Here is a 41,080-nt window from a genome sequence, read left to right on the forward strand (position 1 = left end):
CGTGGCGGCGGTGCCGCCACGGGTCCGCCGGCGCGGGCGGCTCTTGCGGGCGCCGACCGGCTGCTCGCGGTCCTCGCGTGCGGGGCCGCGCCCGCCTCCGCGGGTGCGCTTGCCGGTCTCACCGAGGTCCTCGAGCGTCTCGGCGTCGAGACCCTCACGGGTCCGCTGGGCGCGCGGCAGCCGACCCGTGGCGCCCTCGGGCACGTCGAGGTCGGTGTAGACCCACGGAGAAGTGGAGTAGGTCTCCGGCGGATTGTCGAATGCCAGGTCGAGCGCCCTGTTGATCAGCTGCCAGCGCGGGACGTCGTCCCAGTCGACGAGGGTGACCGCGACACCGGTCTGCCCGGCGCGGCCGGTGCGGCCGATGCGGTGCACGTAGGTCTTCTCGTCCTCGGGGCACTGGTAGTTGACGACGTGGCTGACACCGGTGACGTCGATGCCGCGAGCGGCGACGTCGGTGGCGACGAGCACGTCGACCTTGCCGCTGCGGAAGGCACGCAGCGCCTGCTCACGGGCGCCCTGGCCGAGGTCACCGTGCACGGCGGCCGCGGCGAAGCCGCGCTCGACCAGCTCGTCGGCGACCTTCTGCGCGGTGCGCTTGGTGCGGCAGAAGACCATCACCAGGCCGCGGTCGCGGGACTGCAGCACGCGGGCGAGCAGCTCGGGCTTGTCCAGGTTGTGCGCCCGGTAGACGAACTGGGTGGTCTGCGGGACGGTCGAGCCCTCGTCGTTGCCGTGCGCGCGGATGTGCGTCGGCTGGGTCATGAACGACCGGGACAGGGTCACGATCGGGCCGGGCATCGTCGCGGAGAACAGCATCGTCTGTCGCTTCTCCGGCACCATGCCGAGAATCCGCTCGATGTCGGGCAGAAAGCCCAGATCGAGCATCTCGTCGGCCTCGTCGAGGACGAGGACCCCGACCTTGCCCAGGATGAGGTGGCCCTGCTGGGCGAGGTCGAGCAGCCGGCCGGGCGTGCCGACGACGACCTCGACGCCGGTCTGCAGCGCCTGGACCTGTGGCTCGAAGGCGCGACCGCCGTAGATGGCCTGCACGCGGATGCCGCGCCTGGCGCCGGCGGTGGACAGGTCGCGGGCGACCTGCACGCACAGCTCGCGCGTGGGCACGACGACCAGGGCCTGCGGGACGCCGTCGCCGCCCTCGGCCGGCGGGGTGACCCGCTGCAGCAGGGGGACGCCGAAGCCCAGGGTCTTCCCGGTTCCGGTGCGTGCCTGGCCGATGAGGTCGTTCCCGGCCAGCGCCAGCGGGAGGGTCAGCTCCTGGATGGCGAAGGTCCGGGTGATGCCCACCTCGGCCAGCGCCGCGACGACGTCGGGGTGGACGTCGAAGTCGCTGAACAGCGGGGCGTCCTCGGCGACCGGTGCGCCGCCGAGCTCCTCGACGGACTGCTCGAGCTGTTCGGGGGCGGGCGCGCCGGTCTCGGCGTGCTCGAGGTCGGGGGTGGTGGGGATGTTCGCGGTGGAGGTCAGTGCTCTCGCCTCTGGTCTGCTGGGGGACCGGCTCCGGCGGCGCCGTTGCGCCGCTTCACACCTGTCCCGGTCGGGTGTCGCGGGATCAGTTCCAGCGCCGACGCGGCCAGCAGAACCGGGCCGCACCTGGAGTGTCGGCCCGGGAGGCAGCCCCTCGGGGCGTCGTCTCCAGCGGTCGTCAGCGCGCAGATACACCAGCGAACCGAAGGGCTCGCCAATTCCCATCCTAGCGTGCGCACCGGTTAGCCTCCGTGCGCCGCGCTGTCCGGGGCCCTCGGGACCACCCGTCCGGGGCAGGCGCCGAACCGTTCCGCCGACCCCGGGAGCTGCCAGTGGCCACCGTCGACGAGCAAGCCGTCGTCGACCTGCTGGGGGTGCTGGCCTACGCCGAGCTCACCGCCTTCGACCGGCTCGCCGAGGACGCGCGGCTGGCGCCCACGTTGGCCGGCCGGGCCGCGCTGGCGCAGATGGCGGCAGCTGAGATCGACCACCACGCCCGGTTGACCGCGCGTCTCGTCGACCTCGGCGTCGACCCGACCGCGGCGATGAGCCCGTTCGTCGCCGCACTCGACGCCTTCCACGAGAGCACCCGGCCGCGCACCTGGCTGGAGGGGTTGGTCAAGGCCTACGTCGGGGACGGGCTCGCCGCCGACTTCTACCGGGAGATCGCGGCGTTCCTCCCGGAGCCGGACCGCGGGCTGATCCTCGACGTCCTCGCCGACACCGGCCACGCGGATTTCGCCGTCCGCGAAGTGCGGGCGGCCATCGCCACCCACCGGACCGTCGCCGGCCGGCTGGCGCTGTGGGGACGACGGCTCGTGGGAGAGGCGATGACGCAGTCCCAGGCGGTCATCGCCGAGCGTGACCAGCTCGCCGCGCTGATCGTCGAGGGCACCGGTGACCTGACCGGCATCGGACGGCTGGTCGAGCGGATCACCACCGCGCACACCGAGCGGATGAAGACCCTCGGGCTGAACCCCTGAAGGACCCCGGTGCCCCCCACGCCTCGCACGCTCGGCGCGGGCCCCTGCACCGGGGCCGGTCCGTCGCACCCGGTGGGGACCCTCCTGGCCCCCTACCGGGAACGATCCTCGCAGGCGGCTCCCCTCACTGCCGTCCCCGAGTCAGCGAACACACGTCAGGCGCCCTCTCGACATTCCGGAGAGGGCGCCCGACGTGTGTTGGGCGACAGCGGGCCCGCCCGAGACGACGACGGGGCGCCACCGCAGCTGCGGCGGCGCCCCGTCGGGTCGGGTCGTCAGGCCATGCTGTCTGCGCGACTCCGCGCCCCGGTCTGCTCCTCGCTCGTTCCTCGCTGCGATGCTCCCGGGACTGTCGTCAGGAACCGGCGATGAAGCCCACGCGCCGCTGGTCGGCCTGGGCGATCTCCACGTAGGCGATGCGGTCGACCGGGACGAGCACGCGGCGACCACGGTCGTCGACCAGCGTCAGCAAGCCGTCCTTGGTCGCGCCGGACATGGCCTTCGCCACCTCGGCGGCGATCTCGTCGGGGGTCTGGGGGCTGTCGATGACCAGCTCCCGGGGGGAGTGTTGGACACCGATCTTGACTTCCACGGGGGATGCCTCCTCGAGTTGCGCGGCTGTTCCCCACGCTAGTGCAGCCGGCGAGCCGCCGACCTGCGGTGCAGGTGCGCCGTCAGCGAACGGCGACGGAGGCGTTCAGCGCGGCTGGCCCTCGCCGCCCTCGACGCGCGGGAAGCCGGAGATGCCCCGCCAGGCCAGGGCGGTCAGGAGTGACACCGCCTCGTCGCGGGACACCGTGCCCTTGCGGGGCAGCCACCAGCGGGCGCTGGTCTCGGACAGCCCGGTCAGACCCGAGGCGAGCAGCAGCGCCCGCTCCCGGTCCAGGCCGGTGTCGGCGGCGATGACCTCGCCGATCGCCTCCACGCAGGCCCGGTGGCCGCGGTCGGCCAGCTCCCGGACGTCGTCGTCGTTGCGCAGGTCGGACTCGAAGACCAGCCTAAACGCGGCGCCGTCGGCGTTGATGAAGTCGAAGTAGGCGCCGACCGCCCCGTTGACGCGGGTCCGGTTGTCGTCGGTGCCCTCCATGGCCTCGCGCACCCGGTCGGTGAGAAGGGTGACCTGCTGTTCCAGCAGGGCCAGGTACAGCTCCCGCTTCCCCGGGAAGTGCTGGTAGAGCACCGGCTTGCTGACGCCGGCCCGGTCGGCGATCTCGTCCATCGCCGCCGCGTGGAAGCCCTGGGCGACGAAGACCTCCTGCGCTGCCTGCAGGAGCTGCGCCCGGCGGGCGCCCCGCGGCAAGCGGGACGGGCGGCGGACGGGCGCGGACGCAGACCGGGGTACGTGCATGGCGGACGGATGTTACCGACGAGTCACCCGATCGTGCGTCCGCATCCGCGCTGACCTACCGTCGGCCGGTGCCCGAGGCTCCCCAACCGTCGTCCGGCGTCGCGGGCGGGCGCCCGGTCCGGCCGGCCCGGCTGTCGGCCGTCCCGCTGCCGCGCACCGACACCGTCCCCCCGCCGTGGCCGGGTGAGCCGGCCCCCGTCCGCGGAGGAGAGGTCTTCGTCCGGCGGACGCCGTGGAGTGGCCCGGTGGACGGCGCCTGCGCGGGTGCGTCGCGGGAGCGGGCGCTCTACGTGCACGGGTTGGGCGGGGCGTCGACGAACTGGACCGACCTCGCGGCGCTGCTCGCCGTCCGTTTCGACGGCTGGGCCGTGGACCTGCCCGGGTTCGGCCGCTCGCAGCCGCCGGCACGCTCCTCGTACTCGATGCGCGGGCACGTGGCGGCGGTGGTCGACGTCCTGGAGCGGATCGTCGCCGAGCCGGGGGAGGGCTCCGGCCGGCCGGTGCACCTGCTGGGCAACTCGCTCGGTGGCCTGGTGTCGCTGTTCGTCGCCGCCGGCCGGCCCGACCTGGTCGCCACCCTGACGCTCGTCTCGCCGGCGATGCCGGTCTACCGCGTGCCGCGGGCCTTCAGCCGCACGCTGCTGCTGCTCCTGCTGCCCGGGATCCCGACGCTGGCCGAGCGCCGGCTGTCCGGCGTGACGCCCGAGCAGCAGGTCCGCGGCATGGTGCAGATGTGCTTCGGCGACCCCCGCCGGGTGCCGAGGGCACGGCTGGAACAGGCGCTGCAGGAGATGCGTGAACGGGCCGAGCAGCCGTGGGCGACGCGCGCACTGACCCGCAGCATGCGAGGGCTGATCACCTCGTACCTGCGTGTCGGCCCGGGCAACGCCTGGCGGATGGCCCGGTCGTTGCGCCCGCCGACACTCGTGGTCTGGGGGGACCGGGACCGCCTCGTCGACCCCGCGCTCGCGCCGCGACTGGCCGCTGCCGTCCCCGACGGACGGCTGCTGGTGCTGGACGGGGTCGGGCACGTCGCCATGCTCGAGGCGGCCGAGCCGACGGCGCGGGCGGTCCTGGCCCTGGTCGAGGACGCCACCGCGGCCGCGGAGCAGCCGGTGACGACCGACCGGGACGGGGCCCAGGCCTCCTGACCCACCACCGCCGGGGGGCCGGCCTGCTGCACGCCGTCCCGACGCGCTCTGCACAGGAGCCCCTCCGCCGTGAGAGTCTGGCGGGGTGAGCCCCGCGGACGCCTCTTCCGGCCGCGGGCCGAACGGGCGCCCGGGAGCATCTCCGGGCGCCGGCCCGCGCGCTCGCCCCACCGGCCCCGAGGAGTCGGCCCGCGGCCTCCCGCGAGTGCCCCCACCCGCCTCCCGCCGTGCCGATCCCCCCGAGGGCCCGCAGCACGTGGACACCAACCCGGTGATGACGCGCTCCGGCGCCGGGTCGCGAGGAACGCATGAGCGGAGCCGTCGCACCGTGGCCGCCGGCCGGTCCGCGCGCCCCGGTCCCGCGGACCCCGGCGGTGCGGGCGGGCGCCCGGACGCCGCCGGGCGGACCCCCGCGGGGTCCCCGGGCCGGCGGGGTGGCCGTGTCCGCCGGTTCATGACCCGGTGGGGATGGCGCGCCTACGCGATCCCGCTGCTCGCGCTCGCCACCCTGGTCACCCTCGTGGACCTGACGGTCGGCGGACCCGGGGCCGGCGAGCCGGCCATCGCCTCGTCCGCTCCCTCGGCCGCGGCGGCTCCCAGCACTGCCGAGGGCGAGCCGGTCACCGAGCCCTCGTCCGAGCCCACGGCGCCGGCCGAGGGGGACGCCGGGCCGTCCCAGGCGCCGGAGAGCTCCGCCGGTGCCCCGGGGTTCGTGCAGCAGGGCGCCGGGACCGTCACCGTCGTCCCCGGAACCTCGCAGGTCTACGGCAGCGGGCCGCTGCAGCGCTTCGTCGTCGAGGTCGAGGACGGCATCGGGGTCGACGGCGCCGGGTTCGCTGCCGCGGTCGAGGGCACGCTCGGCGACCCGCGGTCGTGGGGCAACGGTGGCCGGATGTCGTTCCAGCGGGTGGGCCCGGCCGAGGCCGCGGCCGGCGGGTACGAGTTCAAGGTGACCCTCATCAGCCCCGGCAACATGGAGACCTACTGCCCAGGGGTGGGCACCGGTGGCTACACCTCCTGCCGGTACGGCGACCGCGCCGTCATCAACCTGGCCCGCTGGGAGACCGCCGTCCCCGACTACCAGGGCGACGTCGCCACCTACCGGCACTACGTGGTCAACCACGAGGTCGGTCACGCCCTGGGCAACGGTCACCGGCCGTGCCCTGGCCCGGGTCAGCTCGCTCCCGTCATGCAGCAGCAGACACTGGGCCTCGATGGCTGCGCGAAGAACCCCTGGCCCTATCCGTGACATGGTCGGCCTACCGGCCTACCGGCCGACACCGCCACCACGTGTCGCTCCCTAGGTGCGCTGAGCGTGTCCCGCGCACTCGTCGGGGAGCCTTCGGCCCCCGCTCCTCGCACGCGCCTCGCAGGGCGGCCCGCCCGGGAGGCCGCGGTTCCGCACGGAGCGCGACGGGGTCAGAGCGGCGCGGTGAGCTCGATGGCGATGCCGTCGGGGTCGAAGGCGGCGAGGAAGGCCATGCCCATGACGGGCACCTCGCGGATCGGGCCGTGCTCGACGCCGCGCTCGTCGTAGCGGGCCAGCGCGGTGTCGAGGTCGGCCCGGCTGGGGACCGAGAAGCTCAGGTGGTCCAGGCCCACCCGGAAGGGGTCGAAGCGGTCATCGGCGTGCGCCGCGTCGACCGGGCGCAGGCCGACCATCACTCCGGCGTTGACGAGGACGACTCCGCCCTGCAAGAGGTCCTCCACCTGCCCGTCGGGATCGTCGTCGGGCGGGCCGTCCAGGGCGACGTCGAAGCCCAGCACCTCGGTGTAGAAGGCGCGCGAGCGCGCGACGTCGATCACGGTCAGCCGGATGTGGTTCGGGGTCCCGATCTGCAGCGGCGCGCTCATGGGCCCGACGCTAGGGGAAGCCGCCGCAGTCCACAGCGGGAAGAGGAGGGCATGCCACGCTGTTGTCCCGACGAACGCCGGCCCCGTCACCGGGCCGTTGTCGAGCGACTGAGGAGCAACCCGTGTCCCTGCCTCCCCTGGTGGAGCCCGCCGCCGACCTGTCGATCGACGAGGTCCGCCGGTACAGCCGTCACCTGATCATCCCGGACGTCGGGATGGACGGGCAGAAGCGGCTGAAGAACGCCAAGGTGCTGGCCGTGGGCGCCGGCGGCCTCGGTTCGCCCGTGCTGATGTACCTGGCCGCGGCCGGCGTCGGCACGCTGGGCATCGTCGAGTTCGACACCGTCGACGAGTCCAACCTGCAGCGCCAGATCATCCACGGCGCCTCCGACGTCGGCCGGTCCAAGGCCGAGAGCGCGCGGGACTCCATCAAGGAGATCAACCCGCTGATCGATGTCCGGCTGCACGAGACGCGGCTGGACACCGACAACGTCCTGGACATCTTCGGCCAGTACGACCTCATCGTCGACGGCACCGACAACTTCGCCACGCGCTACCTGGTCAACGACGCCTGCGTGCTCTTGAACAAGCCGTACGTGTGGGGCTCGATCTACCGCTTCGACGGTCAGGTCTCGGTCTTCTGGAACGAGCACGGCCCCAACTACCGCGACCTCTACCCGGTGCCGCCGCCGCCGGGCATGGTGCCCAGCTGCGCGGAGGGCGGCGTGCTCGGCGTCCTGTGCGCCACGATCGGCGCGATCCAGGCCACCGAGGCGGTCAAGCTCATCACCGGCATCGGGGAGACCCTGCTCGGCCGGCTCATGGTCTACGACGCCCTGGAGATGACCTTCCGCACGATCACGGTGCGCAAGGACCCGGAGGCCGAGCCGATCACCGGCCTCATCGACTACGAGACCTTCTGCGGTGTCGTCTCCGTCGAGGCACAGGAGGCGGCCGCCGGCTCGACGATCACCGTCGACGAGCTCAAGGACATGATGGACGCCGGCAAGGACTTCGAGCTGATCGACGTCCGGGAGCCCAACGAGTACGAGATCGTGTCGATCCCGGGCGCGGCGCTCATCCCCAAGGACGAGATCCTGTCCGGCCGGGCGCTGGCGCAGTTGCCGCAGGACAAGCCGATCGTGCTGCACTGCAAGACCGGTGTCCGCTCCGCCGAGGCACTGGCGGCGCTCAAGAACGCCGGCTTCTCCGACGCCGTCCACGTCCAGGGCGGCGTGACGGCGTGGGCCACGCGCATCGACAAGACGCTGCCCACGTATTAAGGACCCCGCGTCCCCCCACCCCTCGCAGGTTCGGGGCGGGGCCCTGACGCGGGGCCGCCGAGGGCCTGGTCCGTCCCGCACGGGGCGGGCCGGGCCCTCGCGCTGTCTACTGACCACATGGCCGACTTCTCCGCGACCGAGCTGCTGGCCCTGTTCCAGCGCGCGCAGGCCGCCTTCACCGACCGCGTGGACGCGGTGGAGCCCGAGCAGTGGGACGGCGACGCGCTGCCCGGGTGGACCGTCGCCGACCTCGTCGCCCACCTGGTCTCCGAGGCGCTCTGGGCGCCGCCGCTGCTGGCCGGCGAGCCGTACGTCGACGGGCGCTTCCCCGACGACACGGCTGACCTGCTCGGCGACGACCCGCTCATCGGCTGGGAGAGCGCAGCGGACGCCGCACTGGCCGCCTTCGCCGAGGACCGGGCGCTGTTGCACACCGTCCATCTGCAGCGCGGTCCGACCCCGGCGGCCGAGTACATCGAGGAGATGACCGCCGACCTCACGGTCCACTCCTGGGACCTCGCCCGCGCCACCGGCGGCGACACCGAGCTGGACCCGGCGATCGTCACGGCGTCCCTCGTCGTCGCGGACCGGCTGCCGGGGGAGGGCGTCCCGGGGCTGTTCGACCCGCCGCTGGACGTGCCACCCACCGCCTCGCCGCAGACGCGGCTACTGGCCCGGTTCGGCCGCCGCGGCTGACCCGCCGCAGCCGGTACAGCGGGTGGACGACAATGCACCCCGGTCCCGCGCCAGGAGCACCGGCGGGCCGCCGTCCCCGGACGCCTCGCTGGACGTCGACGAGGCGGTGTTCGACGTCATCGAGCGCATCCCGCCCGGCCGCGTGAGCACCTACGGCGCCATCGGCCGGCTGGTCGGCGTCGGACCGCGTCGGGTCGCCCGCGCGCTGTCGCAGGGCGGGGGAGCGGTGCCCTGGCACCGCGTCGTGCGCGCCGACGGGACGGCGGCCGAGCCGGTCCGCGTCCGGCAGCTGAAGCTGCTCGCCGCGGAGGGTGTGCCCGTGCACGACGGCCGGGTCGACCTGGCCGTTGCCGGCTGGCCGGATTGATTGCCTCAGCCTGTGCCGATTGCAGGGGCAGGTGCAACACAGCGCCCTTCATCTCCGGGTTCGCGGTGGGTCGAGTTCGCCTTCAGACATGGCTGGCCGGGACAGTCGGAGGACGAGCCGCAAGTGGTGCACCCCTGCGCGGACGCGACCAGCCGGGGGCGGCCGAGGAACGGCCGCATCCCCCTCGTTCACTCGGCGTGCCAGGTCATGGTGTCGTCCACCTGTTTGCTGCGCCCCGCCTCGGCGAGCAACTCCGCGAGGTGGCGGCCCTGGCGGTCGCCGAGGTGCGTGAGCTGCGTCCGGCAGGAGAAGCCGTCGGTGAGGATGACCGCGTTCTCGCCGGCGGCCCGTACCGCGGGCAGCAGCGCGGTCTCCGCGACCGCGACGGAAACGTCGAAGTGCCCGCGCTCGGCGCCGAAGTTCCCCGCCAGTCCGCAGCACCCGCCAACTGCCGTCACCGACGCCCCGCCTCGGCGCAGCAGTTCGGCGTCGGCGCCGAAGCCCATGACCGCGTGCTGGTGGCAGTGTGGCTGCGCGACACCGTGGACCCCCGACAGGTCCGGCGGCCGCCACCCCTCGCGCGAGGTCAGCAGCTCGGCCAGCGTCCCGGTCGCCGAGGCCACCGCGCGGACCCCCGGCGCGTCCGGCCCGAGCAGTTCTTCTGCGTCGCCGCGGAACACCGCGGTGCACGATGGCTCGAGCCCCACGATCGGCACGCCCGCCTCGGCTGCGGGAGCGAGCGCGTCGACGCTGCGCTGCAGCTGCTTCTTCGCCGCGTCGAGCTGGCCGGTGGAGATCCAGGTCAGCCCGCAGCAGACCGGCTCGTCGGGAATTCGCACGGAGAACCCTGCGCTCTCGAGCACCTCCACGGCCGCCGCGCCAACCTGCGGCGTGAAGTGGTTCGTCCAGGTGTCCACCCAGAGCACCACCGGGTCACCCGGAGCTGACTCGGGCCGCCCGGCGAACCAGTCCCGGAACGTCCGCTCGGCGAACTGCGGCAGCGGCCGTCGCGGGTCGATCCCGGCCAGTCGCTTGCCGAGCGCGGCAGACGGTCCCAGCCTCAGGAGCCGGTTGGTCAGCCGCGGCGCCCGCGACGCGAGCCGCGCCCACCGCGGCAGCCACCCCAGGCTGTAGTGCGTGCGCGGCCGCGGCCGCCGCTTGTACGACTGGTGCAGCACCTCGGCCTTGTAACTCGCCATGTCGACCCCGGTCGGGCAGTCGACCGCGCATCCCTTGCACTGCAGGCAGAGGTCGAGGACCTGGTGCACCTCCGGCGACCGCCAGCCGCCGCGCACCTGCCGGCCGTTCACCATCTCCTGCAGCACCCGGGCCCGGCCGCGGGTGGAGTCCTTCTCCTGGCGGGTCGCGAGGAAGGACGGGCACATGACCCCGCCGCTGCCGGTGATGTCGGCGCGGCACTTCCCGACGCCGGTGCACCGGTGCACCGCGTTGGCGAAGTCGCCGTCGTCGTCGTCGTAGGCAAGCGCCAGCCCGCGCCGCACCGGCCGGGCCCCGGGAGCCCGCAGGTCGGCCGTCGCCGGGGCGGGATCGACGAGCACCCCGGGGTTGAGCAGGCCCTCGGGGTCGAACGCGCGCTTGACCGCGGCGAACGCGGCCAGCGCGGCCGGTGAGTACATCAGCGGGAGCAGCTCGCTGCGGGCCCGGCCGTCGCCGTGCTCTCCCGACATCGATCCGCCGTGCGAGGCCACGAGCCGCGCCGCGTCGAGGAGGAACTCGCGGAACACGCCCACCCCGCCCGGTTCGGAGAGCGGGAAGTCGATCCGGACGTGGACGCACCCCTCGCCGAAGTGCCCATAGGGCAGCCCCACCAGCCCGCGCTCGACCAGCAGGGCGTCGAAGTCGCGCAGGTATGCGCCCAGCCGCTCGGTCGGGACGGCTGCGTCCTCCCAGCCGGCGTGGAAGAACCGCCCGCCGGCCGGGCGGCTGGCCAGCCCGGCGCCGTCCTCGCGGATGCGCCAGAGCTGCGCGGTCTCCCCGCGGTCGGTGACCACCCGGGCGTCGAGGGCGCCCGCGTCGGCGGCCACCCTGCCAGCCAGGTCGGCGACCTCGGCTGCGGTGTCGCCGCCGAGTTCCACGAGCAGCCAGCCGGCCCCGCGGGGCAGGTCGGGCACAAACGCCGGCCCGCGGCGCCGGAGCACCACGTCGACGATCCGCGCATCGAGGCCCTCGATCGCCTTGGGGCCGTGCCGGCGTATGGCGGGAGCGGCGTCGGCGGCACTGGCCATGTCGGGGTAGCCGAGGGCGAGGAGCGTCGTCACCCGCGGGGCTCGGGCGAGGCGGACCGTGGCGCCGGTGAGCACGCCGAGCGTGCCTTCCGTGCCGACCAGCGCGCGGGCGACGTCGAACGCATGCTCCGGGAGGAGGTGCTCCAGCGAGTAGCCGGACACCTGCCGGCCGAACCGGCCGAACTCGGTGCGGATCACCGCCAGGTTGTCGCGGACGACGTCGGCCAGCGCGCGCACGGCCGGGGACGACGCGGGGTCCGCCTGTGCCCGGGCCGTGATCCGCTCCCCGGCGCCGGTGAGCACGTCGAGCGCGACGACGTTGTCACTGGGCCGGCCGTAACCCAGCGACCGGCTGCCGCAGGAGTTGTTGCCGATCACCCCGCCGAGCGTGCAGCGGTTGTGCGTCGAGGGATCGGGGCCGAACCGCAGTCCGTGCGGCGCGGCGGCCCGCTGCAGGTAGTCGAGCACGACGCCCGGCTGGACGACGGCGGTCGCCGCCTCGGGGTCGAGCGCGACGACTCGGTGCATGTGGCGGGAGAAGTCGAGCACGAGACCCGGGCCGACCGCGTTCCCCGCGATCGAGGTGCCGCCGCCCCGTGGCGTGACCGGGACTCTCAGAGAGCGGCACACCGACAGGGCGGCCTCCACGTCGTCGGCGGAGCGGGGGAAGGCCACCGCCTGCGGCACGACCCGGTACAGCGAAGCGTCGGAGGAGTACTCGGCCCGGGCTCGGCTGGAGGAGTCCACCTGCACTCCGGCCGACTCCAGCCCGGCAGTCAGGTCCCTGATCAACGTCGCGGGGCTACTCATGACTGTCCTTCGCGTGTGACTCGGTGAGGTCGGGCGGCGCCGTCCCCGGCGCCGCGTACAGGTCGTCGGTGAGGAGGCGCAGGTCGCCGCCGGGCTGTGGCGCCGCGGCCACCAGGGCATGGAGCCGCTGCGCCCGCTCGCGCCCGACGACGGGCTCGGTGTAGGACCAGTACTTGGCGGCCAGGTCGCCGTCCGCCAGAGGATCCTCCGGATCCCCGCATGCTTCGACGAGGCCTGAGGTCAGCCGGCGGCCGTCGGCGAGCCGGACGGTCACCCGGGCTTGGCGCCGCGCCGGGAATGCCTCGCTCATCTCGGCGCACTCGGTGACCGTCATGGTCCGGGCGAGTCTGCGGATGACCGCGTCGGTCTCGGGCAGCTCGGTGACGTCACACGGAAGCAGTCTCCCGCGGGCAGCGGCCACCGCGACCGGGAACGGCAAGCTGTACTGCGCTTGCTCGGTTGTGAGCGGTTCACGAACCGCCAGCCGGGTGGCCAGGCGGAACGTCTGCACGTCGATGTGTTCGATGGCGGCCGCGGCGAGCCCGTTGCCCTCGACGAGTGAGATCACTGCGTCAACAGCCGGATGCGCCCATCGGCACACCGGGTACGGCTTGACGTACTGCTCCAGGATTCGCCACGTGCTGCCGAGGTCGCTCCACAGCCCGCTCGCGGCGCTTTCGACGAGGGCCGGCGGCGCGCCGGTGAATCCCTGACTGGCCAGCAGCGAAGCAGACACACCTGCCTGGCAGCCCCCGGCTGAGCTGTCCTTGACCATCGTCGGGTGGTCGAGCACCCGGGTCATCGGCCCCCGCGGCGCGTGGTATTCGGCGATGCCGAGCGCGTGGCTCACCTGCGCGGCATCGAGCGCGAGGGCTCGGCTGCCGGCCGCAGCGGCCCCGACCGCGTTCCACGCTCCAGAGCTGTGGTAGTCGCCTGCGCTGGCGTGCAGCGCGATGCCGGCGCGAGTCGCGACCTCGTACCCGACGACCAAGGTGGTCAGCAGGTCCATGCCGTCGCTGCTGAGGGGATCGAGGAGGGCGAGCGCCGCGGGCAGGACGCTCACGCCGGCGTGGCCCTTGGTGAGCCGGTGCCCGTCGTGCGCGTCCATCGAGTCGATCGCCGCGGCGTTGGCGAACGCCGCGCCGACCGAGCTCACCGGCCGGCCGTCGAACAGCAGCCGGGCGGTGCGCCCGGCCGGCAGGAACTGGTCGAGCGCATGCTGACGCGCAATCCGGGACAGCTCTGTCGTGCTACCGGCCGCTGCCACCGCGACCAGGTCCAGCAGGCAGCGATGCGCGCACTCCACCACCGCAGCCGGCAAGTCCTCGAACTCGAGCTCCCGGATGAATTCCGTGACGCCGGAGCTCACCGCAGGAACAGCTCAGCGGGGACCGCCGAGGCGGCGGCGTCGAGCCGTGACCGCGGCACCCCGTGCGCCGCGAGAACGGCGATGAGCTGCTGCAGAGCCTCGGGGGGCGGAGGGGAGTCGGGCTGCCCGGCGTCGGAGGCGAGCACGAGCCGGTCGCCGGCGGCCCGGGCCACCTCCGCCAACATCTGGGGCGAGCAGCCAGGCTGGTGGAACAGCTGGTAGGCGGTGATCTCGACGTGGCCGCCGAGGTCGGCGAGCTCGGCCACCTCACCGGGGGTGAGCCCCGGCACGGTGTAGGACGGGTGAGTCAGCAGGACGCGCCGGATGCCGAAGTGCCGGGCGCGCTGAAGCAGCCAGGCGCACTCCGGCCCGCTGAGGTGCCCGGTCGCGAGCACGGCGTCGTGGTCGGCGACCAGCTGCAGCACGAGCTCGGTGACCCTTTCGGCGTGCGGCTCCACGGGCGGCACCGCGTACACCTCGCGCGACAGCCGGGTGTCCCGGTCGCAGAGCCGCGGCAGCCCGGCCCGCTCCTGGGTGTGCGCGTCGGCGCTCGGCATCCAGACGACCCGCCCGCCGGCGGCGAGTGCCGCGGCGGCCGCCGCGGGATTGACGCCTCCGGCAGTCTGGTTCAGCGCGACGCCGCCGACGACGGCGAGGCCGGACCGGCGGGCCAGGGCTGCCGCGCGCCCTACGGTGGACTCGTAGTGCCCCTTGAGCACGAACCCGTCGAACCCCGCGGCGACGTAGCTCTGCAGGATGTCCTCGTCCTCGCCGATACGGTCAACGACGTCGGGCCCGGCATGGACGTGCGAATCGAACATCGCCGCTCAGTCCTCCTCCTGCATCAGTGTCTCCAGCGCACGGCTGATGACGTCGAGACGGGCCTCGCGCAGCAGTGGCCACCGCCGGCGCAGCGCGCGGAGCTCGGTGAGGTCGAGGGTGGCCTCGGTCCGGCCCGGCTCGGTGCCGAGCCGGGCGATCTCCGCGCCGTCCGGGCCGAGGACGCGTGAGCCACCCCAGAACTCCTGCCCGCACTCCGTGCCCGACCGGTTGACGAACACCACGTAGGACTGCAGCACGACGGCGGAGTGGGCCAGCAGCAGCTCCCACGCCCGCTCGACCTGGACGACGGAGTGGCTGCGCACGCTGTTGGCAATGACGAACAGCACCTCGGCGCCGGAGTGCACCGCCAACCACGGCAGCGGCGGCTGCCATATGTCGTTGCAGATCAGGACCGCGGCCCGGGCGCCGCGGAGATCGAAGGACTGCAGCCGGCCGCCGGGGCGGAAGTGCTTGCGTTCCTCCCAGCCGCGGTAGGTGGGCAGGAACAGCTTGCGCTGCACGGTGACGCGGTCGCGATCGATGACGGCCGCGCTGTTGTACTGGTCGGAGCGGCGGTGTTCGACGAAGCCTGCGATTACGGCTGGGCCGTGCTGGCCGAGACCGGCCAGCCGCTGGTCGTCAGCGGCGAGCGCGTCGACCTCGTCGAGGGCGCCCAGGAAGTAGCCGTGCAGGGCGAGTTCCGGGGCGACAGCGACATCGGTGTCGGTGAGCTGGTCGAGCTCGGCGTGCAGTTTCGCCAGGTTGCGTTCCACGCAGCCGAGCTGGGGCGCGGTCTGCAGCAGTGACACCCGCAGCTGCTTGCCCGCGTCCGCACCGCCGCCGGGAGCAGCCGGGGTCACTGGATGAACCCCTGCTCGCGTAGCCAGTCGTTGGCCACCTGCTCCGACGTCAGGCCCTCGACGTCGACCTGTGCGTTGAGGGCCTGCAGCGTCTCGTCGTCCAGGGCCTCGCTCACCGGGGCGATCACGTCGGCGATCTGCGGGAACTCGGCGATGACGGGCTCGCGCACGGTCAGTGCGGGGTTGTAGGCGGTGAAGAAGTTCCGGTCGTCCTCGAGCACCCTCAGCCCGAGTGCCTCGATTCGGCCGTCGGTGGCGAACACCTCACCGAAGCTGCAGGGGTCGCCCTGGTCGATCGCGTTGTAGATCGCTCCGGCGGCCAGCTCGGCAGTCTGCGCGTCGGGGAGGTCGAACTCGTAGGCCGCCTCCAGCCCGGGCCAGCCGTCGCCCCGGCCGAAGAACTCTGCGGCGCCGCAGAACGTCGCCTGCTGCGGGTTGGTCCGGGCGAGCTCGGCGTAGTCGGAGATCGTGGTGACCCCGAGCTCCTCGGCGGTCTCCTCGGCGACCGCGATCGCGTAGGTGTTGTTCGCCGGGGCGGGAGGGAGCCACACGACCTGGTTCTGCTCCTCGTCGGCCTCCGCCACGGCCTGGAACAGCTCCTGCGGGTCGCTGCTCGGGTCGGTCCGCTGGAGGTGGGTGATCCAACCCGTTCCGGTGTACTCCCAGTACATGTCGATTTCGCCGCTGAGCAGGGCGGAACGGGCGCTGTTCGTCCCGGACAGCCCGCACGTGCGCTGCACGTCGGCACCAGCCGATTGCAGCGCCTGGGCGGTGATCTCGCAGAGCACGAGCTGCTCGGTGAACTCCTTCGACCCCACGTTCAGCGTGGCGTCCTCCAGCGTGGCGCCTTCGGCCAGGGAGCCGGCTTCGACATCGGCGGCGGTTTCCTGGCCGAGCGCGCACCCAGTCAGGGCGACGGTGGCGAGTACTGCGGACAGGGCGAGACCTTTCGGCATGGGGTCCTCTGCATCGTGAGATGGGCGTGGTCAGGAGCGGCGGTCAGAGCCCACGGGGGCGGAGCTTGTTCTCGGCGAGCCCGGCGAGCCAGTCGACGATCAGGGCGAGCGCGATGGTGAGCACGCTGCCGGTGAGCAGGATCGGCATCCGGTTGAAGACGATGCCGCTCTCGATGAACGTTCCCAGGCCGCCGGCGTTGGTGTAGGTGGCGAGCGCGGCCACGCCGACGTTGAGGATCAGCGCGACCCGGATGCCGGCGAGCATGACCGGGACGGCGAGCGGCAGTTCGATCGTGGTCAGGACCTGGCGCGCGCTCATTCCCATGCCGCGTCCGGCGTCGATCAGGCTCCGGTCGACCTGTTGCAGCCCGACCATGGTGTTGCGCAGCACGGGTAGCAGCGCGTAGATGACGAGCGCGACGACGGCCATGGAGAAGCCAACCCCGACGAGGATCGCGAGGAGCACCAGCACCCCGATGGAGGGGATGGCCTGTCCCGCGTTCGCCAGTGCGAGGACCGGGGCGCCGAGCCAGCGGGCGCGGCGGCGGCTCAGCAGGATCCCCAGGGGCACGGCGATGACGATGACGAGCAGTGTCGAGGCGACGACGAGATTGATGTGTTGGATCGTCGCGTCGAGGATGGCGTCGGGGACGAGCACGCGCTGCTCGATGGAGTCCAGCGAGGCGACCTGCAGGTAGCCGAGCATGCCTGCGGTGAGGACGACGGCCAGGACGGGGAGCACCCAGCTGGCGACCGGTGCCTCGGCTTCGACGTCGATGACGCCCTCGGCCCTGCTCATGACGGCACCTGCCGTCCTCGGGCCGCCGCCGCCAGCATCTCCTGCAGGCTCAGGCTGCGCTCCGCGCCCGGCTCGCCGTCGACGGCGAGCCGGGCGGCGCCGGCGTCGAGCATCTGCTCGAGCGCGGCGTACACCGTGGTCTCGGGCGGGACGCGCAGGGCCGGACCCGCTCCCGCACCGCCGCCGGCGCCCTCGAGGTCGCCGACGCGCAGCAGCCCGAGCCGGCGGATCGCAGCACCCGTGCCGACGAAGCTGCGCACGTAGTCGTCGGCGGGGTGACTGAGGATTTCCAGGGGCGTGGCGAACTGCGCGAGCTGGGAGCTCTCGCCGAAGATCGCGATCCGGTCGCCGAGCTTGAGGGCTTCGTCGATGTCATGGGTGACGAAGACGATCGTCTTGCGAATCCGCTGCTGCAGCTTGAGGAACTCGTCCTGCAGCCGTTCCCGGGTGATCGGGTCGATGGCTCCGAACGGCTCGTCCATGACCATGACCGGCGGGTCGGCCGCGAGCGCCCGGGCGACGCCGACGCGTTGCTGCTGCCCGCCGGAGAGCTGCTTGGGATAGCGCCGGCGGTACTGCGCCGGGTCCAGTCCGACGAGGTCGAGCAGCTCGTCGACCCGCGGCTCGATCCGCTTCTTGTCCCAGCCGAGCAGCTTGGGCACCAGACCGACGTTCTGGCTGATCGTCAGGTGCGGGATCAGCCCGACCTGCTGGATGACGTAGCCGATGTGCCGGCGCAGCTCGTCGGGATCGGTATGCGTCACGTCCCGGCCGTCGATCCAGATCTGCCCGGACGTGGGTTCGACCAGTCGGTTGATCATCCGCAGCGTCGTCGTCTTCCCGCAGCCGGACGGGCCCACGAAGACGACGAACTCGCCGCGGCGGATCTCCATGTCGAGCGGTCGCACCGAGTCGGTGGACTGCCCGGGATAGCGCTTGCGGAGCCCCTCCAGCTTGATCATCACGTCGTTCGGAGGAGAGGCGCTGTCGAGGCGGAGAGCAGTGGAGCCGAAGGAATCAGACACGAAGACCTCGCGGTGTGGTGAGGCGGCGGGCCAGCACGAAGAGCAGATCGAGCACGAGGGCGACCAGCACCACGCCGACCACGCCGGCCAGTGCTTGGTTCAGGGCGTTCGCGCCGCCGATCCGGGCCAGGCCGCGGAAGATCAGTTCGCCGAGGCCGGGGCCGCGTACGGCGGCGGCGATGGCCGCGATCGCGACCACCATGATCGTCGACACCCGGATGCCGTTGAGGATCACCGGCCAGGCGAGGGGGAGCCGAATGGTGCGCAGGCGACCCCAGGAGTTCATTCCCATCCCCCGCGCGGCCTCGACAACCGCCGGGTCGACGGTCTCCAGTCCGGTCACCGTGTTCCGCAGGATCGGGAAGATCGCGTAGACGGTCAGGGCGACGACGGTCGGGGCGAGCCCGAGGCCGAGGACCGGGATGAGCAGGCCGAAGAGGGCGAACGACGGCACCGTGAGCAGCGTGCCCGTGAAGGCCAGGAGCAGACGGCGCAGTCGTGGTGCCCGTTCGGTGGCGATTCCGAGACTGACTCCGATCACCGCCGCGACGGCGACGCTGAGCAGCACGACCTGCACGTGCTGCGTGGTGAGGAAGATGATCTGCTGGGCGTTGCGCGAGACGTACTCGAGGAACTCCATCAGCCCTCCCTGTCAGTCCGTTGCTGTCGGCTTCGTGGTGCTGAACGCCTTGGCGAGGAACTCGTCGACCAGGCTCATGACGTGCTGGAACGTGGGGTCCTCGTCGGCCATCCACTCGGTGTGCCCGCGGCCCTCCAGCAGCTCCAGGCGCTTCGGCTCGCCGGCGGCGTCGTACAGGGCCTGCGCCTCCTCGGCCCGGTGCAGCTGGTTCTCGGCGCCGTGCACGACGAGGACGGGCCTGGGCGCGATGCGGTGCACCACCTCGCCGGGGGCGAAGCGCAGCAGGTAGTCGGCGGACTCCAGCGTGACGCCCGAGCCGAAGCCGGATGCCTTGTACAGCTCCTCCCCGACGTATCCGTCGGTCCGCGTGTCGAGGTCGAGCCGGACGATGTCCCAGGGCGAGGTGATCTCCGACCGCCCGGTCGAGACGCGGTGTTCCCGGTCGGCGTCAACCCGCTTGAGCAGGCTGTTCCAGGAGTTGTCGTCGTGCATCTTCTGCGTCGACCGGTATCCGTCCGCGATCCCGTTGGCGACGACCACCGCGCGGACCCGCGGGTCGTAAGCCGCCTCCGCCACGACCACGCCGCCACCCAGGCCCCAGCCCAGCAGGGCGACCCGCGTGGCGTCGAGGTCGGAGTGGGAGGTCACGCGGTCGACCGCGGCGCGGACGTCCTCGGCCCACTCCTGGGGCACCAGCCGACCCCGCTCGCCCTCACTGAACCCGAAACCCCGGTAGTCGAAGGCGAGGACGGCGTAACCGCGGCGCGTGAGGGCCCGCGCGAACCGCTCGGGGTGGATGATCTTCAGGCCCTGGTAGCCGCTGGCCGGGACTACGACCGGGTACGGCCCGCGGGAGTCCCCGTCAGGCAGGTGCAGGTCGGCGTCGAGCCGGAACCCGTTGCTGAAGAAGGGCAGGTGGACAGTGCGCACGTGATCTCCAAGGAGGTGTGTCGGGTGTTGCGGGGGCAGTGAGGGCGCGCGAAGTGGCGGCGGCCCGCCTCAGGGCGCGGGGGCCGATGTGATCCGGGACAGGTGGGACGCGGCCGCGGCGACCTGCTGGCCGACCGCAGGCAGCCGGTCGCGCAGCCGGTAGGCGGGTGCGGACACGTTCAGGGCCGCTACGATGCGGCCGCGGAAGTCCCGGACGGGAGCCCCGGCGGCGACCAGCTCCGCATCGAACTCGCCGTCTGCCAGGGCGAAGCCCCGGGCCCGAGCCTCGTGCAGCCGCTGGAGCAGCTCCTTGGCGCTGCGCGGGGTTCGAGGGCCTGACGCGCCCGGCGGGGGACCGCCGTCGAAGAGGCGCCGCACGTCGTCGTCCGAGTGGTCGAACAGCAGCGCCCGACCCGACGCGGTGCAGTGGATGGGGGCGCTGCGACCCACCCAGCCGACGGCCTGGATCATCTGACGGGAACTCTCCGACAGGATGGTGAGCACCTCGCCGCCGCGCAGCACGCTGAGGTGCACGCGCTCGCCGGTGACAGTCGAGAGTCGGTGCATGACCGGGGGTGCGAGCAGCAGGAGCCGTTGATCGCCAGCGCGGGCGGCGAGGGTGAACAGGCGCCAGCCCAGCCGGTGCCGCCCGTCCTCGCTCCGCTCGACCAGACCCAGCTCGACCAGCGGGCGCAGCTGGCGAGACGCGATCGATTTGTCCCGCCCGATCTCCTGCGCGAGCTCCGCGACGGTGAAGCCCGAGCCGCTGGCGCCGTCGTCCGCGATCCCGGCGACAGCCTCGAGCATCGCGAGCACCTTGCCCGCTGCCGTCTTGTCCGTGTCGTCCACATCACACACGCTGATGGGGCTGGTCGACGAATGCAATCTGCCGATGCATTCATTGCAACGCCACAGCGCCCCACAGCTGCCCTGCGTCGGCACCGGGACCGCTGCGCCCACCGCCTTGCCGGCGAGCAGGGGGACGCCCTGCTGTGCCGGACTTCGGGGGCAGGCATGACCCACATCCCCTCCTGCTCCCGACAGCTGCCGGTCGCGCGGTGCGGCCGCCGGGGACAAGTTGGGCCGAAGGCCCATCACCCAGTGGCGCGAAGCGCCCTTCCGGCGGGGTGGCGGAGCCGCGATCATCGAGGCAGGGAGCAGTACCACTCGCTGGGCTACGCGGCGGGTCCCTGGCCCGAATGGTCCGGGATGGGGCCAGCGGCGGTCCGCTGCCGGGCCGTGCTTCTGCGTGCCTTGGGTGCTCTTGCCGCGGGAGCGACCGTGGGTGCGCCGGGCGGGGTGTCGAGGCCGAGCTTGCGCAGGTACTCGGGGCTCCATCCGCTGTTCTCCGCGGTTGCGTGGGCGGTGGCGTCGGCTCGTTCGGCCTGCTCCAGTGCGGTCCGGGCGTCGATGACTGCCTGGCGCGTCTGGGTCAGGTGACGGACGGCGGTCACGCGGTTGTCGAGCAGGGCGTGGGCCTTCTGCTCGGGGTCCTCGGTGATGGCGGGCGTGGTCATGGCGTCGCACTGGTGCGCGGGTCCAGGACCGACCCCGATGGATGCGCGCCGCACCCATCTGCATGGGCGTCCGGGAGCAAGCTGTGCGGGCAGGTCCGCCAACCTTGGCCGCGTTGTCACCAGCGCACTCCACTCCGCAAGGTGCTTTGGGACGCGCGGCCCGGTTTCCGGTGCTGTCAGCAGGCCGTGGTCTCATCGGCCCGTGGTGCAGCGGGGTGGTGGACGGGCGGCTGCTCTCGATGGTGGCGTGGGCTCGGGTGCGCCGGTCTACCGACTCGTGCAGGGCGAGCCGGTCGCGGCCGCGCGTCCGCGGCTGGACCGCACGCAGCAGGCCGTCGTCGACCACCCTGGCGGCCCGCTGCTGGTTCTCGCCGGCCCCGGCACCGGCAAGACGACGACGATCGTCGAGGCCGTCGCCGCGCGCATCGAAAGGGGAGTGGACCCCGAACAGATCCTGGTCCTGACCTTCAGCCGCAAGGCCGCCGCCGAGCTGCGCACCCGCATCACCGGCCGGGTGGCGCGCACCATTCGTGAGCCGCTGGCCCGCACCTTCCACTCCTACGCCTACGGCGTCCTGCGTCGCGCCGCGCTGCTGCACGGTGAGCCTCCGCCCCGGCTGCTCACCGCCGCCGAGCAGGACGCCGTCGTCGCCTCGCTGCTGCGCGGTGACCTCGAGGGCGAGGGCGCCGTGCGCTGGCCCGAGGACCTCGCGCCGGCGCTGGCCACCAACGCCTTCCGCGGCGAGCTGCGCGACCTCCTGCTGCGTGCCACCGAGCGCGGGGTGCCCGCGGCGCAGCTGGCGGCGTGGGGCCGGGAGACCGGACGCGAGCACTGGCTCCACGCGGCGGCGTTCGCCGAGCAGTACGAGGCGGTCACCGCCTTCGCCACCGCGGCGCGCGGCGACTCCTCCGGGTACGACCCGGCCGAGCTGGTCCGCCAGGCCATCCTCGAGCTCACCGACGACCCCGACCTGTTGCGTCAGGAGCGCGAGCGCGCCCGCTGGCTGTTCGTCGACGAGTACCAGGACACCGACCCCGCCCAGGTCGAACTGCTCGAGCTGCTCGCCGGCGGAGGCGGCGACCTGGTCGCGGTCGGCGACCCCGACCAGGCGATCTACGCCTTCCGCGGCGCCGAGCCGCGCGGCATCGTCGAGTTCCCCGACCGGTTCCGGCACGTCGACGGGCGGCCCGCCGACCGGGTCTCCCTCGGCGTCTGCCGCCGGTCGGGCGCCGAATTGCTGCAGATCAGCCGCAAGGTCGCCGAGGGGCTGCCCGGTCCGGCCCAGCACCGGCGACTGCAGCCCGTGGACGGGGCCGACGACGGCACCGCCGAGGTGCACGTCTTCGGATCGGCCGCGGTCGAGGCCGCCTACCTCGCGGACGTCCTGCGCCGCGCGCACCTGCTCGACGGGGTGCCGTGGTCGCAGATGGCGGTCGTCGTCCGGACGGCGATGGCGCTGGGGCCGCTGCGTCGGGCGCTGACCTCCGCCGGCGTCCCGGTGGCCGTCTCCGCCGACGACCTGCCGCTGGCCGCCCAGCCCGCCGTGGCGCCCTTCCTCTCCGCGCTCGACGCCCTGCTGCCCGGCACCGACGGCACACCCGCGGGTCTGGACGAGCCGGCGGCCGAGGCGCTGCTGGCCTCGCCGCTGGGCGGCGCCACGGTGCTCGACCTGCGCCGGCTGCGCCGCGCGGTCCGCATCGCCCTGGCCCAGCAGGGCGTGGACGCCGCCGAGCGCGGTGCCCCGCTGGCGACCGCGGTCACCGACGAGCTGCTGCTGGAGACGCTGCCCGAGCACGTGGCCCGCCCCGCGCTGCGGGTGGCCGGCGTCCTCGCCGTGGGGCGGGCCGCGCTCGCGCACGACGGCAGCACCGAGGACGTGCTGTGGGCGATGTGGCAGCGCAGCGGACTGGCCGGCCGGTGGGCGCGGGCCAGCGCTGCCGGTGGGCCGGCCGGAGCCGTCGCCGACCGCGACCTCGACGCCGTCGTCGCGCTGTTCGACGCCGCCGCCGGCTTCGTCGACCGGTTGCCCTCGGCCGACGTCCGGGCATTCGTCGAGCACCTCTCCGCCCAGGAGCTGCCCGGCGACACCGGCGCGGCGCGGGCCTCGGCCGACGAGACGGTCCGGCTGCTGACCGCGCACGCGTCCAAGGGCCTGGAGTGGGACGTCGTCTGCGTGGCCGGCGTGCAGGAGGGCGTGTGGCCGGACCTGCGGGAGCGCGCCACGCTGCTCGGCACCGAGGACCTCGTGGAGCTGGCCGCCGGCATCGACGGCGCCGCGGTCGACCGGCGCACGCTGGCCCTCGCCGAGGAGCGGCGGCTCTTCTACGTCGCCTGCACCCGGGCCCGCCGTCGACTGGTGGTCACCGCCGTCCAGGGCGCGCTGGACGGCGCCGAGGCCGGGGCGACCGCCTCGCGCTTCCTCGACCTGGTGGTGCCACCTCCGGACGACGGCCGTCCGCTGACCGAGCTGCCCCGCTCGCTCACCCTGCCCGCGCTCGTCGCCGACCTGCGCCGCGCGGTCGCCGATCCGCACACCCCGCCCGCCCGTCGCTCGGCCGCCGCGGCCGTGCTGCGCCGGCTGGCCGAGGAGGGCGTGCCGGGCGCCGCGCCCCGGCACTGGTGGGGCCTGGCCCCGCTGTCGGACGACGCGCCGCTGGTGCCCGTCGACGCCACCGTCCGGGTGCGGCCTTCGGCGATCGAGACGTTCCAGCGCTGCCCGCTGCGCTGGGTGCTGGGCGCGGTCGGGGCCGAGGCCTCGCCGGACGCCACCCGCACCGTCGGCTCGGCGGTGCACGCGGTGGCCCAGCAGGTCGCGGAGGGGCTGCCGCCCGCCGAGGCGCCCGACGCGCTGGCCGCCGAGCTCGACCAGCTCGACCTCGGCCCGGGCTGGTCCGACCAGCGCCAGCGGGCCACCGCCCAGCAGATGCTCGAGCGGTTTCTGCGCTGGCACGCGGCCAACCGGCGTGAGCTGGTCGCCGCGGAGGCGGACTTCGACGTCACCGTCGGTCGGGCCCGGCTGCGCGGGCAGGTCGACCGGCTCGAGCGCGACGCCGAGAGCCGGCTGGTCGTCGTCGACCTCAAGACGGGCAGGACCGCGGCCAAGGACGTCGAGACCCACGGGCAGCTGGCCGCCTACCAGGTCGCCGTCGTCGCCGGTGGCTTCGGCGACCACGGCACCGTGCCCGGCGGCGCGGCGCTGCTGCAGGTCGGCACCGGCGCCAAGGCCAAGGAGCAGCAGCAGGAGCCGCTGCCGGCCGACGTCCCGCTGGAGCAGACCACGGCCGGCGAGCTGATCGCCGCGGTCGGGGAAGGCATGGGTGCGGGCGCGTTCGAGGTGCGCACCGGCACCCACTGCCAGCGCTGCCCGGCCCGGCGCAGCTGCCCGCTGCACGAGCGCGGCCGGCAGGTGACCGGGTGATGAGGCCTCGTCCAGAGGCTCGCCGCGGCCCCGTCCCGGATCGGCCCCGTCCAGAGGCTCGCCGCGAGCCTGCGAGCGGTGAGGAGGACGGGGTCCTTCGCCGAGGGGTGGGGAGGACGGGGTCCTTTCACGGGGAGGGGGACGGGGTCCTTCAACAGCTCTCCTTCGACGATCTCCTCGGCGACGAGCCCGCACCGGAGCCTGCACCGCGCCGGGTGCTTTCCCCGGCCGAGGTGGCCGAGCGTTGCGGGCTGTCCTACGCGCCCTCGCCGGAGCAGGCCCGGGTGGTCGCCGCACCGGCCGACCGGCCGCTGGTGGTCGTCGCCGGCGCGGGCTCGGGCAAGACCGAGACCATGGCCGCCCGGGTCTCCTGGCTGGTGGCCAACCGGATCGTCGAGCCCGAGGCCATCCTGGGCCTGACCTTCACCCGCAAGGCGGCCAGCGAGCTCAACCAGCGCGTCCACCTGCGGCTCGGTGCCCTGGCCCGCCACCCCGACACCGAGCCGGAGCTCCGTGAGCGGCTCGAGGTCGCCCGACCGACGGTCGCCACCTACCACGGCTACGCCGCGTCGCTGGTCGCCGAACACGGGCTGCGGATCGGCGTGGAGCCCGGCGCCGGCGTCCTCGGCCCCGCCATGTGCTGGGGGCAGGCCGCGCAGGTGGTGGCGGCCTACACCGGCGACATGGACGACGTCCCGCTGTCGCTGCTCACCACCGTCGAGGACGTGCTGGCGCTCGCCGCCGACATGGGAGAACACGACGTCAGCCCGGCCGCCCTCCGCGCCTGGACGGCGCGGCTCGAGGCGCAGGTGCACGGCTACCCCGACGCCCCGAAGAAGCGCGGACCCTACGCCCCGGTCCTCGAGGTGCTCGCCCGGCAGCGGGCGCGGGTGGCGCTGCTGCCGCTGGTCGAGGCGTTCCAGGCGCGCAAGCGGGCCATGGGCTCCATCGACTACGCCGACCAGGTGGCGCACGCCGCGCGGATCGCCGTCTCCGCGCCGGAGGTCGGCCGCCGCGAGCGCGTCCGCTGGAAGATCGTGCTGCTCGACGAGTACCAGGACACCAGCGTCGGCCAGCTGCGCATGCTGGAGGCGCTGTTCGGGCGGGACACCGGGCACCCGGTGCTGGCCGTCGGCGACCCCCGTCAGTCCATCTACGGCTGGCGCGGTGCCTCGGCCGGCACCATCGAGCGCTTCCCGCGGACCTTCCCCGGCGCCCGCGACCGCCGCGCCCAGCGGCTGACCCTGGCGACCAGCTGGCGCAACGACGAGACGGTGCTCGCCGTGGCCAACGCGGTGTCGGCGATGCTGCCGGCGCCCGAGGTGCCGCTGCCCGACCTCGCGCCCGCGCCGACCGCCGGGCGGGGAGCGGTCACGGTCGGCCTGTACGGGACCGTCGCCGAGGAGACGGCGGCCCTGGCCGACCGACTCGCCGCCTGCTGGCACGGCACGGACCCGGTGGTCACCCGCCGCCCCGGCGGCCACCCGCCGACCGTCGCGGTGCTCGCCCGCACCCGCAAGCAGCTGCCGGGCATCGCCGCCGCGCTGCGGGAGCGGGGCCTGCCGGTGGAGGTCGTCGGGCTGGGCGGGCTGCTCGAGGTCCCCGAGGTGTCCGACGTCGTCGCCACGCTCACCGTGCTGGTCGACCCGACCGCCGGCGACGCGCTCGGCCGGTTGCTCACCGGCGCCCGCTGGCGGATCGGCCCCCGCGACCTCGCCGCCCTGGAGGCCCGGGCCCGCACGCTCGTGCGCGCCCGCCGTCCCGAGCGCGACGAGGACGGCCGCGGCGAGCCGCCGACCGAGCGGGGAAGCATCGTCGAGGCCCTCGACGACCTCGGTGACGCCGACGCGTACTCGACCGAGGGGTACCGCCGGATGCGGCGGCTGGGCGCGGAGCTCGCCGGGCTGCGGGCCCGGCTGGGGGAGTCGCTGCCCGACCTGGTCGACGAGGTCGCCCGCACCCTCGGCCTGGAGACCGAGTTGGCCAGCGCGCCGGAGGTCAGTCCGACCGGCGCCCGTGCCCACCTCGACGCCCTGCACGGCGTGGCCGCCGAGTTCACCGAGCTGGCCGAGCTGCCCTCGCTGCCGGCCTTCCTGGGCTACCTGCGCGACGCCGAGGAGCGCGAGCGGGGCCTGGAGCCGGGCGAGGTCGCGGTCAACCCGGAGGCGGTGCAGCTGCTCACCGGCCACTCGGCCAAGGGTCTGGAGTGGGACGTCGTCGCGGTGCCCGGGATGACCGCCGACCAGTTCCCGGCCCGGCCCGGCGTCAGTGACTCGTGGATCAAGGACCCGGGTGCGGTACCGGTCGACCTGCGCACCGTCGACCGCGCGGAGCTGCCTGCGTGGCGGCTGCCGGTGCCCGGCTCCGGGGACCAGGCGGTGGTCAAGGAGGCGCTGGAGCAGTACGTCGAGGACTGGAAGGAGTTCGGCACCGGCGAGGAGATCCGGCTGGGCTACGTCGCGGTCACCCGCGCCCGGCACCTGCTGCTCTGCTCGGGCAGCTGGTGGCGGGAGGGCGTGAAGCCGAACGGGCCGTCGTCCCTGCTGCACGCCGTCCGGGAGGCATGCGGGGCCGGCGCCGGCGAGGTCGTGCACTGGGCGCCGGCCCCCGAGGACGGCGCGGAGAACCCGGCGCTGGCCGAGTGGCCGGTCGGCGTGTGGCCGGCCGACCCGCTCTCGTCCGGACGGCGCCGGGCGCTGACCGCCGCGGCCGAGCTCGTGGCCGGTGCCGCGGCGCACCCGCTGGAACCCGGCGTCCGCCTCGGGGAGCCGGACCCGCTGGTCGACCAGTGGGTGCGCGACGCCGACCTGCTGCTGCGCGAGCGGGCGATCGCGGCGAACCCGACCGTCGACGTCCCGCTGCCCTCGCACCTGTCGGTGTCGGCGCTGGTGACGCTGCGCCGCGACCCCGCCGAGCTGGCCCGCCGGCTGCGCCGCCCCATGCCGGCCGCGCCCGCGCCGCTGGCCCGCCGCGGCACCGCCTTCCACGCCTGGCTGGAGGAATGTTTCGGCGCCGCCCGGCTGGTCGACCTCGACGAGCTGCCCGGCTCGGGCGACGAGTTCGCTGCCCCCGACAGCGCGCTCGCCGACCTGCAGGAGGCGTTCCTCGCCGGCGAGTGGGCCGACCGGCAGCCGATCGAGGTGGAGGTGCCGTTCGAGACGCCGCTGGGCCCGCTCACCCTGCGCGGCCGGATCGACGCCGTCTTCCGGGATGGGGACGGCGGCTTCGAGGTCATCGACTGGAAGACCGGGCCGCCGCCGTCGGGTGCCGAGCTGGCCGCGGCCGGGGTCCAGCTGGCCGCCTACCGGCTGGGCTGGTCACGGCTCACCGGTGTCCCGGTCGAGCGGGTCAGTGCCGGCTTCCACCACGTCGCCGCGGGCGTGACCGTGCGCCCGGTCGACCTGCTCGACGAAGCCGGCTTGCTCGCCCTGGTCACCGGCACCGCCCGCTGACCCTGGGCAGGCCCTGCCGCGAGACCGCAGCGACCACGAAGTAGACGGCACCGCTGACCGGAGCCGCTAGCGTCCACTTTGCGGGCGGCACTTGTCCTGACCGCCTGCGGCCCGTGGGAGCGCCTCAGTGCTCGTTCAGATCGTCAGCTTTGCCCTGGGGATCGCTGCATCCTTTGTCGCCTGGTTCATCGTCTGGCGGACGTTGTCACCGAAGGTGGAATTCTCCCCATGCATCAGCAGGATCCGCGCCCAAGACGAGGAGGACGAGGAGCAGTACGGAGGCCCCTGCCGCTGGCGCGTGAAGGTACGCAATTCGCGCCGCCGGCGCCCTGCGATGGAACTGCAGTTCACCGCTCGCTTACGGTTCACCAGCAGGCTGTCGGGCAACACCGGCGCAGTACAGATGCGGGTGACTCCCGCGTCCTTGCCCTTCATGAGCAAGAACATCCTGCTGGTTCTTGATGTGGCCGAAGATGCTTTCGGTGACCGCGCTCTGCGATACCTCAGGCGTCAAGGCGTCGAGCCGGGCGACCTCGATGACCTGGTGTCAGCGCTCGACGGCGGGCACGTCCGTGTGAGCTGCATCGCCACGGACTCCTTCTCCGGCTCCCGCCGAGCGTTCATCCATGAGTACGGCCCGAATGACGTTAAGGAAGGCAGGTTCGTCTTCGACGATTTGAGCGGTCCCCTCACGACCATGTGGCGGCGCGTCCGAGGCGGTACACATCCAACCTTGGAGATCGAGAAGGCGACGTCAGCGGCGACAGAGGCCGAGCCGGAACAAGCCCAGGCCCCGTAGCCCGCTCTCAGCTCGACGCGATGCGGTCGAGGACGGCGATGGCCAGCTGCTCCGGCGCCTGCTCGGGGATCCAGTGCGAGACGCCGGCCAGCTCGACGAACCGGTAGTCGCCGGTGACGTGCTCGGCGCAGCCCTCCGCCGCCGGCCGGCCGATCGCGACGTCCCCGTCGCTCCACACGTACGTCGTCGGCACCGCCACCGGGTCGACCGGGGTGCCGGAGCTCATCGCCCGGTACCAGTTCAGCGCGGCGGTCAGCGCGCCCGGCGCCGACAGCACGGCCACGTACTCGTCGACGGCCTCGGTCGGGACGGCGTCCCCGAACATGCGCCGCAGCCGCCGGGCGTCGTCGGCCAGCAGCACCTCCTCGGCCTTGCCCCGCTGCCAGAACAGCCGGATGTAGGCGGAGCGCTCCTGCTGCTCGGGGTCCGAGCGCCAGGCCGCGGTGAACGCCGCCGGGTGCGGCACCGAGACGGCGGTCAGCGAGCGCACCCGGTCGGAGTGCCACGCGGCCAGCGCCCAGGCCACGTTGGCACCCCAGTCGTGCCCGACGACGTCGGCGACCGGCACGTCCATCGCGGTCATCAGGTCGGCGGTGACCTGGGCCAGGTTGGCCAGCGCGTAGGCCTCCACCTCGGCCGGCCGCGCGCCGGGGGAGTAACCGAGCTGGTCGACGGCGTAGGTGCGCAGCCCCGCCTCGGTCAGCTGTGGGGTCACCGCCGCCCACGACGCCGACGTCTCCGGGAAGCCGTGCAGCAGCAGCACCGGCCGGCCGTCGTCCGGCCCGTCGGCCCGGACGTCGAAGGTGAGGTCGCCGACGTCCACCTGCAGGAGCTGTCCCGACATGGCCGCGACGCTACCGTCGGCAGCCGTGAGCAGCCCGGAACGCGACTTCGTCGCCGCACACCTCGACGACCTGCACGGCGACCTCGACGCGTGGTTGCGGATCCCGTCGATCTCCGCCGACCCCGCGCACGCGCCCGACGTCGCCGCCAGCGCGGAGTGGCTGGCCGCCGCGCTGCGCCGCACCGGCTTCCCGGCCGTGGAGGTCTGGGAGACCGCCGGTGCCCCGGCCGTCTACGCCGAGTGGCCGTCGGCGGACGACGGCGCGCCGGTGGCCCTCGTCTACGGCCACCACGACGTCCAGCCGGTCGACCCGCTGGCGCTGTGGGAGCACCCGCCGTTCGAGCCGACCCGCGTCGAGGGCCCCGACGGCCCTGAGCTGCACGCCCGCGGCGCCATCGACGACAAGGGCAACGTCGCGATGCACCTGCTCGGCATGTCCGCGCACCTGGCCGCCACCGGCCGCGACACCCCCGCGGTCACCGTCAAGGTGCTCGTCGAGGGCGAGGAGGAGTCCGGGTCGCCGCACTTCGCCGCCCTCCTGCGGGAGAAGGCCGACCGGCTGCGCTGCGACGTCGTCGTGGTCAGCGACACCGGGATGGCCGCCCCCGACGTCCCCAGTGCGGTGGTGGCCATGCGCGGCCTGGCCGACGCCGAGATCACCCTGCGCGGGCCCGCCGTCGACCTGCACTCCGGCTCCTTCGGTGGCGGCGTCCCCAACCCGCTGCACGCCATCGCGGCCCTCGTCGCGAGCCTGCACGACGACCAGGGACGGGTCACCCTGCCCGGCTTCTACGACAAGGTGCGGCCGCTGACCGACCGGGAGCGCGAGCTCATGGCCCGGGTGCCCTTCGACGAGCAGGCCTGGCTGGCCGGCCCGGCCGCCTCGCGCGTCGCCACCGGCGAGGTGGGGTTCAGCACGCTGGAGCGGATCGGCGCCCGGCCCACGGCCGAGGTCAACGGCATGTGGGGCGGCTACGCCGGCCCCGGCCACAAGACGATCATCCCGGCCGAGGCGCACGCCAAGATCACCTTCCGGCTGGTGGCCGACCAGCGCCCCGCCGACCTCGTCGAGCAGGTCCGCGGCTGGGTGGCGGCGAACCTGCCCGAGGGCATCCAGGCCGACGTGCACGTGCCGGCCGGCGGCGTCTCGCCGTGCGCCAGCGACCTGGACTCCCCGGTGATGGCCGCCCTGCTCACCGCGATCGGGCAGGCGTTCGACACCGACCCCGCCGACGTGCTCTTCACCCGCGAGGGCGGCAGCGGACCGGAGGCCGACCTGGTCGACGTCCTCGGCGCACCGCTGCTGTTCCTCGGCGCCGGGCTGCCCACCGACCGCATCCACTCGCCGAACGAGCGGGTGCTGCTCTCGATGCTGCACCGCGGCGCCGAGGCCGTCGCGCACCTGTGGCGTGAGCTCGCCGCCGTCCCGCTCCGGGCGCGGTGAGGTCGGACGGCCGTCCCGGGTCGCCGTCCTAGGGTGGCGCCGTGACTGGACAGTCGAGCGCGCCGCCGGGGTGGTACCCGGACCCCGACGGCGCTCCCGGGATGGTGCGCTGGTGGGACGGCGCCGGCTGGTCCGACGTCACCGCTCCGGCCGGCCCCGGCGTCGCGGTGCAGGCTCCGCCGGTCCGGGCGCCGACGGTTACGGCGCCCGAGCCGCCGGCCGTCGACGTCCGGCCCGACCCGGGGACACCTCCGCGGCGCACCGCCTGGGTGGTCGGCCTGTCCGTCCTCGGGCTGGTGCTCGTCGTCCTCATCGGCTTCCTCGTCGGCCGTCCGTCCACCGGTGGGGACGACGAGACGGCGCTGTCCGGGTCCTCGGCGCCCGCCGGGCCGACCTTCCCGCCCGGCACGGTGCGGATCGTCGACGAGGCCGCCGGCATCGCCTATCCCTGGCTCGGTGAGGGCTGGTACGAGTACGACCTGAGCGAGGTGGTGGAGACCGCGTCCGTGGCCGGGCAGTTCTTCGTCACCCAGGAGGTGACGCCGGACGGTGGGCCGTTCATCGCCCAGTGCACCTCGGGGCCGCTGTCGCCCCTGTTCGGCTACGCCGGTCCGGGGAGCCTGCGACCGACCGTCGCCGAGGTCGCCGACAGCGTGCGCGTCAACTACTACCCGGCGCCCAACGAGCGGCGGGTCCTGCGCGACGAGTCCCGCGTCATCGACGGCGCCCCGGCGCACCTGCTCGAGTTCGACCTCACCTGGGACGTCGGCGGGTACGAGGCGACGGGGGAGCGCGCGGCGCTGCTGCTGGTCGACGTCGGGCGGCCGGCGCCGGCGCTGCTCTACATCTCCATACCGAACACCCACGCGGAGCTGTACGGCGTCATCGACCGCGTCGTGGAGGGCGTCGAGGTGCTGTGACACGGGGGGTCGTGCGCCGTCCCGGGTCGTGACCGAGGCACTCTCGCGCGGTTGTCCCCGCTCTTGCGGTCCTGCACGAGCGCGGGAGCTGGTGCAACGGCGCAAGAGTCGGAGCGAACGCACCGCACGGCGCGGCGTCCCCGGCCGCGGCTAGGGTCGGGCTCGTGACAGCAGCTGGGGCCGACCTCACCCTCCGGCACCCGGTGGAGCGTTTTCGACTGGAGAACGGGCTGCGCGTCGTGCTGGCGCCCGACCGCAGCGTCCCGGTGGTCGCCGTGACCGTCTCCTACGACGTCGGGATGCGCAACGAGCCGCAGGGCCGCACCGGATTCGCCCACCTCTTCGAGCACCTGATGTTCCAGGGCTCGGCCAACGTGCCGAAGATGGAGCACGCTCGCCTGGTCCAGGCCGCCGGCGGCACCTTCAACGGCTCGACCCACCAGGACTACACGAATTACTACGAGGCCCTTCCCGCCGAGGCCCTCGAGCGCGCCCTGTTCCTCGAGGCCGACCGCATGGCGGCGCCGGCCATCACCGAGGAGAACCTCCGCAACCAGATCGACGTGGTGAAGGAGGAGATCCGGGTCAACGTGCTCAACCGCCCCTACGGCGCCTTCCCGTGGCTGCAGCTGCCGCCGATCGCCTTCGAGAGCTTCGCCAACACCCACGACGGCTACGGCTCTTTCGTCGACCTGGAGTCCTCGACGGTCGACGATGCCGCGGACTTCTTCCACCGCTACTACGCGCCGGGCAACGCCGTCCTCTGCCTCGGTGGTGACCTGGACGTCGAGGAGACCGAGCAGCTGGTCCACCGCTGGTTCGGCCCGATCGTCGCCCGCGAGGTGCCGCCGACGCCGTTGACGGGCGAGCCCTCGCCGACGACGGTTCGCTCCGGGGTGGTCGAGGACCGACTCGCGCCGGCGCCCGCGGTCGCCCTCGGCTGGCGCGTCCCCGACCCGGTCGGCGACCTCGACACCTACCTCGGCACGGTGTTGCTCGCCGAGCTGCTCAGCGAGGGAGACGCCTCCCGGCTGGAGCGCCGGCTGGTCCACGACGACCAGCTCGCCGTCGCGCAGAGCAGCTACGTCGGCCTGTTCGGCGACCCGTTCGACGTCCGGAACGCCACGCTGCTGACCACGCAGGTGCACCACCCCCCATCGGTCCCCGCCGACAAGGTCATGGCCGCGGTGCACGAGGAGGTCGGCCGGATCGCCGAGGACGGCGTCGGCGCCGACGAGCTGACCCGGGTGCAGGCCCGCACCGAGGCCCAGCTGCTGCGCCAGGCCGACTCGGTCCTCGGCCGCACGCTGGCCTTCGCCAACGCCGAGCTGATCCACGGCCGCGCCGAGCTGGCCGGCGAGCTGGCTGCCCGGCTGGCCGCCGTCACCCCCGAGCAGGTGCGGACCGCCGCTCGGGGGCTGGATCCCGGCACCGTCGCGGTCCTCGAGCTGCGCGCGACGGGAGGACGTCGGTGAGCGAGCTCGCCAGCTCACGCATGAACACGGCAGCACCGCGGACGCGGCCGACGAGCGCCGACGAGGAGGGCTCGTGAGCGCCCCGGTCCTGATCCCGCCGCTGGGCGAGCCCCGGCCCCAGCCCGAGCTGGCCGTCACCGAGGAGACGCTGCCCAGCGGGCTCCGCCTGGTCGTCGTCCCTCGCCCGGGCGTCCCGCTGGTCGAGCTGCGGCTGCGGGTGCCCTTCGCCGCCGCCACCGCCCGCGCCGCCGCGCAGCACACCGCCCGCTCGTCGGTGCTCTCCGGCGCCGTCCTGCTGGGAACCGGCGCGCACGACGCCATCGGCATCGCCGAACTCGTGCAGGCCCACGGCGGGGAGCTGTCGGTCTCCACCGACCCCGACCGGCTGCTGTTCTCCACCACGCTGCTCGCCGAGGGGCTGACCCCGGTGCTCGGGGTGCTGGCCGAGGTGCTCACCGACGCCACCTACCCGGCCGACCGGGTGGAGGCGGAGCGGGCCCGGGTCGCCGAGCGGATCTCGATCGCCCGGTCCCAGCCCGGCGTCATCGCGCGCACCGCGCTGGCCGCCCGTCGCTACGGCAACCATCCGTATGCCGAGCAGCTGCCCGACCCGGAGATCGTCACCGCGGTGCGCAGCCAGGCGCTGCGCAAGCTGCACCGGGAGCGGGTGCTGCCCGCCGGCAGCACCCTGGTGCTGGTCGGCGACCTCGATCCGGCCGCCGCGGTGGAGGCCGCCGGTACGGCGCTGGCCGGCTGGACCGGCGAGGGGACGGCGGTCGCCGCCCCGCCGGTACCGCAGCCGGCCCCCGGCCCGCTGCAGGTCGTCGACCGGCCCGGCGCCGTGCAGTCCAACCTACGGCTCGGGGGCCCCGCGCCCGGCCGCACCGACCCCGACCTGCCCGCCGTCCGGCTGGCCAACATGGTCTACGGCGGCTACTTCTCCTCCCGGCTGGTGGAGAACATCCGCGAACGGCGCGGCTACAGCTACAGCCCGCGCAGCTCGGTCGACCACCTGGCCGCCGCTTCCTCGTTCCTCGTCGAGGCCGACGTCGCCACCGAGGTCACCGGCCCGGCGCTGCTCGAGACCTGGTACGAGCTGGGCCGCATGGCGCTCGCACCGGTCACCGAGGAGGAGCTGGACGGCGCCCGGCGCTACGTGCTGGGCAGCATGGCGCTGTCCACGGCCACCCACGCGGGGCTGGCCAGCACGCTGTCCGCGCTCGCCGGGTCGGGCCTGCCGCCGGAGTGGCTGGCCGGGCACCAGCGTGCGCTGGCCCGGGTCACCGTCGAGGAGGTCCAGGAGGCCGCCCGCCGCGTCCTACAGCCGGCCGGGCTCACCGCGGTCGTCGTCGGCGACGCCGGGCAGGTCGGCGACGCCCTGCGTGCGCTCGGCCCGGTCGAGGTCGTCTCCGCCCCGGACGAGGCATGAGCGTCCCGGACGGCGGCAGCACTCCGGCGGACAACCCGCCGCCGTCCGGGGCCGACGTCCCGTGGCCGGAGAGCAGCCCCTCGCCGGCCGGGGTCCTGCCGGTGCTGTCCCGTTCCGCGCACGACCGCAGCCACCTGGCCCGCGCGCTGCCCGACCCGACGGGCGGGCGGCCGGTGCGCGTGCTGACGGTCGACGAGCGCCGGACCGTGCCGGTCGAGGAGGCCGACGGCGGGCCGCGGCTGGTCTGGGAGCAACGGACGAGGCTGCCGGACGGCGCGGTCTTCCTCGGTGAGGCCGGCGGGGTGCCCTACGCGGCCGTCCGTGGGGAGCGGCGGCTGTCCGTCGGCGGTCGCCGGGTCGATGCCTGGGCCGGCCTGCGCGACGTCGGCGCGGACCTCGACGACCTGGACGCCGGCCTGCTCGCCCAGGCGGTCGCCATGGTCGAGTGGCACGAGCGCAACCGGTTCAGCCCGCTGTCCGGCGCACGGACCACCGTCGAGCGCGCAGGCTGGGTGCAACGGGACCCGGACACCGGCACGGAGCTCTTCCCCCGCACCGACCCCGCAGTGATCATGCTCGTCCACGACGGCGGCGACCGGTGCGTGCTCGGCCGGCAGGCGGTGTGGCCGCCGGGACGCTTCTCGATCCTCGCGGGCTTCGTCGAGCCGGGGGAGTCCGCGGAGGCCGCGGTGGCCCGGGAGGTCGCCGAGGAGGTGGGGCTCCGGGTCACCGACATCCGGTACGTGGGCAGCCAGCCCTGGCCCTTCCCGCAGTCGCTGATGCTCGGCTTCACCGCCCGGGCCGAGGGTGACCCGACGCTGCGCCTGGACCCCACCGAGATCGAGGAGGCCCGCTGGTTCACCCGCGAGGAGCTGCGCTCCGGCGCCGGCCCACGGGCGCTGCCCCCGCCGGTCTCCATCGCCCGGCACATCATCGACCGGTGGTTGAAGGACGACTGAAGGACCCGTCTGCCCCCCACCATGCGCAGGCTCGCGGCGGGTCCCTGCAGGCGGGCCTCAGGCGAAGCGGCCCTGCAGTACCAGCGCCGGGTGCTCGGGGGAGTCGGCCAGCACCACGGCGTCGGCCAGCGCTACCGGGTCGACCTCGTCGTCGTAGCGGTCGAAGGCGGGCAGCTCCCACGCCTGCTCCGCGGGGGTGCGTCGCCGTCGCGCCGCCGGCGCCACCCGCAGGTGGACGACGACGTCGAAGGCCAGCCCGAGGCCCTGCAGCAGCGCCCCCGGGACGAGCAGCACCCCGCGCGGCGGCATCGGCTGCGGTACGGCCCGCGCAGCCCGGTCGCGGGCGACGTCCCACAACACCGGGAGGTATTCGCCGGAGCCACCCGAGCCGACCGGGTCGAGCACCTCACGGGCCAGCGCGCCGGCGTCCAGCCAGTCGGTGTAGCGGGCGTCGGGGTCGGTGCGGCCGCGCTCGAGCCGCAGCGACGCCGGGCGCAGGAACCCACCGGCCGGGACGACGACGGCGGGGCGGCCCGAGGGCGGCAGTCGCTCGGCCACCGCGGCGGCCAGGTCGGACGGGGCCGCGATGTCGGGCCCGTCCACCGCGACCCGCAGCGCGGACGCCCCGGGGTCGGGGTCGGTGCCGGCGAGCAGCCCGGCCAACCGGTCGGCCAGTGCCGCGGGCGTCAGCGGTTCCGGACGGGTCAGGACCGGCCCTCCGCGGGCCCCCGCCCGGCCCGGGCGCGCGTGCGGGGGGCCCGGCCGGTGTTGCGGGCGGGAGCACGCGGTGGGGGAGCCGGCGGTGCCGGCTCGCCGGTCTCCGGCCCGGCCACGGGGACCGTCAGGCCGTCGAGAACCTCGCGGGCGAGCTCGGGAACCGGCCGGCCCTGCGAGCGGGCGTCGCGCCGCAGCTGCTCGAACGCCGCCTGCGGTGTGGTGCCGTGACGTTCGGCGAGCACGCCGATGGCCCGCTCGGTGGACACCCGGGCGGCGAGTGCGTGCTCCAGTTGGGCGACCGTCCGTTCCAGCGTGGCGAGCCGGGCGTCCCGGGGATCGACGTCCGGGTCGGCGTCCCCGGCCCCGCCGCGGGCCGCGCGGCGGGTGCCGCGGTCGGGTTCGACGAGCGCGCCCAGCTCCTCGCTGACCAGGTCGGCGAGGCTCATCCCCTCCACGAGGTCGCCGACGTCCTCGGCCCGCCCCGGGGCGAACACCGACCAGCCGCGGCCGGTGCGGGCCACCACCACGGTGGGCTGTTCGGTGCGGGAGCCGTCGTCCTCGGGGTCGGTCGTCGGCGGGCACTCCGCTGGGGTGGTGCGCTCACTCACTGGGCGGCCTCCGTGAGGGGCTGGGCCCGGCGGGCAGCCGGGGACGAGAGGGCTACGGTAACGACCCGTCCGACACGACTATGCCCCTCTCGCGGAGCGCTGCGGACGAACCGCTCCCCGTCATGCCCCGGCAGCCTGCGCCAGCTGGGCCTTCACCTGGTCGATGCTGGGGTTGGTGAGAGCGCTGCCGTCCGGGAAGACGAGGGTCGGGACGGTGCGGTTCCCGCCGTTGGCCCGCATGACGACGTCGGCCGCGGTCTCGTCCTGCTCGATGTCCACCTCGGCGTACTCGATGCCCTCGCGCTGCATGAGCTTCTTCAGCCGCACGCAGTACCCGCACCAGGTGGTGGTGTACATGGTCACGACGGCGGGAGCGGCGGTCATCGGGGTGTCCTCCTGGTGGTCGGGTCTGCGGGGCGGGGCCGGTACGGGTCCCCGTCGCCACCGCGTGGCAACGCCGCGCCCCCGGGGATGCTTCCCCGCCGGTCGGTACCGGCTGGGAGGATGTGTGCCGGCCATCGAGCGGAGACGGAGAGGCCGATGTCGCAGATCGCCGGTGCACCCGGAGACGTCCGGGTCGAGGGCGCCGAGGCGGTGCTGGCGCAGCTGGACGACGAGCAGCGCGCGGCCGCCCGGGCGGTGTCCGGGCCGGTCTGCATCCTCGCCGGTGCCGGCACGGGGAAGACCCGGACGATCACCCACCGGATCGCCTACGGTGTCCACACCGGGGCCTTCGTGCCCGAGCAGGTTCTCGCGGTCACCTTCACCGCCCGGGCCGCCGGGGAACTGCGGTCCCGCCTGGCCGGGCTCGGTGTCGGCGGCGTCCAGGCCCGCACGTTCCACGCCGCCGCCATGCGCCAGCTGCGCTACTTCGCGCCGCGCGTGCTCGGCGGCCCGATGCCGGAGCTGGTCGAGAACAAGCTGCGCCTGGTGGCCGCGGCCGCCTCCCGCTCCCGGCTGTCCACCGACCGCACCAGCCTGCGCGACCTCGCCAGCGAGATCGAATGGGCCAAGACCACGTTGGCCACGCCCGACGACTACCCGGCACGGGCCCAGGCCGCCGGCCGCGAGCCGCCGTTCGAGCCCGCGGCGGTCGCGCGGGTGTACGCGAGCTACGAGTCGGCCAAGCAGCGGGACGGCGCGCTGGACTTCGAGGACCTGCTGCTGGTCACCGCGTTCGCCCTCGAGGAGCACCCGGACGTCGCCCGGCAGGTGCGAGGGCAGTACCGGCACTACGTCGTCGACGAGTACCAGGACGTCAACCCCCTGCAACAGCGGCTGCTCGACGCCTGGCTCGGGGGCCGGGCCGACGTGTGCGTGGTGGGCGACCCCAACCAGACGATCTACTCGTTCACCGGTGCCGATCCCGACTACCTGCTCGGCTTCGCCGACCGCTACCCGGACGCGGAGGTCGTCAAGCTCGAGCGCGACTACCGCTCCACGCCACAGGTCGTGGCGCTGGCCAACAAACTGATCGGGCAGGCGCCGCCACGCAGGGGCCTGCCCGGGCTGCGGCTGCTGGGCCAGCGCGCCGAGGGGCCGGCGCCCCGCTTCTTCGAGCACCCCGACGAGCCCACCGAAGCGGCCGCGGTCGCCCAGGCCTGCCGGGCACTGGTCGAGGCCGGGACACCGGCCGCCGAGATCGCCGTCCTGTTCCGCATCAACGCCCAGTCCGAGGTCTACGAGAACGCGCTGAGCGCAGCCGGCGTGCCGTACGTGCTCCGCGGCGGGGAGCGGTTCTTCGAGCGCCCTGAGGTCCGCGAGGCGGTCCTGCTGCTGCGCGGCGCTGCCGCGGGGGGCACCGAACCGGGCGCGCTCGTCCCGACCGTGCGCGACGTGCTGGCCTCCACCGGCTGGGTGGAGCACCGTCCGCCGCCCGGGGGCGCCGCGCGTGACCGCTGGCAGTCGCTGGCCGCGCTGGTCGACCTGGCCGTCGACCTGGTCGCCGAGGACCCGACGATGGAGCTGGCCGGCTTCGTGGCGCACCTGGCCGCCCGGGCCGACGCGCAGCACGCCCCGACGGTTCAGGGCGTCACGCTGGCCTCGATGCACGCGGCCAAGGGCCTGGAGTGGGACGCCGTCTTCGTCGTCGGCCTGGTCGACGGGGTCCTTCCCATCTCGCAGTCGCTGTCCCGCCCGGACGCGGTCGAGGAGGAGCGGCGGCTGCTCTACGTCGCCGTCACCCGGGCCCGCGAACAGCTCACCCTGTCCTGGTCGCTGGCCCGCAACCCCGGCGGCCGCCGGTCCCGGCCGCGCAGCCGCTTCCTCGACGGGCTGGTCCCGGGGTCCACGCCCACGGCGGCCCCCGCGCCGCGCCGGCAGAAGCGCGCCAAGGTCGTGCTCGAGGGTGAGGCGGGGGAGCGGTTCGAGCGTCTGCGCGCCTGGCGCAGCGAGACCGCCGCCTCGGCGTCGGTGCCCGCCTACGTCGTCTTCACCGATGCGACGCTGCAGGCCATCGCGGAGACCCGGCCGGCGTCGCTGCGCGAGCTGGCCGCCCTGCCGGGCATCGGAGCCCGCAAGCTGGAGCTCTACGGCGAGGACGTCCTGGCGACCCTCAGCGCCTGATGGGGGACCCCCTCCTGCCCACCCCTCGTCGAAGGACCTCGCCGCCCCCCACGCCTCGCACGTTCGCCGTGGGCCCCCGCGGCGAGGCCGGGCCCGAAGGGGGCCGGACGGCGGCCACCGTTAAATGCGTTGACCGCCTCCACGGCGGCCCCTACTGTCCTGATCGCGCTCAGGAGACCTCCCGGGCGCGCCAGACCCTGAGACCGGCCGCAGCCGGTGTCCGACCCCCGGAGGAGGTGGGTGACGTGATGAGCACGATGTGGACCCTCGCCCCCGCCGGGGCCCGTGGCCCGGTGGGCATCGTCGCGCGTACGACCGCCTGCCCCGCCGTCTCGCCCGTGGCCACCCGCCTGCGCGCCGTCCCGGTGACCGCCGCCGTCGCGACCGTCGTCCCTGCCGCCCGCGTCATCGGCACCGGTGTCTTCGGGGCCCCGGCGACCGGGTTCCTCGGCACCGCCGGCTACGCGCAGCAGGACAGCAAGCGCCCGAACGACCAGCACGACAACGGCACCACCCTCGGGATCCACTCCCCGAGGAGACCGTCGAGCTAGCACTCGACCGGACCTCCTCGAGGCCGCGGAACCCGAACCCGGGATCCGCGGCCTCTCTCATCTCCTCCGCGGCACCCGGCCCCGACCCCCGGTCGGCGGGCCCCCGCCGGTCGTAGACGACGAGTACGAGGAGGAGCGGCAGTGCAGCAGACGGCCGACCGTCTGACGTCCCACCGCCGACCCGGGCTCCCCCGGACCGGCGGCCCCCTTCCCCGACGGCCGGCGCCGCCACTGGCGCCGGCACCGGTGCGGCGTCCGCTGCCGTGCCGGGCCGACCCGGACCTGTGGTTCGCGGAGAGCCCGGCGCAGCTCGAGGAGGCCAAGATCCGCTGCGCGGAGTGCCCCGTCCGGGACACCTGCCTGGCGGGCGCGCTGGACCGCGGCGAGCCGTGGGGCGTCTGGGGCGGGGAGATCTTCGAGCGAGGTGTGGTCATCCCGCGCAAGCGCCCGCGGGGTCGCCCCCGCAAGGTGGCGGTCGCCTGAGGAAGGACCCCCTGCCCCCCGCCACCCGCAAGCTCATGGCGGGACCCTGCGGGGGGCCGCCGTTCTCCCTGCCCCTCGCGAGCTCGGGGCGGGGCCGTACGAACCACCAGCACAGGTCCGCCGACGGCGGACCACCCACGACGACGTGAGGACCCGACGTGTACACCTTCGAGTACGACATGGCCGTCGACCGGCTGCGCAGCCTGCGCGCCGAGGCCGACACCGCCGCGCGCGCCCGCCGGCTCCGCGCCGCCCGCCGCTGGGCCCGCCGG

36 protein-coding genes are annotated in these 41,080 nt (G+C 74.3%); 17 read left to right on the forward strand and 19 right to left on the reverse strand.

Annotation, left to right across the window (positions count from 1 at the left end; genetic code table 11):
* A partial coding sequence (locus E4P41_RS10135) for a DEAD/DEAH box helicase (RefSeq protein WP_135141128.1) occupies nt 1-1,683 on the reverse strand: 1,683 nt, incomplete at its 3' end.
* Nucleotides 1,684-1,820: 137 nt separating this feature from the next.
* Between E4P41_RS10135 and E4P41_RS10140 the strand changes: the two genes are divergently transcribed.
* The gene (locus E4P41_RS10140; RefSeq protein ID WP_209307637.1) at nt 1,821-2,471 is read left to right on the forward strand and encodes a ferritin-like fold-containing protein; all 651 of its coding nucleotides are present in this window, start codon (nt 1,821-1,823) and stop codon (nt 2,469-2,471) included.
* Between the two features lie 355 nt (nt 2,472-2,826).
* Here E4P41_RS10140 and E4P41_RS10145 read toward each other — a convergent pair whose 3' ends face one another.
* Complete coding sequence (locus tag E4P41_RS10145) at nt 2,827-3,063, reverse strand: DUF3107 domain-containing protein (protein ID WP_135141132.1); 237 nt, start codon at nt 3,061-3,063, stop codon at nt 2,827-2,829.
* 105 nt (nt 3,064-3,168) lie between these two features.
* Nucleotides 3,169-3,819: a TetR/AcrR family transcriptional regulator gene (locus E4P41_RS10150; RefSeq protein ID WP_135141134.1), complete on the reverse strand. Its 651-nt coding sequence runs from the start codon at nt 3,817-3,819 to the stop codon at nt 3,169-3,171.
* A 68-nt stretch (nt 3,820-3,887) separates the two neighbouring features.
* Between E4P41_RS10150 and E4P41_RS10155 the strand changes: the two genes are divergently transcribed.
* Nucleotides 3,888-4,970: an alpha/beta hydrolase gene (locus tag E4P41_RS10155; protein ID WP_135141136.1), complete on the forward strand. Its 1,083-nt coding sequence runs from the start codon at nt 3,888-3,890 to the stop codon at nt 4,968-4,970.
* Nucleotides 4,971-5,424: 454 nt separating this feature from the next.
* Nucleotides 5,425-6,219: a DUF3152 domain-containing protein gene (locus E4P41_RS10160; protein WP_245177246.1), complete on the forward strand. Its 795-nt coding sequence runs from the start codon at nt 5,425-5,427 to the stop codon at nt 6,217-6,219.
* Nucleotides 6,220-6,389: 170 nt separating this feature from the next.
* On the opposite strand, the gene E4P41_RS10165 is transcribed toward E4P41_RS10160, so the two are convergent.
* Nucleotides 6,390-6,824: a VOC family protein gene (locus tag E4P41_RS10165; RefSeq protein WP_135141140.1), complete on the reverse strand. Its 435-nt coding sequence runs from the start codon at nt 6,822-6,824 to the stop codon at nt 6,390-6,392.
* A 122-nt stretch (nt 6,825-6,946) separates the two neighbouring features.
* Between E4P41_RS10165 and moeZ the strand changes: the two genes are divergently transcribed.
* The 3 genes from moeZ (at nt 6,947) to E4P41_RS10180 (ending at nt 9,170) form a co-directional block, all read left to right on the forward strand.
* The gene (gene moeZ, locus E4P41_RS10170; RefSeq protein ID WP_135141142.1) at nt 6,947-8,107 is read left to right on the forward strand and encodes an adenylyltransferase/sulfurtransferase MoeZ; all 1,161 of its coding nucleotides are present in this window, start codon (nt 6,947-6,949) and stop codon (nt 8,105-8,107) included.
* 117 nt (nt 8,108-8,224) lie between these two features.
* On the forward strand, nt 8,225-8,803 hold the full coding sequence (locus E4P41_RS10175) for a TIGR03086 family metal-binding protein (protein ID WP_135141143.1): 579 nt from the start codon (nt 8,225-8,227) through the stop codon (nt 8,801-8,803).
* Nucleotides 8,804-8,825: 22 nt separating this feature from the next.
* A complete protein-coding gene (locus E4P41_RS10180) occupies nt 8,826-9,170 on the forward strand; it encodes an MGMT family protein (RefSeq protein ID WP_135141144.1) in 345 nt (114 codons plus the stop codon).
* 188 nt (nt 9,171-9,358) lie between these two features.
* On the opposite strand, the gene E4P41_RS10185 is transcribed toward E4P41_RS10180, so the two are convergent.
* From E4P41_RS10185 to E4P41_RS22070, 11 genes are all read right to left on the reverse strand, one after another.
* The gene (locus E4P41_RS10185; protein ID WP_135141145.1) at nt 9,359-12,226 is read right to left on the reverse strand and encodes an FAD-binding and (Fe-S)-binding domain-containing protein; all 2,868 of its coding nucleotides are present in this window, start codon (nt 12,224-12,226) and stop codon (nt 9,359-9,361) included.
* A complete protein-coding gene (locus E4P41_RS10190; RefSeq protein ID WP_135141146.1) occupies nt 12,219-13,595 on the reverse strand; it encodes an MmgE/PrpD family protein in 1,377 nt (458 codons plus the stop codon). The genes E4P41_RS10185 and E4P41_RS10190 overlap by 8 nt, the downstream gene beginning before the upstream one ends.
* The gene (locus E4P41_RS10195) at nt 13,592-14,416 is read right to left on the reverse strand and encodes a DUF6282 family protein (RefSeq protein ID WP_135141147.1); all 825 of its coding nucleotides are present in this window, start codon (nt 14,414-14,416) and stop codon (nt 13,592-13,594) included. The genes E4P41_RS10190 and E4P41_RS10195 overlap by 4 nt, the downstream gene beginning before the upstream one ends.
* A 6-nt stretch (nt 14,417-14,422) precedes the next feature.
* A complete protein-coding gene (locus E4P41_RS10200; protein ID WP_167761016.1) occupies nt 14,423-15,277 on the reverse strand; it encodes a nitrilase-related carbon-nitrogen hydrolase in 855 nt (284 codons plus the stop codon).
* Nucleotides 15,274-16,233, reverse strand: a complete 960-nt coding sequence (locus tag E4P41_RS10205; protein WP_135141149.1) for a glycine betaine ABC transporter substrate-binding protein — start codon at nt 16,231-16,233, stop codon at nt 15,274-15,276. Before E4P41_RS10205 ends, E4P41_RS10200 begins: the two co-directional genes overlap by 4 nt.
* Before the next feature lie 43 nt (nt 16,234-16,276).
* Nucleotides 16,277-17,032: an ABC transporter permease gene (locus tag E4P41_RS10210; protein WP_135141150.1), complete on the reverse strand. Its 756-nt coding sequence runs from the start codon at nt 17,030-17,032 to the stop codon at nt 16,277-16,279.
* The gene (locus E4P41_RS10215) at nt 17,029-17,994 is read right to left on the reverse strand and encodes an ATP-binding cassette domain-containing protein (RefSeq protein ID WP_135141167.1); all 966 of its coding nucleotides are present in this window, start codon (nt 17,992-17,994) and stop codon (nt 17,029-17,031) included. The genes E4P41_RS10210 and E4P41_RS10215 overlap by 4 nt, the downstream gene beginning before the upstream one ends.
* A 55-nt stretch (nt 17,995-18,049) precedes the next feature.
* Complete coding sequence (locus tag E4P41_RS10220) at nt 18,050-18,697, reverse strand: ABC transporter permease (protein WP_135141151.1); 648 nt, start codon at nt 18,695-18,697, stop codon at nt 18,050-18,052.
* A 12-nt stretch (nt 18,698-18,709) separates the two neighbouring features.
* On the reverse strand, nt 18,710-19,627 hold the full coding sequence (locus E4P41_RS10225; protein WP_135141152.1) for an alpha/beta hydrolase: 918 nt from the start codon (nt 19,625-19,627) through the stop codon (nt 18,710-18,712).
* A 69-nt stretch (nt 19,628-19,696) separates the two neighbouring features.
* On the reverse strand, nt 19,697-20,569 hold the full coding sequence (locus tag E4P41_RS22065; RefSeq protein ID WP_167761017.1) for an IclR family transcriptional regulator: 873 nt from the start codon (nt 20,567-20,569) through the stop codon (nt 19,697-19,699).
* A gap of 233 nt (nt 20,570-20,802) precedes the next feature.
* Nucleotides 20,803-21,144 (reverse strand): hypothetical protein, encoded by a 342-nt coding sequence (locus E4P41_RS22070; protein WP_167761018.1) that lies wholly within the window; start codon nt 21,142-21,144, stop codon nt 20,803-20,805.
* Between the two features lie 247 nt (nt 21,145-21,391).
* On the opposite strand from E4P41_RS22070, the gene E4P41_RS10235 reads away from it, so the two are divergent.
* The 3 genes from E4P41_RS10235 (at nt 21,392) to E4P41_RS10245 (ending at nt 28,813) form a co-directional block, all read left to right on the forward strand.
* Nucleotides 21,392-24,562 carry an ATP-dependent DNA helicase gene (locus tag E4P41_RS10235; RefSeq protein ID WP_245177247.1) on the forward strand — a complete coding sequence of 1,057 codons (3,171 nt, stop codon included), beginning with the start codon at nt 21,392-21,394 and terminating at the stop codon, nt 24,560-24,562.
* A 215-nt stretch (nt 24,563-24,777) separates the two neighbouring features.
* Entirely contained in the window at nt 24,778-28,014 is a 3,237-nt protein-coding gene (locus E4P41_RS10240; RefSeq protein WP_245177248.1) for an ATP-dependent DNA helicase, read from the forward strand.
* 127 nt (nt 28,015-28,141) lie between these two features.
* On the forward strand, nt 28,142-28,813 hold the full coding sequence (locus tag E4P41_RS10245; RefSeq protein ID WP_135141155.1) for a hypothetical protein: 672 nt from the start codon (nt 28,142-28,144) through the stop codon (nt 28,811-28,813).
* 7 nt (nt 28,814-28,820) lie between these two features.
* Here E4P41_RS10245 and E4P41_RS10250 read toward each other — a convergent pair whose 3' ends face one another.
* On the reverse strand, nt 28,821-29,657 hold the full coding sequence (locus E4P41_RS10250) for an alpha/beta hydrolase (protein ID WP_135141156.1): 837 nt from the start codon (nt 29,655-29,657) through the stop codon (nt 28,821-28,823).
* A gap of 25 nt (nt 29,658-29,682) precedes the next feature.
* On the opposite strand from E4P41_RS10250, the gene E4P41_RS10255 reads away from it, so the two are divergent.
* The 5 genes from E4P41_RS10255 to nudC all read left to right on the forward strand — a co-directional run bounded on the left by E4P41_RS10255 (nt 29,683) and on the right by nudC (nt 35,884).
* Nucleotides 29,683-31,101, forward strand: coding sequence for a dipeptidase (locus tag E4P41_RS10255; RefSeq protein WP_245177249.1), 1,419 nt, complete (start codon nt 29,683-29,685; stop codon nt 31,099-31,101).
* A 41-nt stretch (nt 31,102-31,142) separates the two neighbouring features.
* Entirely contained in the window at nt 31,143-32,021 is an 879-nt protein-coding gene (locus E4P41_RS10260; protein WP_135141158.1) for a DUF2510 domain-containing protein, read from the forward strand.
* A gap of 164 nt (nt 32,022-32,185) precedes the next feature.
* Complete coding sequence (locus E4P41_RS10265; protein ID WP_135141159.1) at nt 32,186-33,496, forward strand: pitrilysin family protein; 1,311 nt, start codon at nt 32,186-32,188, stop codon at nt 33,494-33,496.
* 73 nt (nt 33,497-33,569) lie between these two features.
* A complete protein-coding gene (locus tag E4P41_RS10270; RefSeq protein ID WP_135141160.1) occupies nt 33,570-34,925 on the forward strand; it encodes a pitrilysin family protein in 1,356 nt (451 codons plus the stop codon).
* On the forward strand, nt 34,922-35,884 hold the full coding sequence (nudC, locus tag E4P41_RS10275) for an NAD(+) diphosphatase (protein WP_135141161.1): 963 nt from the start codon (nt 34,922-34,924) through the stop codon (nt 35,882-35,884). The genes E4P41_RS10270 and nudC overlap by 4 nt, the downstream gene beginning before the upstream one ends.
* Nucleotides 35,885-35,941: 57 nt before the next feature.
* Here the strand turns inward: nudC and E4P41_RS10280 are convergent, their stop codons facing one another.
* The 3 genes from E4P41_RS10280 to E4P41_RS10290 all read right to left on the reverse strand — a co-directional run bounded on the left by E4P41_RS10280 (nt 35,942) and on the right by E4P41_RS10290 (nt 37,593).
* A complete protein-coding gene (locus E4P41_RS10280) occupies nt 35,942-36,547 on the reverse strand; it encodes a uridine kinase (protein ID WP_209307639.1) in 606 nt (201 codons plus the stop codon).
* Nucleotides 36,548-36,588: 41 nt separating this feature from the next.
* On the reverse strand, nt 36,589-37,209 hold the full coding sequence (locus E4P41_RS10285; RefSeq protein WP_135141162.1) for an ANTAR domain-containing protein: 621 nt from the start codon (nt 37,207-37,209) through the stop codon (nt 36,589-36,591).
* A gap of 120 nt (nt 37,210-37,329) precedes the next feature.
* On the reverse strand, nt 37,330-37,593 hold the full coding sequence (locus E4P41_RS10290) for a mycoredoxin (RefSeq protein ID WP_135141163.1): 264 nt from the start codon (nt 37,591-37,593) through the stop codon (nt 37,330-37,332).
* 156 nt (nt 37,594-37,749) lie between these two features.
* Here E4P41_RS10290 and E4P41_RS10295 point away from each other — a divergent pair, with 156 nt between their 5' ends.
* From E4P41_RS10295 to E4P41_RS10305, 3 genes are all read left to right on the forward strand, one after another.
* Nucleotides 37,750-39,774 carry an ATP-dependent DNA helicase UvrD2 gene (locus tag E4P41_RS10295; RefSeq protein ID WP_135141164.1) on the forward strand — a complete coding sequence of 675 codons (2,025 nt, stop codon included), beginning with the start codon at nt 37,750-37,752 and terminating at the stop codon, nt 39,772-39,774.
* Nucleotides 39,775-40,022: 248 nt separating this feature from the next.
* Nucleotides 40,023-40,325: a hypothetical protein gene (locus E4P41_RS10300; RefSeq protein ID WP_135141165.1), complete on the forward strand. Its 303-nt coding sequence runs from the start codon at nt 40,023-40,025 to the stop codon at nt 40,323-40,325.
* A gap of 231 nt (nt 40,326-40,556) precedes the next feature.
* A complete protein-coding gene (locus tag E4P41_RS10305) occupies nt 40,557-40,808 on the forward strand; it encodes a WhiB family transcriptional regulator (protein WP_167761020.1) in 252 nt (83 codons plus the stop codon).
* Nucleotides 40,809-41,080 lie beyond the last annotated feature (272 nt).

It is taken from the genome of Geodermatophilus sp. DF01-2 (assembly GCF_004571065.1).
Lineage (GTDB): Bacteria > Actinomycetota > Actinomycetes > Mycobacteriales > Geodermatophilaceae > Geodermatophilus.

Bases quoted from the DNA above. Each gene is read 5' to 3' on its own strand.
- E4P41_RS10150 (WP_135141134.1), bottom strand. From the start codon at position 3,819: ATGCACGTACCCCGGTCTGCGTCCGCGCCCGTCCGCCGCCCGTCCCGC.
- E4P41_RS10160 (WP_245177246.1), top strand. From the start codon at position 5,425: ATGACCCGGTGGGGATGGCGCGCCTACGCGATCCCGCTGCTCGCGCTC.
- E4P41_RS10165 (WP_135141140.1), bottom strand. From the start codon at position 6,824: ATGAGCGCGCCGCTGCAGATCGGGACCCCGAACCACATCCGGCTGACC.
- E4P41_RS10175 (WP_135141143.1), top strand. From the start codon at position 8,225: ATGGCCGACTTCTCCGCGACCGAGCTGCTGGCCCTGTTCCAGCGCGCG.
- E4P41_RS10185 (WP_135141145.1), bottom strand. From the start codon at position 12,226: ATGAGTAGCCCCGCGACGTTGATCAGGGACCTGACTGCCGGGCTGGAG.
- E4P41_RS10195 (WP_135141147.1), bottom strand. From the start codon at position 14,416: ATGTTCGATTCGCACGTCCATGCCGGGCCCGACGTCGTTGACCGTATC.
- E4P41_RS10205 (WP_135141149.1), bottom strand. From the start codon at position 16,233: ATGCCGAAAGGTCTCGCCCTGTCCGCAGTACTCGCCACCGTCGCCCTG.
- E4P41_RS10210 (WP_135141150.1), bottom strand. From the start codon at position 17,032: ATGAGCAGGGCCGAGGGCGTCATCGACGTCGAAGCCGAGGCACCGGTC.
- E4P41_RS10215 (WP_135141167.1), bottom strand. From the start codon at position 17,994: ATGATCAAGCTGGAGGGGCTCCGCAAGCGCTATCCCGGGCAGTCCACC.
- E4P41_RS10220 (WP_135141151.1), bottom strand. From the start codon at position 18,697: ATGGAGTTCCTCGAGTACGTCTCGCGCAACGCCCAGCAGATCATCTTC.
- E4P41_RS22070 (WP_167761018.1), bottom strand. From the start codon at position 21,144: ATGACCACGCCCGCCATCACCGAGGACCCCGAGCAGAAGGCCCACGCC.
- E4P41_RS10250 (WP_135141156.1), bottom strand. From the start codon at position 29,657: ATGTCGGGACAGCTCCTGCAGGTGGACGTCGGCGACCTCACCTTCGAC.
- nudC (WP_135141161.1), top strand. From the start codon at position 34,922: ATGAGCGTCCCGGACGGCGGCAGCACTCCGGCGGACAACCCGCCGCCG.
- E4P41_RS10290 (WP_135141163.1), bottom strand. From the start codon at position 37,593: ATGACCGCCGCTCCCGCCGTCGTGACCATGTACACCACCACCTGGTGC.
- E4P41_RS10295 (WP_135141164.1), top strand. From the start codon at position 37,750: ATGTCGCAGATCGCCGGTGCACCCGGAGACGTCCGGGTCGAGGGCGCC.
- E4P41_RS10300 (WP_135141165.1), top strand. From the start codon at position 40,023: ATGAGCACGATGTGGACCCTCGCCCCCGCCGGGGCCCGTGGCCCGGTG.